The organism is Mangrovibacter yixingensis, from assembly GCF_020523985.1.
In the GTDB taxonomy this organism is placed as follows: Bacteria; Pseudomonadota; Gammaproteobacteria; order Enterobacterales; family Enterobacteriaceae; genus Mangrovibacter; species Mangrovibacter yixingensis.
Window position 1 is genome coordinate 1 of the sequence record NZ_JAIVKM010000013.1, and the last position, 57,671, is coordinate 57,671.

Annotated in this window: 55 protein-coding genes and 1 tRNA gene (1 of these 56 running past the window's edge); 32 read left to right on the forward strand and 24 right to left on the reverse strand. The window is 51.1% G+C overall.

All coding sequences use genetic code 11. From position 1 onward, the window contains the following. Positions 1-449 precede the first annotated feature (449 nt). Positions 450-1,070 carry a superoxide dismutase [Mn] gene (gene sodA / locus LC084_RS22110; RefSeq protein ID WP_226574243.1) on the reverse strand — a complete coding sequence of 207 codons (621 nt, stop codon included), beginning with the start codon at positions 1,068-1,070 and terminating at the stop codon, positions 450-452. A 298-nt stretch (positions 1,071-1,368) separates the two neighbouring features. Here sodA and LC084_RS22115 point away from each other — a divergent pair, with 298 nt between their 5' ends. The 4 genes from LC084_RS22115 to rhaT all read left to right on the forward strand — a co-directional run bounded on the left by LC084_RS22115 (position 1,369) and on the right by rhaT (position 5,476). Next, positions 1,369-2,346, forward strand: a complete 978-nt coding sequence (locus LC084_RS22115; RefSeq protein WP_226574246.1) for a TRAP transporter substrate-binding protein — start codon at positions 1,369-1,371, stop codon at positions 2,344-2,346. A 17-nt stretch (positions 2,347-2,363) separates the two neighbouring features. Then, positions 2,364-2,879 (forward strand): TRAP transporter small permease, encoded by a 516-nt coding sequence (locus LC084_RS22120; protein WP_226574249.1) that lies wholly within the window; start codon positions 2,364-2,366, stop codon positions 2,877-2,879. Continuing rightward, a complete protein-coding gene (locus LC084_RS22125; protein WP_226574252.1) occupies positions 2,872-4,179 on the forward strand; it encodes a TRAP transporter large permease in 1,308 nt (435 codons plus the stop codon). Before LC084_RS22120 ends, LC084_RS22125 begins: the two co-directional genes overlap by 8 nt. 262 nt (positions 4,180-4,441) lie before the next feature. Then, positions 4,442-5,476 carry an L-rhamnose/proton symporter RhaT gene (gene rhaT, locus LC084_RS22130; RefSeq protein WP_226574255.1) on the forward strand — a complete coding sequence of 345 codons (1,035 nt, stop codon included), beginning with the start codon at positions 4,442-4,444 and terminating at the stop codon, positions 5,474-5,476. A gap of 26 nt (positions 5,477-5,502) precedes the next feature. On the opposite strand, the gene rhaR is transcribed toward rhaT, so the two are convergent. Together rhaR and rhaS are read right to left on the reverse strand one after the other, a co-directional pair. Continuing rightward, the gene (gene rhaR / locus LC084_RS22135; RefSeq protein ID WP_226574257.1) at positions 5,503-6,333 is read right to left on the reverse strand and encodes an HTH-type transcriptional activator RhaR; all 831 of its coding nucleotides are present in this window, start codon (positions 6,331-6,333) and stop codon (positions 5,503-5,505) included. Between the two features lie 72 nt (positions 6,334-6,405). After that, positions 6,406-7,242 (reverse strand): HTH-type transcriptional activator RhaS, encoded by an 837-nt coding sequence (rhaS, locus tag LC084_RS22140; protein ID WP_226574379.1) that lies wholly within the window; start codon positions 7,240-7,242, stop codon positions 6,406-6,408. Between the two features lie 302 nt (positions 7,243-7,544). Between rhaS and rhaB the strand changes: the two genes are divergently transcribed. The 5 genes from rhaB to rhaM are packed head-to-tail and all read left to right on the forward strand — an operon-like array spanning position 7,545 to position 12,575. After that, complete coding sequence (gene rhaB / locus LC084_RS22145; RefSeq protein WP_226574260.1) at positions 7,545-9,017, forward strand: rhamnulokinase; 1,473 nt, start codon at positions 7,545-7,547, stop codon at positions 9,015-9,017. Continuing rightward, positions 9,014-10,270 (forward strand): L-rhamnose isomerase, encoded by a 1,257-nt coding sequence (gene rhaA, locus LC084_RS22150; RefSeq protein WP_226574263.1) that lies wholly within the window; start codon positions 9,014-9,016, stop codon positions 10,268-10,270. The genes rhaB and rhaA overlap by 4 nt, the downstream gene beginning before the upstream one ends. A 9-nt stretch (positions 10,271-10,279) precedes the next feature. Further along, positions 10,280-11,104: a rhamnulose-1-phosphate aldolase gene (gene rhaD / locus LC084_RS22155; RefSeq protein ID WP_226574266.1), complete on the forward strand. Its 825-nt coding sequence runs from the start codon at positions 10,280-10,282 to the stop codon at positions 11,102-11,104. An 11-nt stretch (positions 11,105-11,115) separates the two neighbouring features. Further along, positions 11,116-12,264, forward strand: coding sequence for a lactaldehyde reductase (fucO, locus tag LC084_RS22160; RefSeq protein WP_036106980.1), 1,149 nt, complete (start codon positions 11,116-11,118; stop codon positions 12,262-12,264). Further along, positions 12,261-12,575, forward strand: a complete 315-nt coding sequence (gene rhaM, locus LC084_RS22165; RefSeq protein ID WP_226574269.1) for an L-rhamnose mutarotase — start codon at positions 12,261-12,263, stop codon at positions 12,573-12,575. Before fucO ends, rhaM begins: the two co-directional genes overlap by 4 nt. A 60-nt stretch (positions 12,576-12,635) precedes the next feature. Here the strand turns inward: rhaM and grxB are convergent, their stop codons facing one another. From grxB to LC084_RS22185, 4 genes are all read right to left on the reverse strand, one after another. After that, positions 12,636-13,271 carry a glutaredoxin 2 gene (gene grxB, locus LC084_RS22170; protein WP_226574271.1) on the reverse strand — a complete coding sequence of 212 codons (636 nt, stop codon included), beginning with the start codon at positions 13,269-13,271 and terminating at the stop codon, positions 12,636-12,638. A 559-nt stretch (positions 13,272-13,830) separates the two neighbouring features. Next, entirely contained in the window at positions 13,831-14,259 is a 429-nt protein-coding gene (locus LC084_RS22175) for a GNAT family N-acetyltransferase (RefSeq protein WP_226574381.1), read from the reverse strand. A 529-nt stretch (positions 14,260-14,788) separates the two neighbouring features. Further along, complete coding sequence (locus LC084_RS22180) at positions 14,789-15,601, reverse strand: DUF1295 domain-containing protein (RefSeq protein ID WP_226574273.1); 813 nt, start codon at positions 15,599-15,601, stop codon at positions 14,789-14,791. A 110-nt stretch (positions 15,602-15,711) separates the two neighbouring features. Further along, entirely contained in the window at positions 15,712-16,374 is a 663-nt protein-coding gene (locus LC084_RS22185) for a helix-turn-helix domain-containing protein (protein ID WP_226574275.1), read from the reverse strand. A 135-nt stretch (positions 16,375-16,509) separates the two neighbouring features. Between LC084_RS22185 and LC084_RS22190 the strand changes: the two genes are divergently transcribed. From LC084_RS22190 to LC084_RS22220, 7 genes are read left to right on the forward strand one after another with little or no spacing between them, the layout of a single operon-like run. After that, a complete protein-coding gene (locus LC084_RS22190; RefSeq protein WP_226574277.1) occupies positions 16,510-17,427 on the forward strand; it encodes a carbon-nitrogen hydrolase family protein in 918 nt (305 codons plus the stop codon). Next, positions 17,420-18,205, forward strand: a complete 786-nt coding sequence (locus LC084_RS22195) for an ABC transporter ATP-binding protein (RefSeq protein WP_226574280.1) — start codon at positions 17,420-17,422, stop codon at positions 18,203-18,205. Before LC084_RS22190 ends, LC084_RS22195 begins: the two co-directional genes overlap by 8 nt. A 15-nt stretch (positions 18,206-18,220) precedes the next feature. After that, entirely contained in the window at positions 18,221-19,063 is an 843-nt protein-coding gene (locus LC084_RS22200) for an ABC transporter permease (RefSeq protein WP_226574282.1), read from the forward strand. Further along, the gene (locus LC084_RS22205) at positions 19,060-20,082 is read left to right on the forward strand and encodes an ABC transporter substrate-binding protein (RefSeq protein ID WP_226574285.1); all 1,023 of its coding nucleotides are present in this window, start codon (positions 19,060-19,062) and stop codon (positions 20,080-20,082) included. Before LC084_RS22200 ends, LC084_RS22205 begins: the two co-directional genes overlap by 4 nt. A gap of 13 nt (positions 20,083-20,095) precedes the next feature. Further along, on the forward strand, positions 20,096-20,311 hold the full coding sequence (locus LC084_RS22210) for a hypothetical protein (RefSeq protein ID WP_226574287.1): 216 nt from the start codon (positions 20,096-20,098) through the stop codon (positions 20,309-20,311). After that, positions 20,311-21,681, forward strand: a complete 1,371-nt coding sequence (locus tag LC084_RS22215; RefSeq protein WP_226574290.1) for an amidase — start codon at positions 20,311-20,313, stop codon at positions 21,679-21,681. Before LC084_RS22210 ends, LC084_RS22215 begins: the two co-directional genes overlap by 1 nt. A 5-nt stretch (positions 21,682-21,686) precedes the next feature. Then, positions 21,687-22,586, forward strand: coding sequence for a DMT family transporter (locus tag LC084_RS22220; RefSeq protein ID WP_226574383.1), 900 nt, complete (start codon positions 21,687-21,689; stop codon positions 22,584-22,586). 20 nt (positions 22,587-22,606) lie between these two features. Here LC084_RS22220 and fdhD read toward each other — a convergent pair whose 3' ends face one another. Then, on the reverse strand, positions 22,607-23,440 hold the full coding sequence (gene fdhD, locus LC084_RS22225) for a formate dehydrogenase accessory sulfurtransferase FdhD (protein ID WP_226574293.1): 834 nt from the start codon (positions 23,438-23,440) through the stop codon (positions 22,607-22,609). 163 nt (positions 23,441-23,603) lie between these two features. On the opposite strand from fdhD, the gene fdnG reads away from it, so the two are divergent. From fdnG to LC084_RS22285, 12 genes are all read left to right on the forward strand, one after another. After that, positions 23,604-26,651, forward strand: coding sequence for a formate dehydrogenase-N subunit alpha (gene fdnG / locus LC084_RS22230; protein ID WP_226574295.1), 3,048 nt, complete (start codon positions 23,604-23,606; stop codon positions 26,649-26,651). Positions 26,652-26,663: 12 nt separating this feature from the next. Continuing rightward, positions 26,664-27,581: a formate dehydrogenase subunit beta gene (gene fdxH / locus LC084_RS22235; protein ID WP_226574298.1), complete on the forward strand. Its 918-nt coding sequence runs from the start codon at positions 26,664-26,666 to the stop codon at positions 27,579-27,581. Then, positions 27,578-28,213 (forward strand): formate dehydrogenase cytochrome b556 subunit, encoded by a 636-nt coding sequence (fdoI, locus tag LC084_RS22240; protein WP_036110956.1) that lies wholly within the window; start codon positions 27,578-27,580, stop codon positions 28,211-28,213. The genes fdxH and fdoI overlap by 4 nt, the downstream gene beginning before the upstream one ends. Beyond that, positions 28,210-29,139, forward strand: coding sequence for a formate dehydrogenase accessory protein FdhE (gene fdhE / locus LC084_RS22245; protein ID WP_226574301.1), 930 nt, complete (start codon positions 28,210-28,212; stop codon positions 29,137-29,139). The genes fdoI and fdhE overlap by 4 nt, the downstream gene beginning before the upstream one ends. A 381-nt stretch (positions 29,140-29,520) precedes the next feature. Beyond that, positions 29,521-30,954, forward strand: a complete 1,434-nt coding sequence (locus LC084_RS22250) for an amidase (protein ID WP_226574304.1) — start codon at positions 29,521-29,523, stop codon at positions 30,952-30,954. Between the two features lie 45 nt (positions 30,955-30,999). Further along, positions 31,000-31,797, forward strand: a complete 798-nt coding sequence (locus LC084_RS22255; protein WP_226574306.1) for a DeoR/GlpR family DNA-binding transcription regulator — start codon at positions 31,000-31,002, stop codon at positions 31,795-31,797. Beyond that, positions 31,736-33,034, forward strand: coding sequence for a Zn-dependent hydrolase (locus LC084_RS22260; protein WP_226574309.1), 1,299 nt, complete (start codon positions 31,736-31,738; stop codon positions 33,032-33,034). The genes LC084_RS22255 and LC084_RS22260 overlap by 62 nt, the downstream gene beginning before the upstream one ends. Further along, the gene (locus tag LC084_RS22265) at positions 33,031-33,966 is read left to right on the forward strand and encodes a phosphotransferase (protein ID WP_226574311.1); all 936 of its coding nucleotides are present in this window, start codon (positions 33,031-33,033) and stop codon (positions 33,964-33,966) included. Before LC084_RS22260 ends, LC084_RS22265 begins: the two co-directional genes overlap by 4 nt. Then, a complete protein-coding gene (locus LC084_RS22270) occupies positions 33,963-34,901 on the forward strand; it encodes a choline kinase family protein (RefSeq protein WP_226574314.1) in 939 nt (312 codons plus the stop codon). The genes LC084_RS22265 and LC084_RS22270 overlap by 4 nt, the downstream gene beginning before the upstream one ends. Positions 34,902-35,040: 139 nt before the next feature. Further along, positions 35,041-35,310 carry a hypothetical protein gene (locus tag LC084_RS22275; RefSeq protein WP_226574317.1) on the forward strand — a complete coding sequence of 90 codons (270 nt, stop codon included), beginning with the start codon at positions 35,041-35,043 and terminating at the stop codon, positions 35,308-35,310. Continuing rightward, positions 35,307-36,833 carry a sodium:solute symporter family protein gene (locus LC084_RS22280; protein WP_226574320.1) on the forward strand — a complete coding sequence of 509 codons (1,527 nt, stop codon included), beginning with the start codon at positions 35,307-35,309 and terminating at the stop codon, positions 36,831-36,833. The genes LC084_RS22275 and LC084_RS22280 overlap by 4 nt, the downstream gene beginning before the upstream one ends. 172 nt (positions 36,834-37,005) lie before the next feature. Continuing rightward, positions 37,006-37,764, forward strand: a complete 759-nt coding sequence (locus tag LC084_RS22285) for a hypothetical protein (protein WP_226574324.1) — start codon at positions 37,006-37,008, stop codon at positions 37,762-37,764. Between the two features lie 86 nt (positions 37,765-37,850). Here the strand turns inward: LC084_RS22285 and arsC are convergent, their stop codons facing one another. The 12 genes from arsC to LC084_RS22345 form a co-directional block, all read right to left on the reverse strand. Further along, positions 37,851-38,276, reverse strand: coding sequence for a glutaredoxin-dependent arsenate reductase (arsC, locus tag LC084_RS22290; RefSeq protein ID WP_226574326.1), 426 nt, complete (start codon positions 38,274-38,276; stop codon positions 37,851-37,853). 12 nt (positions 38,277-38,288) lie between these two features. Next, the gene (locus LC084_RS22295; RefSeq protein ID WP_226574329.1) at positions 38,289-39,578 is read right to left on the reverse strand and encodes an arsenic transporter; all 1,290 of its coding nucleotides are present in this window, start codon (positions 39,576-39,578) and stop codon (positions 38,289-38,291) included. 112 nt (positions 39,579-39,690) lie between these two features. Next, a complete protein-coding gene (locus tag LC084_RS22300; RefSeq protein WP_226574332.1) occupies positions 39,691-40,041 on the reverse strand; it encodes a metalloregulator ArsR/SmtB family transcription factor in 351 nt (116 codons plus the stop codon). A 245-nt stretch (positions 40,042-40,286) separates the two neighbouring features. Beyond that, positions 40,287-40,577, reverse strand: a complete 291-nt coding sequence (ilvN, locus tag LC084_RS22305; RefSeq protein WP_226574334.1) for an acetolactate synthase small subunit — start codon at positions 40,575-40,577, stop codon at positions 40,287-40,289. Positions 40,578-40,580: 3 nt separating this feature from the next. Further along, positions 40,581-42,269, reverse strand: coding sequence for an acetolactate synthase large subunit (gene ilvB, locus LC084_RS22310; protein WP_226574336.1), 1,689 nt, complete (start codon positions 42,267-42,269; stop codon positions 40,581-40,583). A gap of 390 nt (positions 42,270-42,659) precedes the next feature. Beyond that, positions 42,660-43,574, reverse strand: a complete 915-nt coding sequence (locus LC084_RS22315) for an ROK family protein (RefSeq protein ID WP_226574339.1) — start codon at positions 43,572-43,574, stop codon at positions 42,660-42,662. A 233-nt stretch (positions 43,575-43,807) separates the two neighbouring features. Beyond that, positions 43,808-44,668, reverse strand: coding sequence for a ketose-bisphosphate aldolase (locus LC084_RS22320; RefSeq protein ID WP_226574342.1), 861 nt, complete (start codon positions 44,666-44,668; stop codon positions 43,808-43,810). A gap of 80 nt (positions 44,669-44,748) precedes the next feature. Further along, on the reverse strand, positions 44,749-45,600 hold the full coding sequence (locus LC084_RS22325; protein ID WP_226574344.1) for a class II fructose-bisphosphate aldolase: 852 nt from the start codon (positions 45,598-45,600) through the stop codon (positions 44,749-44,751). Positions 45,601-45,612: 12 nt separating this feature from the next. Further along, the gene (locus tag LC084_RS22330) at positions 45,613-46,704 is read right to left on the reverse strand and encodes a PTS fructose transporter subunit IIC (RefSeq protein WP_226574348.1); all 1,092 of its coding nucleotides are present in this window, start codon (positions 46,702-46,704) and stop codon (positions 45,613-45,615) included. Between the two features lie 23 nt (positions 46,705-46,727). Then, positions 46,728-47,042 (reverse strand): PTS fructose transporter subunit IIB, encoded by a 315-nt coding sequence (locus tag LC084_RS22335; RefSeq protein ID WP_226574350.1) that lies wholly within the window; start codon positions 47,040-47,042, stop codon positions 46,728-46,730. Positions 47,043-47,113: 71 nt separating this feature from the next. Next, on the reverse strand, positions 47,114-47,584 hold the full coding sequence (locus LC084_RS22340; protein WP_226574353.1) for a PTS sugar transporter subunit IIA: 471 nt from the start codon (positions 47,582-47,584) through the stop codon (positions 47,114-47,116). 24 nt (positions 47,585-47,608) lie between these two features. After that, positions 47,609-49,174: a BglG family transcription antiterminator gene (locus LC084_RS22345; RefSeq protein ID WP_226574356.1), complete on the reverse strand. Its 1,566-nt coding sequence runs from the start codon at positions 49,172-49,174 to the stop codon at positions 47,609-47,611. A 627-nt stretch (positions 49,175-49,801) separates the two neighbouring features. Here LC084_RS22345 and LC084_RS22350 point away from each other — a divergent pair. Then, positions 49,802-50,401 carry a nitroreductase family protein gene (locus tag LC084_RS22350; RefSeq protein WP_226574358.1) on the forward strand — a complete coding sequence of 200 codons (600 nt, stop codon included), beginning with the start codon at positions 49,802-49,804 and terminating at the stop codon, positions 50,399-50,401. Positions 50,402-50,467: 66 nt separating this feature from the next. On the opposite strand, the gene yicI is transcribed toward LC084_RS22350, so the two are convergent. Both yicI and LC084_RS22360 read right to left on the reverse strand, forming a co-directional pair. Continuing rightward, entirely contained in the window at positions 50,468-52,789 is a 2,322-nt protein-coding gene (yicI, locus tag LC084_RS22355) for an alpha-xylosidase (protein WP_226574361.1), read from the reverse strand. Next, positions 52,786-54,195, reverse strand: coding sequence for a glycoside-pentoside-hexuronide family transporter (locus LC084_RS22360; protein WP_226574364.1), 1,410 nt, complete (start codon positions 54,193-54,195; stop codon positions 52,786-52,788). The genes yicI and LC084_RS22360 overlap by 4 nt, the downstream gene beginning before the upstream one ends. 298 nt (positions 54,196-54,493) lie before the next feature. On the opposite strand from LC084_RS22360, the gene LC084_RS22365 reads away from it, so the two are divergent. The 3 genes from LC084_RS22365 to LC084_RS23430 all read left to right on the forward strand — a co-directional run bounded on the left by LC084_RS22365 (position 54,494) and on the right by LC084_RS23430 (position 56,434). Beyond that, a tRNA-Sec gene (locus tag LC084_RS22365) sits at positions 54,494-54,588 on the forward strand. Positions 54,589-54,750: 162 nt separating this feature from the next. Beyond that, on the forward strand, positions 54,751-55,917 hold the full coding sequence (locus LC084_RS22370) for a tyrosine-type recombinase/integrase (protein ID WP_226574367.1): 1,167 nt from the start codon (positions 54,751-54,753) through the stop codon (positions 55,915-55,917). 34 nt (positions 55,918-55,951) lie between these two features. Beyond that, positions 55,952-56,434, forward strand: coding sequence for a RipA family octameric membrane protein (locus LC084_RS23430; RefSeq protein WP_449826311.1), 483 nt, complete (start codon positions 55,952-55,954; stop codon positions 56,432-56,434). Here LC084_RS23430 and LC084_RS22375 read toward each other — a convergent pair. Together LC084_RS22375 and LC084_RS22380 are read right to left on the reverse strand one after the other, a co-directional pair. Next, positions 56,431-57,357 (reverse strand): retron St85 family RNA-directed DNA polymerase, encoded by a 927-nt coding sequence (locus LC084_RS22375; RefSeq protein ID WP_226574370.1) that lies wholly within the window; start codon positions 57,355-57,357, stop codon positions 56,431-56,433. The genes LC084_RS23430 and LC084_RS22375 overlap by 4 nt on opposite strands. Then, positions 57,344-57,671: the end of a retron St85 family effector protein gene (locus LC084_RS22380; protein ID WP_226574372.1), read on the reverse strand. Its footprint extends 653 nt past the window's final position; 328 of the gene's 981 nt are visible here — the last part of the coding sequence; its start codon lies off the right edge, out of view; it ends in the stop codon at positions 57,344-57,346. The genes LC084_RS22375 and LC084_RS22380 overlap by 14 nt, the downstream gene beginning before the upstream one ends.

Below are 57,671 nucleotides of genomic sequence, written 5' to 3' on the forward strand. Positions count from 1 at the left end.
GGTGTTAGTGGCCTCGAAATCGTTGAGGCGTGCCTGGCGGGCCGGGGCTGCCTGCAGGGATGCAGGCAGAGCGACGGGAGGCAGGAGGCCGACTCGGAGCGGTACCCGAAAAGCCTGCCAGGGTAAGCCGAATGTCCGCGTAGCGGCGATTTTGCCAGCCACCCACGGGGGTGCAGGGGGGACGGCCCCCCTGCGTGCGCCGGGCGCAGCTGGTGAGTGAAACCTGTGTGGCTGACACGGCGCGCAACAGGCGCTGTACTGGCAGGCCACTTGGTACGTGAGTTTAATGATATTTAATCCCGCGCTATAAAAAGAAGAAGGCCTGCAAATGCGGGCCTTCTTCTTTTACGCTGGACCAATCCCCGGAGCAGGCGCATACCATTGCCTGTTCACCACACTCCCTGTGCCAAACTCCGGTTCCTGTACAGCTCTTGTTTTACTGAACCGTATTATTTCACTGATGCGAAACGGGCAGCGGCTTCGTCCCAGTTCACCACGTTCCAGAATGCTTTAATGTAGTCCGGGCGGCGGTTCTGGAATTTCAGGTAGTAAGCGTGTTCCCACACATCCAGGCCAACAATCGGGAAGCCGGAAGCGCCAGAAATAGCTTCACCCATCAGCGGGCTGTCCTGGTTAGCGGTAGAAACCACGGCCAGTTTGCCATCTTTTACCACCAGCCACGCCCAGCCAGAGCCAAAGCGGGTTGCAGCAGCTTTTTCAAATGTTTCCTGGAAGCTTTCAACGCTACCAAAATCACGTTCGATGGCCGCTTTCAGGTCGCCCTGCAAAGTGGTGCCGGTTTTCAGGCCTTTCCAGAACAGGCTGTGGTTAGCATGGCCACCCGCGTTGTTACGCAGTACGGTTTGTTTGTCTGCCGGTAATTCAGCCAGTTTGGTGATCAGCTCTTCAGCAGACAGAGAAGCGAACTCTGGCAGGCTTTCCAGCGCAGCATTCGCGTTATTCACGTAGGTCTGATGGTGCTTAGTGTGATGGATTTCCATCGTCATTTTGTCGAAGTGCGGTTCCAGCGCGTCATAAGCATAAGGCAGGGATGGCAGTGTATAACTCATCGTTCTCATCTCCATTATTGTCGGGCGGCTGTTAGCGCCGCGTAATCAGTTTGGTCATTATAGTTATTTAAATGATATTGAAAATGATTATCAATGCCGTATAGAGTGTGTGGTTTTTCATCACTCTGATGAAAAAAACGCCATATATAGTGAAAAGTAAAAGTGTGACAACCCCCGCCAGTACCCTGTTTTTCTCGCCAGTTTTTACCTGTTACTGGCAAAACTACAAAGGTTATTCCCCCCTGTTTCAACGTACATTTCAGCTCAATGGCGAAAATAAAATAATGGACTGATTTATATGAAACGAAATATCAGAAACATCTTACCCTGCCTGTTCGCCCTGTTTTTCTCTCTCTCCAGCCACGCAGAAACGGTGTTACGCATTGCTTATGCAGAAAACAGCCAGCCAGTGAAAGACGCGCTGCATTACCTGGGCGAACAGATAGAACAACGCACCCAGGGCGATATTAAAGTGCTCTGGTTTCCGGACGGGCAACTGGGGGGCGAGCGTGAACTGGTGGAGCTGGCACAAGTGGGGGTTGTGGATATTACCAAGGTCTCTTCGGGTTTACTGGAAAGCTTTTCGCCTTACTACGGCGTGTTTTCTCTGCCGTATCTGTTTAATAGCAAAACGCATTTCTATGCGGTAATGGACAACCCGGACATTATGCGGCCGGTGTATGAATCCACCGCGCCACAAGGGTTCACCGGTATTGGCTGGTTCGATTCCGGCGCTCGTAATTTTTATATGAGCAAAGGCCCCATTCATAGCATTAACGACCTGAAAGGGAAAAAAATCCGGGTTATGCAGAGTGAAACCGCCATCACCACGTTGCGGTTACTGGGTGCATCACCGATTGCCATGAGCCAGGCCGAAGTTTACACCTCGCTCCAGCAAGGCATTCTGGATGGTGCCGAAAATAACGAATTCGCGCTGACCATCGCTCGCCACGGTGAAGTGGCACGTTATTACACCTACGACATGCACACCCGTATTCCCGACATCCTGCTAATGAGTAACCTCACCAAAGAAAAACTGACCCCGGAACAACTGGCGATTGTGCAACAGGCCGTGAAAGACGCAATCGAGTTCGAAAAAGCCGCGTGGGATAAAGCCATTGAAGACACCAAACAGCTCGCCGTCAGCCAGTTTGGTGTGGTGTTTAACGATATTGACCTTGCGCCATTCCAGCAAGCCGTCCAGCCCATTTACCAAAGTCTGGAGAGTAAACCGGCGTTGAATGAGCTGTATCAACAAATTCGCGCAATGGAATAACACAAGAGGAAGGGGTTATGAATAATATCCGACGCATGCTGGACCGGGGTCTGGAGATTGTGGGCGGCACACTGCTCGCCATGATGGTGGTGGTAGTTTGTTGGCAGGTCATCAGCCGCTATGTGATGGGCGCACCCAGCATCTGGACTGAAGAGCTGTTGCGCTTTTCTTTGGTATGGCTCTCTATGCTGGGTATGGCCTACGTGTGCGGGAAACAAGAACATATCAGCCTGACTCTGCTACTCAATAAAGCACCTGAACATTTGCGCGCCTGGTGGATGCTGGTGCTGCAACTCACATTTGCGCTTTTCTCACTGTATATCCTGATTATTGGCGGGTTAAAAATCTCGGGGATCTCCATGCTCCAGGTATCACCTGTACTGCAAATTCCCATGGGCCAGGTCTACTACGCCCTGCCGGTTTCTGGCCTGCTTATCATTGTTTACAGCATCCTGAATATTACCGCGACTGTGAAAAGTTTACGTAGTGCGCCACAAACAACCACCCCGTCTCTGGAGGAAAACCATGATTGATCCCGTTCTGGCCTCCGGGCTGTTAATCGCTGTGTTTGTGGCACTACTGGCGTTAGGTGCGCCCATTGGTATCTGCATTGTGGTAGCCTCCTGCAGCACCATGCTGCTGGTACTGCCATTTGATATCGCCATGTTTGCCACGGCACAGAAAATGTTTTCCAGCCTGGACAGCTTCTCTTTGCTGGCTGTCCCTTTCTTTATTCTCTCCGGGGTCATTATGAACAGCGGGGGGATTGCCACCCGGCTGGTGAATTTCGCCAAGCTGTTTACTGGCAGGCTGCCGGGCTCCCTCTCTTATACCAACATCGTTGGCAATATGATGTTTGGCGCAATTTCCGGCTCAGCCATAGCTGCTTCTACTTCTATTGGCGGCGTGATGGTGCCTATGAGCGCCAAAGAAGGCTATAACCGGGGTTTTGCTTCAGCCGTTAACATTGCTTCTGCACCCACGGGAATGCTCATCCCGCCGACAACCGCATTCATTCTCTATGCGCTGGCAAGTGGTGGAACATCTATTGCTGCCTTGTTTGCAGGTGGCATGGTGGCGGGCTGCTTGTGGGGCATGGGCTGTATGCTGGTAACACTGGTGGTGGCAAAACGGAATAACTACCGTGTCTTTTTCGCCCTGCAAAAAGGTGTTGCCTGGAAAGTCACACTGGAAGCTGTACCCAGCCTGTTGCTGATTGTGATTATTGTGGGCGGCATTGTGATGGGGATTTTTACCGCTATTGAGGCCTCAGCCATTGCGGTGGTATATACCCTGTTTCTGACTCTGGTGTTGTACAAAACGTTATCAGTGAAAGATTTACCCGGCGTCTTTGTGCAAACCGTGGTGATGACCGGCATTATTATGTTCCTGCTTGCCACCTCTTCTGCCATGTCGTTTTCCATGTCGATAACCAGCATTCCGGCGGCGCTCAGCGAATTATTACTGGGCATATCCGAGAACAAGATCGTGATTTTGCTGGTGATTACTGCATTTTTGCTGGTAATTGGCGCCTTTATGGATATTGGTCCGGCCATTCTGATTTTCACGCCGATCCTGTTGCCGATTATGGTGAAACTGGGCGTCGATCCGGTGCATTTTGGGATCATTATGATCTACAACCTGGCGATCGGGACGATCACGCCCCCCGTTGGCAGTGGGTTGTATGTCGGTGCCAGTGTTGGCCGGGTAAAAGTGGAAGACGTCATCCGCCCGTTAATGCCCTTCTACGCCGCGATTATCAGCGTGCTGCTGCTAATAACCTTTGTACCTGAAGTCACACTATTCCTGCCCCGCTTACTGGGCGTGATGTAATGGATTCTGCCCGCCAGCTCATATTACTGGCGGGCTCTTTGGCAACGGGAAGCGTGTTTTTCCTGGGAAAAGCATCGAATTTACCGCAAATTATTCACCAAAATACTGAATTGTGATCTTCATCGCGCCCACCCACTGTTTTTTGCCAGCTTTCATCACCCCGCGTCATTTGCCTGAAGGTTCATAATGACGCCACCCCATACACTCGCCAGTATCAGGTGCATTTACGCGCCCGGCATTCAATAACAACGAGGGTTTGAGGATGAATGACGCCATTACCATGGGGATTTTATGGCATCTGGTTGGCGCAGCCAGCGCTGCCTGCTTTTACGCCCCTTTTAAGAAAGTAAAAAACTGGTCATGGGAAACCATGTGGTCGGTCGGCGGGATAGTTTCATGGATTGTGCTGCCCTGGCTGGTCAGCGCTATTTTGTTGCCTCACTTCTGGGCTTATTACAGTTCATTCAGCCTGTCGACACTGCTGCCAGTATTCCTGTTCGGCGCAATGTGGGGGGTAGGTAACATCAACTATGGCCTGACGATGCGTTACCTGGGCATGTCGATGGGGATTGGGATAGCCATCGGTATTACCCTGATTGTGGGTACGCTAATGACCCCGATTATCAATGGCAAATTTGATGTGCTGATTGGAACCGAAGGTGGCCGAATGACTCTGGCAGGCGTTCTGGTAGCGCTAATTGGGGTTGCCATTGTTACCCGTGCAGGCCAGTTAAAAGAACGCAAAATGGGTATCAAGGCCGAGGACTTTAACCTGAAAAAAGGCCTGATCCTCGCCATCATGTGCGGGATATTCTCTGCCGGGATGTCTTTCGCCATGGATGCCGCCAAACCAATGCATGAAGCCGCAGCGGCATTAGGTGTTGACCCGTTATATGTTGCCCTGCCGAGCTATGTCATCATCATGGGCGGTGGTGCAGTCGTGAACCTTGGCTTCTGTTTTGTTCGCCTGGCAAAAGTGAAAGACCTTTCTGTGAAAGCCGATTTCTCACTGGCAAAACCACTGATTATCACCAACGTATTACTTTCCATGTTGGGTGGATTAATGTGGTACCTGCAGTTCTTCTTCTATGCCTGGGGACACGCCAAAATCCCGGCACAGTACGACTACATGAGCTGGATGCTGCATATGAGCTTCTATGTGTTGTGTGGTGGTCTGGTTGGGCTGGTGCTCAAAGAGTGGAACAATGCGGGCCGCCGCCCGGTGGGTGTGTTGAGTGTTGGTTGTGTGGTGATTATCATCGCCGCCAATATTGTTGGCCTGGGTATGGCGCAATAAAGCGAATATCCGGCCCTACCGCAAACTTAACGCTGGCGCCACAACCGTGGCGTCATGCCTGTTTCACGTGTGAAAACCACCGAAAAGTAGTTACTGTCTTCAAAGCCACAGCGCGTGGCAATATCACTGATTAACAACTCGGTATTGCGTAATAAATATTGTGCGTGGCACAGGCGCTGCTGGCGCAAATACTGACTAATACTCATGCCGGTGCGCTGGCGAAATAACTGGCGCAGCGCCCGCTCAGATAACTGGTGGCGGCCACAAAACTCAGCTAAATCAAACGGTGAATCCAGGCTCTGGCCCAGTGCTGCCATCAGAAAATCCAGGTTTTCCCCCGAGTTTGGGGTCTGGGCTGGCTGGTAACGGTGGCGTTTCAGCGTTACCAATAATTGCAAAAACAAACTCTCTATGGCATAGCCGGAAAGATTGTCTTCCTGGCGTAAAGTTTCAGTTTCCAGGTGGTCAATCAGTGGCTTTGCCAGCGCCATACCCTGGCTGTCCAGCCGCCAGCGTGGGTCTGTAAAAGTGGTGCGTTCACCTGGAAGTAATTCTCCCCAGTTTACATTCAGCGTAAGCCGCTCCGGGCAATAAATCACATTGTGTAACACCAGGTCGTTCACTACTTCATAGCTGTGCCGGTCTTGCGCCCGCACATAAAACAGGTCGCCACAGGTAATGCGATAAGGCCTGTCGTTAAGCACATGCAGGCCATTGCCGCGCCACACCAGAACCAGTTCGCAAAATTCATGAGTATGTTCGGCAAAGATATTTTGCGGATAGCGGTCCGCCACCACCACAGGCTGGGTAGCGGAAGTGAAAAAATCATTTTTTTTCAGGATTAGCTGGCAGGACACAGGACCGCTCCGGTTATCACGTAACGGGCATTATTGATTCTTCCCACTAAAAAATCGGTGATAACCTTCGCGTTACTGAAGTTGCGTGTCACGCCCCAGGCGAATATCCCGTGGCGACCAGGTGAACTCACGTTTAAACAACGTCGAAAAATGGTTACTGTCACCAAACCCGCACTGGTAAGCGATGTTTGTGATGCTTTCTTCGGAATGGCGCAACAAGTGACGGGCTTTAATCAGCCGCAAGCGGTTGAGGTAGCGCTGGGGAGTTAACCCGGTGCGCTGTTTAAGCTGGCGGTGCAGCGTGCGTAATGAAAGCGCATGTTGCTCTGCAAGCTCATCCCAACAAACATCTTCTGCAAAATGCATTTCCAACCAGCTCAGTAACTGGTCCACTCTGCCTTCCGGGCTGGGGTGGTTCTGGGCAAGGCTACCCTGGCGTAACAACACCAACAGTTGCATAAAGGCCATTTCTCTACAGGCCACTGCATTGATTTCGGTATTATCGCCAGCAAGTTCCAGTTGGTTCAGTAAAGGCTTAATTTGCTGCAGTACATTCTGGCTAACACGCCAGTGCGAAGGGTAAAAACCATCTAACTCTTGCGGTAAGAGCTTTTCCAGGCCGGAAATAAAGCTGAATCCGCCGGGAGAGCGGTACAACACATTGGTCAGAAACAAGTTTTCAGTATGTTCATATAAATGCCGATCATGCTCACGCACAAAACACACCGAACCGCCACTCAGGGTATAGGGCTGCCCATTAAAAATGTGGGTGCCAGTTCCGTGCTCAACAATCACGATTTCACAAAAATCATGGTGATGTTCTGGAAATGCCACCTGTGGCAAACGAGGCTCTATTGCCACACAAGCGCCCTTCGATGGGAAAAAATCAACGCTATGTAATACCGTCATCATTACCTCCCACACTCAGTTAAGGTGAACTGATAGTAGATAAGCGCCGGTATTGTCACCTTAAGTTTTTGACGTAAAAAACGCAGTTCTGCGCCGTTTTTTCAAGAAACAGCCGGTATTCTTCGAAACTGTGGAAAACATCACACCACATACTTTTCACGGATAAACAGCAAACTGTGAAGTGCCTCACGTTCAACTTTATCTGCTTGCCAGCACTAATTTTCCGTTGTCATTGGTAAAAAGGTGACAAGGGTAGCCACTCCTTAGACTGACGGGTATCAACTTCAGAAAGGATACCCATCATGACGATTCGCCATTGCGTCGCGGTTGACCTGGGCGCCTCAAGTGGCCGGGTAATGCTGGCAACTTACGACAACATTCAGCGCCAGGTGGCGTTAACAGAAATTCACCGCTTCACTAATTGCCTGAAAGCGGTTGATGGTTTTGACACCTGGGATGTAGACAAACTGGAGCAGGAAATCCGCACAGGACTGCAGCAAGTTTGCGACCGCGGTATTACTGTAGACAGCATTGGCATTGACACCTGGGGCGTGGATTTTGTCCTGATTGATGCCAATGGCCAGCGGGTTGGCCTGCCGGTTTCCTACCGTGACAGCCGCACAGATGGCGTGATGTCTGGTGCATTTCGCACACTGGGTAAAGAAGCTATTTACCGCAAAACCGGCATCCAGTTCCTGCCATTCAATACCCTGTACCAACTAAGAGCACTGGCTGAACAACAACCAGAACTGCAGGGCCAGGTCGCCCATGCCTTACTGATCCCCGATTACCTGGCGTTTCGCCTTACCGGCAACCTCAACTGGGAATACACCAACGCCACAACCACCCAACTGGTGAATATCAACACCGACAACTGGGACCAGGAACTGCTGGACTGGGCAGGTGTGCCAGCCCACTGGTTTGGCGCACCCACACACCCCGGCAACCTGATTGGCCACTGGGTATGCCGTGAAGGGAAACGTATTCCACTGGTTTCTGTCGCCACCCACGATACTGCCAGCGCAGTGCTTTCAGTGCCGCTGCAAAGCAAAAACGCTGCATGGATTTCTTCTGGCACCTGGTCTCTGATGGGCTTTGAGAGCCGCCGCCCCTGGACCAGCCCGGCAGCACTGGCCGCTAACATCACCAATGAAGGCGGTGCCGAAGGGCGCTACCGGGTGCTGAAAAACATTATGGGCCTGTGGTTACTACAACGAGTCTGCCGTGAGTACCAGGTCACTGATTTGCCAGATTTGATTGAGCGGGCAAAAGCGCTCCCTGCCTGCCGTTCGCTGATTAACCCTAACGATGACCGGTTTATCAACCCAGAAAATATGGCACGGGAAATTCAGGCTGCCTGCCGGGAAACCCATCAGGCGATTCCGGAAGATGATGCCCAGCTGGCGCGCTGCATTTTCGACAGCCTGGCGCTGCTCTACGCCGACACATTGCGTGAACTGGCTCAGCTGCGCAACCGCCCGTTCGATACTCTGCACATTGTTGGCGGTGGCAGCCAAAACCATTTCCTTAACCAGCTTTGTGCTGACGCCTGCGGCATACCTGTTATCGCGGGCCCAACAGAAGCCTCAACTCTGGGCAATATCGGCTGCCAGCTCATGGCGCTGGATGACATCCACGATGTCGATGACTTCCGCTATGTGGTGTTCAGCAGCCAACCACTTATCCATTTTCAACCCGATTCAGACAGTGAAATTGCCCGCTATGTCGCGCAGTTTCCACAACAACTTCAACCGAATAAGGAGCTTTGCGCATGAGCACTCAACTTGATCAAGCCTGGGAACTGGCAAAACAACGCTTTGCTGCCGCTGGTGTGGATGCTGAAAAAGCCCTGCAACAACTGGACCGCCTGCCTGTATCTATGCACTGCTGGCAGGGCGATGATGTCGTGGGCTTCGAAAACCCTGAAGGCGCGCTAACTGGCGGCATTCAGGCCACCGGTAATTACCCAGGGAAAGCACGCACCGCCGAAGAATTACGGGCGGATTTAGAGCAAGCGATGAGCCTGATCCCCGGGCCAAAACGCCTGAACCTGCACGCTATTTATCTGGAATCGGCAACACCTGTTGAACGCAATGAAATAAAACCAGAACATTTCACCAACTGGGTGAACTGGGCGAAAGCGCAAAAACTGGGTCTGGATTTTAACCCCACTTGCTTCTCGCACCCGCTGAGTGCAGATGGCTTCACGCTGTCACACCCGGACGAAAAAATTCGCCAGTTCTGGATTGATCACTGCAAAGCCAGCCGCCGTATTTCCGCCTATTTTGGCGAACAGTTGGGCACGCCATCAGTCATGAATATCTGGATCCCGGATGGCATGAAAGACATCACGGTAGACCGCCTTGCCCCGCGCCAGCGTTTACTGGCCGCACTGGATGAAATCATCAGTGAAAAACTCAACCCGGCTCACCATATCGATGCCGTAGAAAGCAAACTGTTCGGTATTGGCGCAGAAAGCTACACCGTGGGCTCCAGCGAGTTCTATATGGGTTACGCCAGCAGTCGTCAAACTGCGTTGTGTTTAGATGCTGGTCACTTCCACCCAACCGAAGTTATCTCCGACAAAATCTCCGCCGCCATGTTGTATGTGCCGCGCCTGTTGCTGCACGTCAGCCGCCCGGTACGCTGGGACAGCGACCATGTGGTCCTGCTCGATGATGAAACCCAGGCCATCGCCAGTGAAATTGTGCGCAACGACTTGTTCGACCGCGTACACATCGGCCTCGATTTCTTTGATGCCTCTATTAACCGTATCGCCGCCTGGGTCATTGGCACCCGCAATATGAAAAAAGCCCTGCTGCGCGCCTTACTGGAACCTACAGCCAAACTGCGCCAGTTAGAACTGGAAGGCGACTATACGGCACGCCTGGCGCTGCTCGAAGAGCAAAAATCGCTGCCATGGCAGGCAGTCTGGGAACGTTATTGCCAACAACACGATACCCCGGCTGATGCCTCCTGGCTCACCACCGTTCGCCATTATGAAAACGACGTTTTACGTCAACGCTAAGGAGTTCACATGCAATCAATTCTTTCTTCCTGGTTTGTTACCGGAATGGTTAAAGCCACCAGTGATATGTGGCTCAAAGGCTGGGATGAGCGTAATGGCGGCAATATCAGCCTGCGTGTGGACGCTACAGATGTGGAACCTTACCGCAGTGATTTCTATGCAGAACCACGCTGCGAAGAACTGACTCAGCCCGCAAAAGAACTGGCAGGATGCTGGTTCCTGGTCACTGGCTCCGGCAAATTCTTCCGTAATGTACAGGTTGACCCGGCGGCAAACCTGGTGCTGCTGCGCATTACCGATGACGGCATGGCTTACCATATTCACTGGGGCCTGAGTGAAGGCGGGCTGCCCACCTCTGAATTGGCCGCACATCTGCAATCCCATGCTGTACGTAAACAGCTTTCAGGCGGCCGGGACCGGGTAATCATGCATTGCCACGCCACTAATCTGATTGCCCTGACCTATGTTCTGCCGCTCGATTCCGCCAGCTTCACTCGTAAATTGTGGGAAGGCAGCACGGAATGTCTGGTGGTGTTCCCGGATGGTGTTGGCATTGTGCCGTGGATGGTACCTGGCACCGATGGCATTGGCAGCGCCACCGCAGAACAAATGAAATCTCACAGCCTGGTGTTGTGGCCGCACCACGGTGTTTTCGGTACCGGACCTAATTTAGACGAAGCGTTCGGTTTGATAGATACCGCAGAGAAATCTTCGCAAATTCTGGTGAAAGTATTGTCGATGGGCGGAATGCAACAAACCATCACCACAGAACAACTGATAGCCCTTGGCAAACGCTTTGGCGTCACGCCAATGGCCGAAGCCCTTAATGCATAAGGAGCACAATCATGAGTTTTATGCTGGCATTACCCAAAATCAGTCTGCATGGCGCAGGCGCGATTGGGGACATGGTAAATATGGTGTCAGGCAAACAGTGGGGGAAAGCGCTGATTGTCACTGATGGGCAACTGGTGAAACTGGGCCTGCTGGATTCCCTGTTCGCTGCCATGAAGCACCACAATATGGAATACCATTTGTTCGATGCTGTTTTTCCTAACCCAACAGAAGCATTAGTACAACAAGGCTTCAAAGCGTTCCGGGACGCAAAATGTAATTTTATTATCGCATTTGGCGGCGGCAGCCCAATTGATACCGCCAAAGCCATTAAAATTTTGACTGCCAACCCGGCGCCTTCGACCAATTATTCTGGCGTAGGCAAAGTAAAAAATCCGGGCGTTCACCTGGTGGCGATAAACACCACCGCAGGCACCGCTGCTGAAATGACCAGCAACGCGGTGATTATCAACAGTGAACGCAAAGTTAAAGAAGTGATTATCGACCCGAATATCATTCCAGATATCGCCGTGGATGATGCCAGTGTCATGCTCAACATTCCGGCATCGGTTACCGCCGCAACAGGCATGGATGCACTGACCCACGCCATTGAAGCCTATGTATCAATTGGCGCACATCCACTAACAGACGCCAATGCGCTGGAAGCGATTCGCCTCATCAGCACCTGGTTACCCAAAGCGGTTGATAACGGCAAAGACCTGGAAGCCCGGGAAATGATGGCCTACGGCCAGTACCTGGCGGGCATGGCATTCAACAGCGCCGGGCTCGGGCTGGTACATGCACTGGCTCACCAGCCTGGGGCAACCCACGACCTGCCACATGGCGTGTGCAATGCGATTCTGTTGCCTGTTATTGAAAACTTTAACCGCCCGGCTGCCGCAGCCCGTTTTGTGCGTGTTGCTGAAGCCATGGGTGTGAATACCCAGGGGATGAGCGAAGAGTTAGCCAGTGAGAAGGCGATAGAAGCGATTCGCGAATTGTCTGCCCGCGTTGGCATTCCCACCGGGTTCAGCAAACTGGGCGTTACCCAGGAAGATATTGAAGGCTGGCTGGATAAAGCTCTGGCAGACCCTTGTGCGCCGTGCAACCCACGCACCGCGACACGAGAAGAAGTGCGGGCGCTTTATCTGGAGGCATTATGATTCGTAAAGCATTTGTCATGCAGGTGAACCCAGATGCACATGAAGAGTATCAACACCGTCATTCGCCGATTTGGCCTGAGCTGGAAACGGTTCTTAAACAGCACGGTGCTCATCACTATGCTATTTATCTCGATGCTGAGCGCCATCTCCTGTTTGCCACGGTAGAGATTGAATCAGAAGAGCGTTGGGACGCCGTTGCACAAACTGAGGTTTGCCAGCGGTGGTGGAAGCATATGCGGGATGTCATGCCAACACATTCCGATAACAGCCCGTTAAGCGATACGCTCAAACCGGTGTTTTATTTGCCCTGAGTGTTGTTCCAGTGATAGCCAACAGGCCGCACACTATTGCGGCCTGTTGGCTTTGTGCTATTACATGGCCTGTTCAGTCAGCAGGCTCACACCTGTTGCGCCTGCAACACGCGCCAGGTAAGCCTGAACCTGGTCGCCAAAGTGGATATTTTTCACAATAGTCAGGCTGCGCAATACAGGGAACAGAATAAAGTCTGTAATATCAATAGAGTGGCGCTCAGCAACCAACGGTTCCAGGGCTACCAGTTGAGACTCTACATCTGCCAGTAACGCGGGCGTATCAGCAATCAGTTGCTCCAGGTCGCCAAATGCTTTCTCTTCACGCAAACGGTAAGCCTCACGAGCGGCCGGGGTTGCCAGCTCGGCAAAATCACCCTTAGTGAAACGCGGCACAGCAAGGTTAAACGCGCTTTTTGATACCTGCTTGCACCAGGCTTCTATCGCCGCATCTACCGTTCCCGTTGCCACCTGAGGTGCCTGCTTGCTGTCAAGATAGTGCACAATATCCATACTTTCTGGCATATAACTGCCATCTTCTTTTTGCAAAATAGGCACCACTTTGCGCCCCACCATGCGGGTTGGGGTTTCAGTATCGCCTTCCATAATGATATCGATATCGACGGGCAAACTTTTCAGCCCGACAATCATCTGCGCACGCAAACAAAACGGACAATGTTGGTAAATAAAAAGCTTCATAACTCGCCTCATGAGAACAGCAATGGGTGTGTGGTCTGTCTGGCCAATGAGAATAATGCCAAACAAGAATCAATTAGCAATCTAACCATTGTGAGACAGGAAGCAGGGATATGTAAAGGGCCCGCCAGACACGCCTCAACGATTTCGAGGCCACTAAACCCACCGCCTGTAAGCCTTAAGCAAAACACAAAGAAAATATACCGAATGCCTTACTCACAGCCACACCAGACAACACAAGCAATCCCGCACTCGCAGCGTGGACAGAGCCGCGTAAAACCGGTGAACCGCAGAAAGGAAGACAAGGTTATTCCGCCCGGACGGCGGAATAAGGCGAAACGAGGCATGGATGCCGAGTCGAGCCGGCCGCAGGCTGACTGCCCGGAGGTGAACGCAGTGCGTAGCACCGGTTGCCCGCGAAAACGGGGATTGCAAAGGGGGCGAGCCCCCTTAGCCCGTTCACCGGCTGTGAAGCCACATTAACCCCATCACTGCAAGTGAACGGAAACAACCACACGGCAAGTGAACGGGACAGTCACACCAGCCCGAGTGAACGGAGCACTCACCCAACCAGCGACCTGGTTAAATAATGCCGCTGCTGCCCGGTATGCGGGTAATTATCCAGCGACATTTGCAATACAAAACCTTGCTTCTGATAAAAACCGAGCGCCTGAAAACTGAACGTATCCACCAACAAATACCGACACCCACGCTCAGCAGCAATCTCTGCTACGGCAGCCATAAGACACTCGCCCACTCCTTTTCCACGCAGCGCCTCACTCACCCACAAAAACTCAATCGACAACCATTCACCTTGTTGTTTACCACTAATCCCGGCCTGAATAACGCCCTGTTCATCGGTATCAAATACGGCAAAAGGGCGAAACATCTCCGGTTCAACAAACTGAATATTGTAAGAACGTAATCCCCCAGTCAGTTGCGCGATTTGTTGATCTGTAGGTGTATCGGTTTTTACTAAAGCCATGGGTATTCCTCCTGAATATTATCCCGAAAAAATCAAACTCGAGGCCAGTAAATCAAACAAATAAAGCACTACGCAACACCAGGAGAAAGAAATAGATACATCGCCCCATGAATATATAAAAAACAACAGCAGGCACCAGCTCGCAGTCCATTTCTCCCACCTGTAAGCCCCAGAAAAACACAAAGGAAACAAACCAAACCCAGAACCCACCGCCACACCAGACAACACAAGCATTCCCACACCCGCAGCGCCGGCTGAGCCGCGTAAGACCGGTGAACCGCAGAAAGGAAGACAAGGTTATTCCGCCCGGACGGCGGAATAAGGCGAAACGAGGCATGGACGCCGAGTCGAGCTGGCCGCAGGCTGACTGCCCGGAGGTGAACGCAGTGCGCAGCACCGGTTGCCCGCGAAAAACCGGATTGTTAAGGGGCGGGCCCCTTAACACGTTCACCGACTGTGAAGCCACACTGAGCACACCACGTAAAGTGAACGGAACTTTCACCACACCGGCATCATCACACCAGCCCGCCTCCCCTCACCCCAAATAAACCCTCAACTTCCGCAACGAATACACCGGAACACCAGGAAACAACACCGGCACCTGGCTCACCCACACCTGGTACTCAGGGTCATCCCCATAACGCGCCCCTTGCTTTAACTCCAGCCTGCGAGCCGACCCAAGCATAATCAGGAAAATACAGATAAAACCAACCAGAACAGCACACCAACTCAGCACTGTGTGGTACGCCCCCACACCAGCAACCAAATTTCCCAACCAGAACAGAATCTCCCCTAAATAATTCGGGTAACGGCACCAGCGGTAAACACCCCGGCGCACAAATTTGTTCGGTTCACGCTTTTTACTGGCCGATTTCTGCCAGTCTGCTGTCATTTCCAGCACCAGCCCTGCCGCCATCACGGTGACTCCGGGCCACAGTAACGGCGTATCGCCCGCCAGTAGAACAAACAGCAACGGTGCCGCCATTGCGACATATAACGCACTCACACTAAACCAAATCCCCAGCCTGGCCGGGCGGGTAATATGCGCACTCCGCGCTTTGGAGGCTTCAAGTTCCCGTGCAAAACTGGCTGAACGCTCCCGATAAATAAGGTAACCCGCAAGCCGCAGGCCATACAGGCACAATAACCCCGCCTGCAGCCAGGAACCGGCCACTGAAGGCGGTGCCGCCCACGCAAACCACACCGCCAGCGCGCTGACAGACGCACCGTAACCAATGCTGATAAACCAGTCTGTTCGTAAAAAACCCAACGCCGAAATCAGTAAACACAACCCATAACCCACTGCCAGTTCTTGCCAGAAAACATTGCCTGTACTGAATACTGCCATCAACGGCCACCTTGCTTCGTTCTTAAAAACCCCGGTACAAATATGATGACATTATGGCAAGTGATACCGGCATACAACTCAGATAAGTCGGCAAAATTTGCCGAGGCTCGCTAACTGGTCACACCCTTGCTGTCTGAAAAATCCAGACGTTCTGTAAGACAAATGGATAGCAACCTGGCCGGTCCCTCACTTAACGAAACAAATGTATGGAGCATAGTGCTGTCAATGTAAGCACTATCTCCTTGTTTCAGTACCAACGGTGCATACCACTGAGTGTGAAACGCGACCTCTCCTTCCAGCACATAAATAAACTCCTCTCCTTCATGATGAGACCAGACATCCTGAGGCGGTGGCTCATGTACCTGAATATCCATAACCACAGGGATCATTCCCTTCATCAACAGTTCTGTGGCATGAACTTCATAATGGAACCAGGGATTATCAAAACAGAGCCCTTCCCCCGCACGGGTATAAGTACGCCGGGCCTGCACCGCGGCTGGTGCAACAGGCGAAGCGGCGACATCGCCAGAAAACAGCTCTGCGAGGGAGTAATCAAACGCACCTGCAATTTTGGCAATCGTGTCGAAAGAAGCGGAAACCTGGCCTTTTTCTATTTTCGATAACGTAGAAATAGATACTGAACATGCATCAGAAACTTGTTCCAGTGTCATTTCACGGGAAGTGCGTATTGCCTTGATACGCAAGCCAAAATCTTTCTCGCTGGTTAAAGCCGCACCGAGCCCGGTGGTTTCATGTTGCCTGGGCGTCTTCATTTCGCCGCTCCCTTATCGTGATATGTGTGCATGCCAATATTCTCACATAAGAAAAAAATTATCATATAAGAAAAATATATTGGCGATTATGTGACACAACATGCAGTTTAAAAAAAAAGCACTATGGAGACAGCAATGGCTACGATCACTATCGCCAGCGTTACGCTACCTGCCAAATACGACAAAACACATAATCTGGGTAACCTGCTGAACTGGATTGAAAAAGCTGCAACCAAAGGGGCACAACTGGTTGTCTTCCCCGAGCAAATTTTGCAAGGCTACTTGCGTGACACGCTATCCTGGCATGGGGAAACAGTGAAGTGGCAACATGCTCAGGCGGAAGTCATTGCCCGCAGCCCAAGCATCAATACACTCCATCGTTGCGTGAAGCAGCATGGTATCTATGCCGTATTCGGCATGACCGAACGCCACCCGAGCTACCCGGACATTCTGTTTAACAGTGCAGTCTTACTTGGCCCGGAAGGCGTTATCGGAACCTATAGGAAAGTCCACCAGCCTGGTGATGAAAAACATGTTTACTATCCAGGGAACGATTTTCCTGTTTTTGATACCCCGCTGGGGCGTATCGGCATGTTGATCTGTTACGACAAAGTCTTCCCCGAAAGCACACGTGAACTGGCACTGAAAGGTGCCGACATCATGATTATGCCTACCGCATGGGGTTATGCCGGAGATGGTTCAGCTGGCGATGCCGACCCAATGGTAGACAGCTATACGCTATTTGGCCGCACCCGGGCGCTGGAAAACCAGTGCTGGATGATTGAATCCAATTTGTGTGGGCATCACGGCAACCTTTTTTACCACGGCCACAGCCGCATTATTAACCCAATGGGCACTGTTTTAGCGGATACCGGCAGTGATGAAGGGATGGCGATAGCTACGGTAGATATACACACGGCCATACGTGAAGCACGCAGCACTGAATACATCGGTTATCACTTCCTCAAAGATTATGTGCCTGTGAATGCCCCCCCTTCGCCGCTGACTGTCATCAATCGCCAGGCCAACGTAGCAGGAGGGCACCATGAGTAAGGTTCTGGAAGCGATTAATATCAATAAAAGCTATGCCACATCGGGTGGCGGGCACATCACGGTATTAAATGATCTCAACTTTCATGCTAACCGCCATGAATTTGTTTCCTTTGTGGGGCCCAGTGGTTGTGGCAAATCAACGCTATTCAACATTATTACCGGCCTGCTAACACCCGACAGCGGCAGTATTCTGCTGAAAAACCGGGAAACAACCGGTTCGCCATCTCCAGAATTAGGCTATGTGCTGCAAAAGGATTTGTTATTCCCATGGCGTACCGTTATGGACAACGTCATTCTCGGCCTCGAGGTACAAGGAATTGCGAAGAAAGAAGCGCGGGCACGCGCTGCAGAACTTTTTGCTTTGTATCACATGGAAGGTTACGAGAAAAAATACCCGTCCCAGCTATCCGGCGGGATGCGCCAGCGCGTTGCATTAATGCGCACTATGGTTACCCGCCCGGAAATCATCCTTATGGATGAAGCCTATAAAGCCCTTGACTACCCCCTGAAAATCGCACTGGAAACAGAACTGCTCAGTGTGGTGAAAGAGCAGCATAAAACGGTGATTTTTATTACTCACGATATCGAAGAAGCCGTCACTCTTTCTGACCGCGTGTATGTCATGAAAGCCCGCCCAGGTGAAATCGTTCAGGAAATACATATCGATCTGGGAACCGACAGCCGGTTAATTCCCGAGCGCCGCCTCTCACCGAGATTTAACGAATATTACGAACGTATTTGGCGCAGCATCGGCACACAACCCGAAACGCTCAGTTAAAAAGATGAGGACTTTATGGCTATGAACAGTGTCGCTCCACGAACCACCCATTCGGGATCCGTTCGCCGACGCCCACAGGAAGCATTTTTCCGTTCGGATAACGCCCGGCGTTACACCTTAATTGTCCTGCAAGTTGCCATCGTCGCGACGCTATTGGGTGGCTGGGAGTTAGGTGTTCGGTCCGGGCATATTAATGCATTCCTGTTTTCCAGCCCGTCACAAGTCTGGGATGTACTGACCAGCCGCTTTGCCTCAGGTGAAATGTTTACCGATATCAAAACCACAGCACTGGAAACCATTATCGGGTTTATCGTTGGTGCGATCGGCGGTTCTGTACTTGGGTTACTGCTGTGGTATTCGCGTTTTATATCAGACCTCGCGGCTCCGTTTATTGCGGCGATTGGCGCGATTCCCGTTCTTGCTATTGCGCCTATCACCATCATTTGGTTTGGAACCGAAATGCTGTCCAAAGTGGTCATCGTGGCATTTTCATGTGTGGTGGTCTCGTTAACCACATCCTATAAAGGGGCGATGCGCACTGACCCTGACTTAATCAATCTGCTGCGTTCATTCAATGCCAAACGCGGCACCATTTTTATCAAACTGGTGGTGCCCTCCGCCATGCTATGGGTGTTATCCGGGTTAAGACTGAATGTAGGTTTCGCGCTGGTTGGCGCCATTGTTGGGGAGTACATCTCATCCGATAACGGCGTTGGCCACATGATCCTGCTTGGAAGTTCCAACTTTGGTATGAACATTGTGCTGGCCGGGATTGTACTGGTCATGCTGATGATGCTGTGCTTCAACGCGCTGGTTGCGTTCATTGAACGCCTTCTTCTCTCCTGGGATAAAAAATGACTATGAAACACACCTTTTTTCGCCGTACTGCTCTTGCAGCAACCCTGTTAGCACCCTTTGTGTATCAAGGTGCATTCGCGGCAGAAACGCCGGTACGCATTAATCAGGCATTTCAGTCTTTACTCTATCTACCGCTGTATATTGCGCAGGATAAAGGCTTCTTCAAGCAACAAGGGGTTGATGTCAAAATCAGCACCGGTGGCGGTGGGGCACAATCCTGGGCGGCCGTTATTGGCGGGTCGGCAGACTTTTCAATCCAGGACCCTGTTTTTGTGCCCAAAACTCGTGAAAATGGCGGTGATGGTGTTGTTGTCGCAGGGGTACAAAATGCGCCTACCATCTTTGTTTTCGGTAAGGATGGAACGTCATTACAACAAAACCTGGCGTACCTTTCAGGTAAACGCGTGGTCACCAGCCCAGAGCCCGATACCACCTGGGCATTTATGAGTTACTTAATTAAGCAGCAAAAACTCAAAGACGTAAAACTGGTGCACGTTGCCATTGGTAACGAAATCCCGGCGGTGGCGGCTGGACGCGCCGATTATGCACTGGCGGCAGAGCCCCAGGTCACAATGGCAGAGCAACAAAATGGCCTGCATGTCGTCTACTCCTTCTCTGCCGACAAATCATGGTATCCCTTTGCGTTCTCCAGCCTGACCACCACCCGGCAATATATTCAAAAGCACCCCAAAGCCGCACAAGCTGTTGTCACGGCGTTTGAACAAGCCTCTCGTTATATTTACAGCCACCCGGATGATGCCGTTACCATCGCCCATCACTATTTCCCGGCGCTACCCGTTGATTTAGTCAAGAAAGCGGTACAGCGAGAAATCGATGCAAAAGGCTACCCTGAGAATGTGCTGGTGACTCAAAAAGCCTGGGATAACAACATGAATATCGCGCTGTATGCGAAAAACATAAAGGCATACCCATCCGAGGCAACATCGTACAAAAACAACGTCGATACCACACTGGCAACCAAGGCCAAACAGGCTGTTGATGCCATGAATGCACAATAAGAGGCAACACGGAATGAAACTGGAATCCACTGTTCGTTTACAGATGGTTCAGCAGTTAACTCCCCTTGAACCGGCGTTAATCGCGCCGGTCATGGCAGACTGCGTAAACCGCGCCAGCAGCCTGCTGGCGTTTGCCACACAACAGTTCTCCCCGACGTTACTGCCCGCTACATCCTGGATTTCCCCGATTCACCCTCCACTACAGACTGCACTGAAAGAGGAATCCTGATGGCGAACGAACTTTTAGATTTATCTATTACGGAAATCGGCGTGTTGTTACGTACACGGCAGTGCCAGGTGCCAGACCTGGTTGAGGCCTGCCTGGCCCGGGAGAAACAAACGCGAGAGCTTAATGCCTGGAATGAGTGCTTTGCAGAACAGGCACGGGAAGTGGCGCGAGCAAGCCAAATGCTCCTGGAACAAGGTTATGATGCAGGCCCACTCCACGGCATCCCAATGGGAATCAAAGCCAATATCGCAATGGCAGGGCAAGAAATGCATGCAGGCAGCCAAATACTGTCAGGCAATATTGCGGAAAAAGATGCCACCGTCGTTAAACGCCTCAAGCAGGCTGGTGCGATTATTTTGGGCTCAACCAACATGCATGAGTTCGCCTGGGGAGGAACCACTAATAACCCCCATTATGGGGCCAGCGCTAACCCATGGAATAAAGACCATATTCCTGCAGGTTCCAGTGGCGGTTCTGGCGTGGCGGCAGCGGTGCGTAGTGCGCTGGCAACACTGGGGACTGACACCGGTGGGTCGATTCGATTGCCCGCATCCATGAATGGCGTGACGGGTTTACGCCCAGGCATTGGGCGCCTCGATACCGAAGGTGTTTTCCCGTTGGCCACAAGCCTGGATACTGTCGGCCCTATTGCCGCCAGTGCGACAGATTGCGCCCTTGTGTTCAGCGCCCTCGCCCGTGAACCGGTACCTCTCGTTCCTGTATCACTGGAACACCTTCGTATTGGCCTGCTTGGGCAATACAGCGAAGCGGTCCAGCCCGATATCGCCAGCGCTTATACAGACTTTCAAACCTGGCTCACCACACAGAATGCACACCAGAAAACACTCTCGTTGCATGGGTTAGAAGAGGCAGTGAATGCACTCGTACTGATTAATCTGGCAGAGCCATCTGCCGTGCATCTCCCCTGGTTAACCACTTCGCCGGCGTCCTACGGCAGTGACGTTCGGGCATTGCTACAAACCGGGTTGGGTGTTACCGCTGTCGAATATTTGCAGGCTCAGCGCTACCGTACCGGCCTGCGTGAACAGTTGCTGGCGGCCTTGCAGGATGTTGACTTTATTTTGGTGCCTACACTTCCCTTTACTGCACCACGCAAAGGTCAGGAGCGGATAGATATTGCTGGCAACGAAGAAAGTGTTCTTACCGGTAACATGAGGTTTAATGCACTCGCCAGCCTGAGCGGGTTACCCGCTATCAGCCTTCCCGCGGGTTTTGATCATTCAGGATTGCCCATTGGAATGCAATTAATTGGCCCCGACGGCAGCGAAGGCAAACTGCTGGCACTGGCGGCACGTTTTCAACAAGACACCGATTATCACCGGCAAATACCGGTTTTGGCCCGCTCTTGAACAAGCTGATGTTAAGGGATGTTTTTATCCTGTTTCTGGTCGTTAATGGGTGGGCATTTAACGTTATTGCAATGAAGTTTGGGTTAATGGAGCTTCCACCACTGTTCATGCTGACGTTACGATTTATTATCGTCGCCGCCGTCTTGGTGCCATTTAACCCCATAAAATGGCACCAGGTTCCACTGCTCATATTACTGGCGTTCACCTTTGGGTTTGTTCACTTTGCGTTACTGCTACTGGGTATGCGTTATACCGATGCAGGAAGTGCCGCAGTGCTGGTCCAAATGGGCACACCAATGGCAATGGTTTTGGCTGCTGTTTTACTCAAAGAGCCACTCAGCCTGCGCCAGTTAACTGGCGTCAGCCTGGCCGTAGTTGGTGTAATTGTTCTGTCCGGCAGCCCAACACTTAGCGCATGGTATGGCCCGGCATTGTTGCTCATCAGTGCAAGTGGTTGGGCTGTTACAAACATTATCGTAAAACGTGCCTCGCCCATTCCCCCACTGGCGATGACCGGCTGGTTATCGCTGTTCGCCATTCCTTTTGCCGGGGTCAGTTCACTTCTGGCTGAACATCACCAGGCTACTTTACTCTTTGCGGCTGGCTGGCGTGGTTGGCTGGGGGTTTTGTACAGCGCGTTTGGTTCTTCGTTGTGCGCCTACTCATTATGGTATTGGCTGCTCAAGCGTTACCCGGTCAACCTGATAATGCCCTGGTCTTTACTAAGCCCGGCTCTGGCCGTGGTGATGGGAGTGCTGGTGCTGAACGAAAGCCTGGATCCAACAAAACTGCTGGGTGCTGTCTGTGTGGTTTGTGGGATTTTAATCGCCATTTTGTGTAAACAAACAGCCAGCAGGCCGCAAGACCACAGCGCTGGCAGGCCGGAAATATCCCCCAGAGAATAAACCGGCCTGCATACACGAAATCAGTTAACGGCAATTAACCGTTGCGGATGGGTATACACCGTGGCGCGCCCAGGCTTACTGAACCCGACCAGCGTCAGATTACAACGTTCGGCCACTTCAACCGCAAGCGTCGTTGCTGCAGAAACAGCAAACAGAATCTCCACACCGCACATGGCGGACTTTTGCACCATCTCATAACTGGCCCGGCTGGACACCAGCACCGCACCCTGCGGCCAGTGCTCACGGCTGCGGCGTCCCAGCAGTTTATCCAGCGCCACATGGCGGCCCACATCTTCATGCCCACCAGCCAGCGCGCCATCTGGCATCATCCATGCAGCCACATGAGTACAGCCGGTGAGCTGCCCTACTGGCTGGAACGCTTTCAGGCCACCAAGCCCGGAATCAAGGCTGCTTAAGTCAAAGGTTTGAGTAAAAGGCAATGGCGTAATCGGTTTACCAATATCATTCAGTTGCTCGACACCGCACACACCACAGCCGGTGCGCCCGGCCAGCGCCCGGCGGCGCTCTTTCAGCCCCATAAAGCGGCGGCTGGAGAGTTCAATTTGCACTTCAAGGCCGTTACAGGATGGCACAACGTCCATGCCATAAATTTCCTGTGAAGTTTCAATAATTCCTTCCGATAAAGAGAAACCAAGGGCAAATAATTCCAGATCTTTTGGCGAAGCCATCATCACCACGTGAGAAATGCCGTTGTAAACCAGTGCAACCGGCACTTCTTCTGCCAGCCAGTCAGGTTGCGCATGTGTTAAATCACTGCGTTTCCATAGTGGGATCTGTCTGGCAGATGAGATCTCTGCCACATTTTCTGTGTATTCAGCCTTTTCTTTTTTCACTTTGTATTAACCGTAATAAAACAGCCTTAGCAACATTATGATATTCTTTTCAGACTATCCTTGATGGAAACAGGGATATTCATTTCTCCGCATAGTGTGAACCTTTGCGGCACACACCGCAAAAAAGAAAATAACCGTGACAATGTCGAACAAGGAGTAAACCATGCAGGTCAGCAGAAGGCAGTTCTTTAAGATCTGCGCTGGCGGTATGGCAGGTACAACAGCAGCGGCACTGGGGTTTGCCCCAGGTGAAGCGTTAGCGGAAACCCGGCAATATAAATTGCTGCGCAGCCGCGAAACCCGCAATACCTGCACATATTGTTCAGTCGGTTGTGGGCTGTTGATGTACAGCCTCGGCGACGGCGCAAAAAATGCCAAATCTTCAATTTTCCATATCGAAGGGGATCCGGATCACCCGGTAAACCGTGGCGCACTGTGCCCGAAAGGTGCCGGTCTGGTAGATTTTATCCACAGTGAAAGCCGCCTGAAATACCCGGAATACCGCGCACCAGGTTCTGATAAATGGCAGCGTATTTCCTGGTCAGAGGCGTTTGAACGTATTGCCAAACTGATGAAGGAAGACCGCGACGCTAACTTTGTCGCGCAGAATGATCAGGGCACCACAGTAAACCGCTGGCTCACCACTGGTATGCTGTGCGCATCTGCCTCAAGCAATGAATCGGGCTATCTCACCCAAAAATTTTCCCGGTCGCTGGGTATGCTGGCGGTCGATAACCAGGCGCGTGTCTGACACGGACCAACGGTAGCAAGTCTTGCTCCGACGTTTGGTCGTGGTGCCATGACCAACCACTGGGTGGATATCAAGAACGCCGATCTTGTCGTTGTAATGGGTGGCAATGCCGCTGAAGCGCATCCGGTTGGATTCCGCTGGGCGATGGAAGCCAAAATCCGCAACGGCGCGAAGCTGATTGTTATCGATCCGCGTTTTACCCGTACAGCGTCTGTCGCTGATTTTTACACGCCAATCCGTTCTGGTACTGACATTGCATTCTTGTCAGGCGTACTGCTGTACCTGATTACCAACAACAAAATTAACCGTGAGTATGTCGAAGCCTATACGAACGCCAGCCTTATCGTGCGTGAGGATTTCAGCTTCGAAGATGGCCTGTTCTCAGGCTATGACGAGCAAACCCGCAAATACGACAAAACCACCTGGCATTACGAACTGGATGACCAGGGCTTTGCGAAACGCGATACCACGTTAAGCCACCCGCGTTGCGTCTGGAACCTGCTGAAAACCCACGTCTCACGTTATACGCCTGAGATGGTGGAAAATATCTGCGGGACACCCAAAGCAGATTTCCTGCAGGTGTGCGAATACCTTGCCGAAACCAGTGCGAAAGACAAAACCACCTCGTTCCTGTATGCCCTGGGCTGGACACAGCACTCCGTGGGCGCACAGAACATCCGCACCATGGCGATGATCCAGTTGCTACTGGGGAATATGGGCATGGCAGGTGGTGGGGTTAACGCCCTGCGCGGGCACTCCAACATTCAGGGGCTGACAGATCTGGGGCTGCTGTCGCAGAGCCTGCCGGGCTACCTTTCGTTGCCGAGTGAAAAACAGACCAGCCTGGAAACTTACCTGCAAGCCAGCACGCCCAAACCCACGCTGCCCGGCCAGGTAAACTACTGGGGCAACTACCCGAAATTCTTCGTCTCCATGATGAAAGCCTTCTTCGGGGAACACGCCACCAAAGAAAACAGCTGGGGATTCGACTGGCTGCCCAAATGGGACAAGATGTACGACGTGTTGCAGTATTTCGAGATGATGCATCAGGGGAAAGTGAATGGCTATATTTGCCAGGGCTTTAACCCAGTGGCGTCGTTCCCGAATAAAAACAAAATCGTGGCATCTTTGTCGAAGCTGAAATACCTGATAACTATCGACCCACTGAACACCGAAACCTCGACGTTCTGGCAAAACCACGGCGAGTCGAATGATGTGGACCCGTCCACCATTCAAACCGAAGTGTTCCGCCTGCCCTCTACCTGCTTTGCAGAAGAGAATGGCTCTATCGTCAACTCTGGCCGCTGGCTGCAGTGGCACTGGAAAGGTGCTGATGCCCCAGGGGAAGCGCTGAATGATGGCGAAATCCTTGCCGGGATTTACCTGCGTATGCGCGAAATGTACGCCAGTGAAGGCGGCGCGGTGCCTGAGCCGGTGCTGAACATGAGTTGGAATTACCTCACGCCACAAGCGCCCGATACCGAAGAAGTGGCACGGGAAAGCAACGGGAAAGCCCTGGCGGATATCCTGGACGATAAAGGCAATGTTCTGGTGAAAAAAGGCCAGCAATTGTCCACTTTCGCCCACCTGCGTGATGACGGCACCACCTCAAGTGGTTGCTGGATTTTCGCCGGTAGCTGGACGCCAGAAGGCAACCAGATGGCCCGCCGTGATAACGCCGACCCATCTGGGCTTGGGAATACCCTGGGCTGGGCCTGGGCATGGCCGCTTAACCGCCGCATTCTCTACAACCGTGCGTCTGCAGACCCACAGGGCAACCCGTGGGATCCAAAACGCCAGTTGCTGAAATGGGACGGCGCAAAATGGGGTGGCGTGGATGTCGCGGATTACAGCACTGCAGCACCTGGCAGTGGTGTCGGGCCGTTCATCATGCAGCCGGAAGGCATGGGCCGCCTGTTCGCTATCGATAAAATGGCGGAAGGGCCGTTCCCGGAACACTATGAACCGTTTGAAACGCCAATTGGCACCAACCCGTTACACCCGAATGTGGTCTCCAACCCGGCAGCGCGATTGTTTAACGACGACCGTGACGCCATGGGGAAAGCCGACAAATTCCCGTATGTCGGCACCACATACCGCCTGACGGAGCACTTCCACTACTGGACCAAGCACGCCTTGCTTAACGCTATCGCGCAGCCAGAACAGTTTGTGGAAATTGGTGAAAAACTGGCGAACAAGCTGGGGATTGCGCATGGCGATACGGTGAAAGTCTCCTCTAACCGTGGCTATATCAAAGCCAAAGCAGTAGTGACCAAGCGTATTCGCACCCTGAAAGTGGATGGTAAAGACATCGACACCATCGGTGTACCGATTCACTGGGGTTACGAAGGTGTGGCACGTAAAGGCTTTATCGCCAATACGCTGACGCCGTTCGTGGGCGATGCCAATACTCAGACGCCAGAATTCAAAACCTTCCTGGTCAACGTGGAAAAAGTGTAACGGAGACGATTTATGGCTTATCAATCGCAAGACATCATTCGTCGTTCCGCAACCAACGGTGTAACCCCCGCGCCACAAGCGCGGGACCATCAGCAGGAAGTGGCGAAGCTGATTGATGTCACCACCTGCATTGGCTGTAAAGCCTGCCAGGTGGCCTGTTCTGAATGGAATGACATCCGGGATGAAATCGGTCACAACGTGGGGGTGTACGACAACCCCGCTGATTTGACTGCCAAATCCTGGACGGTGATGCGTTTTTCCGAAGTGGAGCAAAACGACAAACTGGAGTGGTTAATCCGCAAAGATGGTTGTATGCACTGTGCCGACCCAGGCTGCCTGAAAGCCTGCCCATCGGAAGGTGCTATCATTCAGTATGCCAACGGCATTGTGGATTTTCAGTCTGAGCAGTGTATTGGCTGTGGTTACTGCATTGCCGGTTGCCCGTTCGATGTCCCGCGCATGAACCCGGACGACAACCGGGTTTACAAATGCACCCTGTGTGTGGACCGGGTTACTGTTGGCCAGGAACCCGCTTGCGTAAAAACCTGCCCGACCGGGGCCATCCATTTTGGCTCCAAAGAGGACATGAAAAACGTCGCCAGTGAGCGTGTCAGCGAGCTGAAAACCCGTGGGTTCGATAATGCCGGGTTATATGACCCACAAGGCGTTGGCGGTACTCACGTCATGTATGTGTTACACCATGCCGACAAACCTGGCCTGTATCACGGCTTGCCGGAAAACCCGTCCATCAGCCCGACGGTGAAATTCTGGAAAGGCGTATGGAAACCGCTGGCCGCTATCGGCTTTGCGGCAACCTTCGCCGCCAGTATTTTCCACTATGTGGGTGTTGGCCCGAACCGGGCCGATGACCAGGATGATGGCGAGGACGATGACCGAGACCAGGGTAACCATAACGGGGGCCGCCAATGAAAAAGTCCGACAAAATAGTGCGCTACACCGCACCAGAGCGCATTAACCACTGGATAACCGCGTTCTGTTTTTTGCTGGCGGCAGTCAGTGGGTTGGGGTTCTTCTTCCCTTCCTTTAACTGGCTGATGAACATTTTTGGTACACCGCAACTGGCTCGTATTCTCCACCCCTTCGCCGGGGTGGTGATGTTCGCGTCGTTTATCATCATGTTCTTCCGTTACTGGCACCATAACCTGATTAATCGCGACGATATTTTGTGGGCAAAAAACATCCATAAAATTGCGAGAAATGAGGAAGTTGGCGATACCGGGCGGTATAACTTCGGCCAGAAATGTGTGTTCTGGGCGGCGATTATTTGCCTGCTCCTGTTGCTGGCAAGTGGCGTGGTTATCTGGCGGCCTTATTTTGCCAGTGCCTTCCCGATTCCGCTCATTCGTGCCGCATTACTGGTACATTCATTTGCGGCAGTGGCCCTGATTGTGGTTATCATGGTGCATATCTACGCGGCACTGTGGGTGAAAGGGACAATTACCGCCATGGTGGAAGGCTGGGTTTCCAGCGCCTGGGCGAAAAAGCACCATCCACGCTGGTTCCGCGAATTACGCCAGAAACAGGAAAAATCAACTGAATGAGTATTCGCATTATTCCGCAAGATCAGTTGGAGAAGAGCGAAAAACGCACGGCGGATATGATTCCGCCGTTATTATTCCCCAGACTTAAGAACCTCTATAACCGCCGCGCTGAACGCCTGCGTGATCTGGCTGAGAGCAACCCACTGGGTGATTACCTGCGTTTTGCAGCGCTGATTGCCCATGCTCAGGAAGTGGTGCTGTACGACCATCCACTGGAAATAGACCTCACCAACCTGATTGCCAGTGCGGCCGAAAGTGGTAAACCGCCGCTGGATATTCACACCCTGCCGCGGGACAAACACTGGCATAAACTCCTGCATTCACTCATTGCTGAGCTGAAGCCAGAAATGAGCGGCCCGGCACTGGCTGTGATTGAAAACCTGGAGAAAGCGTCAGAACAGGAACTGGAAAGCATGGCAACCAGCCTGTTCGCCAGCGATTTTGTGGCAGTCAGCAGCGATAAAGCACCGTTTATCTGGGCAGCATTATCACTCTACTGGGCGCAAATGGCCGCCTTAATTCCGGGTAAAGCCCGCGCTGAATATGGCGAACACCGCCAGTTTTGCCCAGTCTGCGGCAGCATGCCGGTCTCCAGCATGGTGCATATTGGTAGCAATAATGGCTTGCGTTACCTGCACTGCAACCTGTGTGAAACCGAATGGCACATGGTGCGGGTAAAATGCAGCAACTGCGAGCAAACCCGCGATTTACATTATTGGTCGCTGGACAGCGAACAGGCTGCCATTAAAGCGGAAAGCTGTGGCGACTGTGGCACCTACCTGAAAGTGCTCTACCAGGAAAAAGACCCGAACGTCGAAGCCGTTGCCGATGACCTGGCTTCCCTGGTGCTCGATGCCCGCATGGAGCAAGAAGGCTTCGCCCGTAGCAGCATCAACCCGTTCCTGTTTCCGGGGGAAGGGGAATAAAAAAGGCCTGGCTTTCCCTGTACTCACAGGGGAAGCCGGTATTTATTTCATGCCTGTCTGCCCACCTGTTTTTTACATAAACGTTTTTATTATTATCCGGCACTGCGGTTTTCGCTTCGTACTGGTTCTGTACAAAACGGGCATTACCCCACAATCCGGGCATTTTTCTGGCATTGGCGCTGCACAGCGCTATGCTCACCAGTTAAAAATACAGTAACCCCCCTGGTTACTGGTATTTTCCCCTATTCCCCATCATTCCTCTTTCTTATTACCCCAGGCATAAAATACAACATTTCCCACATTAACAACAAAAACCGGGCTTGAATCAAAACGTGACTGTTGTCACTATCAACTCAGACAGCAAACAAGAAAAAGAGGCAAATGATGCAAAACAGCCAGCAAAACACTCCCGAAATGCCTGATTTATTAACCGCATCGGCGGAAATACGCCAGGGTGAGCGCAGCAGTGTGTCATTGGTTGAATCATGCCTTACGCAAATTAAAAACCACAATCCCACATTAAATGCTTTTGGTGATGTCTATAACCAGCAAGCACTGGAAGACGCCGAAGCCTGCGATAATGAACGTAAACAAGGGAAACTGCGTGGCCCGCTTCACGGTGTGCCATTTGGTATTAAGGATCTTTTTTCCACGGCGGGTTTGCGCACCACCAAAGGTTCATTAACAGGAACCAATAATGTTCCGGACACAGACGCGCCCATCATTGAACGCCTGAAAGCTGCCGGAGCCATTATTATTGGTAAAACCGCCACCACAGAATTTGGCTGGTCTGGCGCCAGTTACTCACGGGTCTTTGGCCATGGTCGCAACCCCTGGAACCCTGAGTTAACCAGCGGTGGCTCCAGTTCAGGTTCAGCGATTAGCGTTGCGGCCCGTATGGTACCCGCAGCATTAGGTTCAGACGGCGGCGGCTCGGTGCGGATCCCTGGGGCGTTTTGCGGCATATTTGCCCTGAAAGCCTCCCTTGGGCGTATTCCCACCTGGCCCTGGTCTGCCACCGAAATGCTCAGCCATGCAGGCCCGTTAACCCGCACAGTCCGCGATAGCGCACTACTGTTTGATTTACTCTCTGGCCCGGATTCCCGTGACCACCAGGCACTGCCCGCTAAAAATGAATCCTGGCTGGCACGTTGTGATGCCCCGTTGCCAGAAATGCGGGTCCATTACAGCCCAACCCTGTTTGGTACACCGGTAGATAGCGCTATTGCCAACTGTGTTGACCAGGCCGTCGAGCGCATCGCCCATAACTTGCCTATTCGGCTGACTGCCCGGCCACTGGACTGGGAAAGCCCATTAAGCACATTTGAAACACTGTGGACTGGTGGCCGCGGCGTGGCATACGGCGCAGCGTTACAACAACAAATGAGCCAGCTCGACCCAGGTTTTGCCGCGCTCATAGAACATGCCAAAAAGATTAATCTTGCCGACTACCTGGCAGCACAAAAACAACGAGCCGCTTTTGCCGGGCAGGTGCATAAACTCTTCGACCAGGTCGATTTATTAATTACACCCACCATTCCGGTACAACCCTTTGCCGCCGACCGCCACGCACCAGCAAACCAGGCCGATTCCGGCAGCAGTGTGGAATGGGCTCGCTGGACACCCTTTACCTGGCCTTTCAACCTGAGCGGCAACCCGGCAGCCACCATACCTTGTGGCTTCACCCCTGAAGGGTTGCCCGTTGGTTTACAAGTTATTGGGCGGCGTTATGCAGAAGCCGATGTGCTGCAATTTTGTGCGGCAATGGAAGCCCTGATGCCCTGGGATCAGCATCAGCCAGCGTTATTAGCATAAGAATCGGTATACTGCGGCTTTCTCCATTGAGACAAAAGGATAAGCATGATCAATCAACCCAGGCTTGATGAGATCAAACGTGTACTCAATACCGATAAACGCGTACGCGTAGTTGAGTTAGCACAAAAGTTTGTCGTTTCCGAAGAGACGATTCGCCGTGATTTAACGTTTCTTGAAGAACAAGGTGTGCTGAGGCGAGTTCATGGTGGGGCGATTTTACCCGTTCCCAGCGAAGAACAACCATTGCAAATCAGAAGCCGCATTAAACCGCGTGCCAAAGCACGCATCGGGCAACTGGCAAGCACCCTTGTAGAAGAAGGGATGGCGCTGTTTCTTGATACCGGCACATCCACGGTGGCGTTGGCCCAACATTTGGTGCGGTTTTCCCGGTTGAAAATCGTGACGAACTCACTGGATATCGCGCTGATACTGACTCAGCAAAGCGAAAACAGCGTCACTCTCACGCCCGGGCGTGTCAGAAAAAATGACAACGCATTGATAGGCAGCCACACACTGGAATTTGCCCGGCAATTCCACTACGACATCGCCTTTATGGGGATTGGTGCCGTAGATCGTGAACACGGCTTTATGGACTATGAAGAGCCGGAGGCGTTACTACGCCGAGTGCTGATACAGCACTGCCGCCAGAGCGTTATCCTGGCAGATGAAGGCAAATTTGGACTGCGTACGTTTGTAAATACGCTGCCGTTCAGCGCGGTTAACACTCTGGTGACTAACGCGCCACCGTCAGCAGCTTTTGTAGCAAGTCTGGAGAATGCACATGTCAATATCCTCCATCCCGGCAATGCCGCGGATGACAACCCTGGATTATCAGGCGTTTGATACGCTTTTCGCCACCAGTGACAATATTGGTGCCACGGCTGACGGTGGATTAAATCGCCTGACTGCAAGCCAGGAAGACAAAGCAATGCGTGATGCCTTTTGCGCCTGGCTCACCGAACATGACTTTGACGTCCGAATTGATGCCATTGGCAATATTTTTGGCCTGATGACCCTGCAAGAAGGGGCGCCCTGGGTGTTATGTGGCTCACACCTGGATACGCAACCTTTGGGTGGCCGTTTTGATGGCGTTTATGGTGTGACAGCCGCCGCCAGCACTATTGCTGCACTGGTTCGCCAGTTACAAGACTTACCACAGCAATCAAAATACAACCTCGCCGTGGTGAACTGGACCAATGAAGAAGGTGCCCGCTTCCAGCCCAGCCTGATTGGCAGCTCGGTATTTACCGGGGCTGTTGAGCTGGACACCGCACTGAATTGCCTGGATGCAAACGGTATAACCCTGGGTGAAGCATTAGAAGAGATTGGTTATCGCGGCGACGCATTATTCCCCTTGCCGGTCGCCAATTACCTTGAACTCCATGTCGAGCAGGGCCCTCACCTGGAAACCCAACAAAAACAGATAGGTGTGGTTACTGGTACCTGGGCTGCGCTGAAATGGCAAGTCACCTTCCACGGGGAACAAAACCATACTGGCCCGTCATTAATGCAGGTTCGTCGGGATGCGCTTCTGGCCGCCGCACAAACTATCGTTGCCGTACGCGAAGCGGCCGGGCAACACCCGGATGTGCTGCACACTTCGGTTGGGCGCCTGGAAACCACCCCAAACTCCCCCAATGTAGTGACTCGTGAAGCAACAGTATTTATCGAATTCCGTTCAGCGGATGAAGCGTTATTGCACCAATTACATGAAAGCTTCAGCCAAAAAATGCAATCGATTGCTCAGTCAACAGCAACCGAAGTTGACCTAAGCCGCTACCAGTTCCGGCCTTGCCGCCAGCTAGATACCGCACTGACACAAAAGGCATTGAATCAGGCTGAGAAAATTGGGCTCAGCGCGATGCCTCTGCGCAGCGTAGCGGGGCATGATGCCATCAGCCTGAGCTATCACTGCCCAAGCTCGCTGATTTTCGTTCCCAGCACAGGGGGCGTTTCCCATAACGAACGGGAATTTACCGCAACCGCAGACCTGCACCGTGGGCTCGATTTTCTGATAGCCATGCTGTGCGAGCTTTGCTTCCCGGCCGGTTTTCGTTCTGAGTCAGGAGAAGCAGCATGATGACGCGTCTTGAACAGGCACTGCAGCAGTGGCGCCCGGGAGAAAAAGCGTCTGTACTGCCAGGCCCAGCCGGTGTTGCGTCACCTCACCGCCTTGCCACCGAGTGGGCAGGGTTTCATGTGGAGCTGAATAACGAGCGCTATTACGCAAAAGTCTTATTTGATGACCAGCGTTCTCTGGTTGATTTTCAGCGCTCGGCACAAATCAGCCGCCAGGTGGGTGAATTGGGCATTACACCACAACTTTGCCATGCAGACAGTGCCACCAGCACGCTGATTTTTAGAGCGCTGGATGACAGTTTTCACTGGGCTCACCTGGATACATTCAGCACGCCAGCACACTTCGCTGCGCTGACCAAAGTGCTCGACACCTTACATACTGCAGCCTTGCCAGCACCAACCAGCACTCGCCAGCAAGATATGTTGAACCTGCGTAAGCAGTGCGAGCAGGCAAATATTACGTTACCCGATGACATGTTATGCCTTGGTGAATGTGCCGACCTTGCCTGGCAGGCACTCAACACCCTGACTTTTAACCCGGTACTGATCCACGGCGACAACATTGCCAGCAATTGGGTGGTCAACCACCAGGGAGAGTGGCGCTTACTGGACTTTGACTACGCATCTTATGGCGACCCCTGGTATGACATTGCCACACTGATTCATGAACAACTCCCTACGGATGACTACTGGCGTGATGCCATCAAAGCCTGGAGAGGCCAGGTGAGTGAAGCTGACGTCGCACGTTGCCGGTTATATGCCATGGTGGATGACTATTTTTGGGCTCTGTGGGGGTTCCTGAATGGCCACACCAGCACGCGGGGGCTGGAATTTGCCAAGCTTGGGCAATGGATGCAGTTACGTTGCCGGGAAAGCGCGCGAGATGCCCGATTTGAACGTTGGTTAACTTTAACAGCGGAGCATGCCAAATGAGTAAACAACCCGGAGAAGCACAGAGCCGCCAGGAACATCGACTGGAACAGGCCATTGCCTGCATGCCTGAGTGGCAGAATAAATCTATTCGCTACCGCCCCGTCAGTGGTGGGATCTCCAATGCAAACTGGCATGTCGCTATTGACGGTTCTCCCTGCGCTTTTTTTGTGAAAATTCCAGGCGAAGGTACCGAGCGTTTTATCAACCGTGATACCGCCCATGAAGCCAGTATTAAGGCGGCGGATACCGGCTACGGTGTGCCGGTTGTGGCTTATCTGCGCGAGTCTGGCGTAGAAATTTTCGAATTTATTGAAGGCTGGCGCACATCTTCAAATTTGGATTTTCAACAGCGCGACATTCGAATTAACGCCTTACTCGCGTTGAAAAGTTTTAATAACCAGCCGTTACTGAAACAGACCAAAACGGTCTTCGATATGCTGGATGAACATGTCGACCAGGTACGCAGTTTACAGATTCAGGTCGACCCGGATTTCGCCTGGTTATACCAACATGCCCGCCGCGCCAGGAAGACTCTGGAAGCGGCCGGTTTGGATATGGCCCCCTGCATGAACGATACCCTTGCAGGCAACTTTATGTTGAATACACAAAACCATATTCGGTTGGTTGATTTTGAATATGCTTCTAATAATGACCGTGCCTATGAACTGGCTTTATGGTTTGGGGAAATGTTTTATTCCAATCGCCAGGAGCATGAGTTATTAGAAGAATACTATGGCAAATCAGACAATAAAATATTCGCACGGGTACAACTCTATAAATACCTTGCAGATATGAAGTGGTCAACATGGGCATTAATTCAAAACCATGTAGCGGATATTGATTTTGATTTCGCTAAATACGGTGCATGGAAAAAATTACGTGCCAAAAGTGTTTTAAACCACCCAGACTGGGAGAACTGGCTAAACGCCGTGTAACTCCCCAGGTAACAAATATCCCCTTATCTGGGGATAGTTTAAATACAGTTCTGTCGTTATGTGTGTACACATAGCAAGGATACTCGCTGGCAGCCTGTAAAGGATGACGCATTTCTTTATTGTGAATACCGGAGGGGTTATGAGTTCAATTACGATGGCGGAAAATATTCGCGCCAAAATAAGCATGAAAAACAAGATATTTGCACTGTATCTTTTTGCATTATTACTAATGGCTCTGTGCCCGCCACTCTATTTGAGCGTGAGCGGTAGTGAGTTGTTATTTCTGGGCATCCCATTACCTATTATTTACTGGCTTTCTATTGCCGTATTTTTGGGTATCGGATTATGGGTAATGTATATCGCAGAATGTGCATTTGGCGAAATCCCTGAGGATGAGGAAGTATCATGAATATCAGCACAGCAGAACCAAATTACTTGATTACCTTCGGTCTGATTGGCGTTTTCTTAGCTGTCATGATTGCCGTGCTTTATGCCACAAACCGAAAAAGCACCTCGTTCTCTGACTATGCCGTCGGCGGGCGCTCATATGGCCCCTGGTATATCGCCATGAGTTACACCAACTCCTGGTGGCCGGGCGCGACATTTACCGCTTTTTTTGCCCTTTCCGTGAGTGGCGTGATTGGTTTTTACGGTGCGGTTTACTCCACCCTTGGGGTAACAGCCATGTACTTAATGGCGCGCCGCGCCTGGAAATGGGGGCAACACTTTAACCTGCGCACCCAGCCAGACCTGCTCGGCATGCGTTACAACAGCCCGGTAGTAAAACGCGTAGCTTCAATTATTGGCATTATCTGTGTATTCCCTTGGGTGGTGATGGGCATCCAGGCCCTGGCACTGCTGGTTGAGTTTGCAAGCTTCGGCCGTTGGGCAGTGACTACCTGCCTGTTTGCTGGTGTGGCGCTGATCCTGGTACGCCAGTACTGGACTGTCAGCATGGGCATGCGCGGGCTGATTATGACCGATATGTATCAGGGTATTCTGGCCTATGGGCTGGGTGCGCTGGTTTGCGTGGTGCTGTTGTTCACTGGCGACCATGGTTACAGCCAACTGTCTGCACTGCCCACTAACATGCTGCAGATACCTGGAAGCAACGGTTCACACTACGGGCCATGGTACATGTTCAGCCTGATTTTCACTGGTGTGATTGGCTCAATGTGTTGGCCAATGAGCTTCCAGCGTATTTATACCGCCAGCGGTGTTCGCTCGGTGAAAAAAGGCACCCTGCTGACCATTCTTCTGGTAGGTGGTTTTTACGCCATCCTGATGTTGTTCGCAACGGCGGTAAGCCAGGATCCGAATGTCCAGGCCAACCCACAAAATGGATTCTTTACTGCGTTATTTGACCAGGGCGGCCCGTGGTTACTGGGTGTAGCGCTGGTGATCGTGCTGGCGGCCAGTATTGGGCACGTTGATGGCTGTGTTCAGGTGTGTGGCACTCAGTTTGCCAATGACCTTGCCACCTGGAATAAACCACGCACAGACAAGCAATTAACCGTTCTGGCGAAATCCGGTATGGCGGTATTTATTATTGCTGCCGCACTGCTGGCCTACTTCACCTTTAATTACTCGCGCCTGCAGTTACTGGCACAGATTTCCTACCAGGGGATTATTCAGTTAGCCGTGCCGTTATTCTTCGGGATTTTCACCCGCTTCGGGAATAAGCAAGGCGCAATAACCGGTATGCTCACCGGGATTATTATCGCGATTGTGCTGACCGTGTTTTATCCGGACGACATTCCGGCACTGGGTTCACTGACCAGCGGTATTGTCGGGCTTGGCGGTAATGTCCTGGTATTCCTGGTGTGTGGCGTGGCCATTCAGGCTGATGCCAAAGAAAAAGCCAGAGTGAATGATTTGTTTGAAATGGCAGAGCCCGCCAAACTGCCACTGACTAAACCCGTATTGAATTAATCTGGTTAATGGCTTCTCTAACCCACAGAGAAGCCATTTTTTTACCCTGCCACCTCTAACTTCCTGTTTATTTAGCTACCATTTACCCACACTGCATCACCATCGGTGGGTCTGCCCGGTTTACCCCAACCGGTTCACATGGAATGTGTTGAAGAATAAAAGGAAAAACCTGATGAAAAAAATAATGAGCCTGTTGCTGCTCACCGCCTCTATACCTGCATTTGCCACATCACTCGCCACCGAGGTTGAACCACTCGCACTAGAAAAGTTGCCCGCCAGCAGTGAACACTTCGCAGCGATTTGCCCTGGCTTATTGGAAGACTGCGGCCCGGAAAGCCCGTTAATTGTGTGGCGCCAGGCGCAAGCACAAGACTTGTTCTATGCCGTTACGCCGCAGTTAGAGGTTAAAAAAATCAGAAGTGTTCCGGGTGGTTATCAGCAAGAAGCGAGCTGGGCGCTGGCTCAATACCGCCACAGCAATGCCGATGACGCCTACCAGCATGACGGTCTGACCAAAGGCGGCCTGACACTGTTTCCGGCCATTTACCAGGTGAGTAAGACACAGCGGGCGATAGCGCTTATTCATAGTTGGTCATCAGCTTATGACAGTGGCGAGCGGGAAGAAAACTATGCGGATTTTATTGTTCTGGAGGCCGATGGCACCTGGCGCACTGCGTTTCGCAATATCCCGTTTTCTTCTACGGAGACAATAAAGGCCTGCTTTACTGAACGCGATTTCGCTCGCAACACCCATTGCAACGATGAAAAATGGCGAACATTGAAAGTGACAATACAAGACACAGGCGCGGAATATTACACCTGGTCGTTCACTATGAAGACATTTCACTGGCCTTCATTCACCGCGAAATCAGATATAAAGATAGATACCTGGTCCTACAACAAAGTGCCTTTTGCAGACCAGGCGGGCTAACAACATGGGGCAATGGCGCTGGCAGTAACCAGAACGCTATTGCCCCTTATTTTTTACTTAAACTTAGCTTTTACTGAAACTTATTATTACTTCAACCGTTTACCGGTATTGTCCACCACCTGCTCACCATCTTCTTTGGCAAAGGCACCTTTTTGCTCACCCGGCAGAATATCCAGCACCACCTCAGATGGGCGGCACAACCGGGTGCCCAGCGGCGTAACAACAATTGGGCGGTTAATCAGAATGGGGTACTGCAACATAAAATCAATCAACTGGTCGTCGGAAAACTTGCCCTCTTCCAGGCCGAGATCAGTAAACGGCTCAACGTTTTTACGCAGCAGCGCCCACACAGAAATGCCCATATCGGCAATCAATGTAACCAGCTTATCCCTTGAAGGCGGGGTTTCCAGGTAGAGGATAACTTCAGGCTCTGCACCGCTGTTACGAATCATCTCCAGCGTGTTGCGTGAAGTACCGCAATTAGGGTTGTGATAAATGGTGATGTTGCTCATAGCAGTATCTCATTACAAAGTGAAAGAAAGGCGCAGCACCAGTGCCGTCAGCGTCACAAACAGAACAGGCAGAGTCATGATTATACCGGTGCGGAAGTAGCCCCCCCATGTTATCCGCATGTTCTTTTGAGAAAGCACATGCAACCAAAGCAGTGTCGCCAGGCTACCAATCGGGGTGATCTTCGGCCCCAAATCGCAGCCAATAACATTGGCATACACCATCGCTTCTTTGATAACGCCAGTCGCTGTGCTGCCATCAATAGACAACGCACCAACCAGCACGGTGGGCATATTATTCATAATGGAAGACAAGAAAGCAGTCAGGAACCCGGTGCCTAATGTCGCAGCCCACAGGCCCTGCCCAGTGAGCCAGTCCAGAATGCCGGATAAATAATTGGTCAGCCCGGCATTACGCAGGCCATACACCACCAGGTACATCCCCAACGAAAAAATCACTATCTGCCAGGGCGCGCCACGCAGCACTTTACCGGTGTTAATGGTATGGCCCCGTTTCGCAACCGCAAACAGCACCAGTGCGCCCACAGCAGAAATGGCGCTCACCGGAATACCCATTGGCTCCAGAACAAAAAAGCCCACCAGCAACAGCACCAGCACAACCCAACCAGTGTTAAATGTGGCTCTATCTTTAATAGCCTGCGCCGGGTCTTTCAGGCGAGCCAGGTCATATTCGGGCGGGATCTCTTTGCGGAAAAACCAGTGCAGCATCACCAGGGTGGCAAGAATAGCGGCAATATCTACTGGCACCATCACTGAGGCATATTCATTGAACCCCAGGCGGAAGAAGTCAGCGGAAACAATATTCACCAGGTTGGAAACCACCAGCGGCAGGCTGGCGGTATCGGCAATAAAACCTGCCGCCATCACAAAAGCCAGCGTAGCCCCTTTACTGAACCCCAGCGCCAGCAACATGGCAATAACGATAGGGGTTAAAATCAGTGCGGCACCGTCGTTGGCAAACAGCGCAGATACGGCTGCACCCAGCAAAATAATACAGGTAAATAACAACCGCCCACGGCCATTCCCCCAACGCGCCACATGCAGTGCGGCCCATTCGAAAAAGCCGGATTCATCTAACAACAGGCTGATAATGATAATGGCGATAAACGTCGCCGTCGCGTTCCAGACAATGTGCCACACCACAGGAATATCACTGAGTTGCACCACGCCGGTTACCAGCGCGAGTATTGCGCCCAACATAGCACTCCAGCCAATACCCAGGCCTTTCGGCTGCCAGATAACCAATACAATAGTCAGGATAAAAATAGCCCCGGCCAGCAACATAACCCCTCCAGGCAGAACAGCAAAGCTGCTCTGAGTAACCAAAAAATATGAGCCAGCACCAGGTACTGCTCAACTTATATATCTGTTTTTACGAATATGAAAACTACAACACTTAACAAAGCGACGCGCTACAGCCTGTACCCTTTTCCGCCCGCTGAGCACAGGCCAGAGCCTGAACAGCCTCCTGTTCACTTAACCAGGCCTGCTCAATGACCTGAGCCGCCCAGGCGGGTATCTGTGGCGACAAACGGTAATGCACCCATTTCCCCTGTTTACGCCCCAGCAGTAGGCCACTTTCCCTTAACATACCAAGGTGGCGGGAAATCTTTGGCTGCGACTGGTTCAGCAGGCTGCAAAGGTTGCAGACACAAACTTCGCCCAACTCTCTGAGCAGCAAGACAATGTTCAGACGGGTTTCATCAGACAGATATTTGAATAATTCCAGCGGGGTAAGTTGTGCCATTTGGGTTCTCCTGCAATTGGCACGCAGTGTCGCGCTTCACAGTCTTAAAGTCAAAAACATATGTGATTTACCATATGTGAAAGTTTCTAAAAACGCGAATGAATGAAGTGTATTGCACAACCGCGGAGGAAAGGCGAATAAAGCTGGCGGCGTAACCGCCAACGGGCAGAATCAGCGGGTATCACGAAAAAAATGAACGGCCGGAAGAGAACCTCCCGGCCGGTACCTGAACCAACAGAAAAGCGTTACTGGAAAAACAGCCCCAGCTTATTAAACACACCAGGGTCCGCTTCATGGCGGGTAACCTGTACCACATCTTCCAGTTTGTCTATCTGGCTTATCATCTGCTCCAGGCGCTGGTCATCAAGCACCTGTAACCAAATACGGCTCTGCTCACCATTTTCCAGTGGCAGACATAAAATCCCTTCAACGTTAAACGCCCGGCGGGCAAACAAGCCACACACATGGGACATAACGCCCGGATGGTTACGCACGGTGAGTTCCAGGATAACAGCTTCACAATGTTGTAGTTGCATGGTTTATTCCCCCACCATTTCAGTATTGGCCGCACCTGGCGGTACCATCGGATACACTTTTTCATTCGGGTCGATGCTGGCATGAATCAGGCACGGCCCAGGGCGGGATATAGCCTCGCGCAGTGCAGCCTGCGGGTCTTGTGCTGCATTTAAATCGCATGTCGCCAGGCCAAACCCGGCAGCAATCGGCATAAATTGTGTCATGCCAGGATAGGTACAGGCATAAACATTCTGGTTATAGAACAGGGTTTGCTGCTGGTGTACCAGGCCCAACGCATGGTTGTTCATCAGCACAATTTTCACATTCAGGCCGTTTTCCGCAAGCGTTGCCATTTCCTGAATATTCATCATCAGGCTGCCATCGCCAGTAAAACAAATCACGGTTTTCTCCGGCTCCGCCAGTGCGGCACCAATCGCCGCGGGCAAGCCAAACCCCATGGTGCCCAGGCCGCCAGAAGTCAGCCACTGGCGCGGGCGGTTCAGTGGGTAAGCCTGCGCCACCCACATTTGGTGTTGCCCAACATCAGTCGTAATAATCGCGTTATCATCCACGCACTGTGCCACCGCATTGATCAGGCCATAATGGGATAACGGGTCTTCACTGCTGAAATGCGTAGGGAACTCGCGCTGTAAATCATTCACCAGTGTGCGCCACTCGGTGCGCGGTTGCGGTATTACCTGGGGCAGTAACTGCGCCAGTACATCACTGACATCCCCCTGAATGGCAACATGGGCCTGTTTGATTTTCCCCAGTTCCGCCCGGTCGATATCCACATGAATGATTTTGGCATTGGGGCAAAACTCGGCTGTTTTACCAATGGCACGGTCGTCAAAACGTGCGCCCATTACCACCAGTAAATCGGCTTCCTGCAGAATGTAGTTAGTGCTTCTTGCGCCATGCATCCCCAGCATACCCAGAGATAATGGGTGATGAGAAGGCAGCGTACCCAGCGCCATTAATGTCATGGTGGTTGGCAGGTTAGCGGTTTCTGCCAGTTGGCGTACCTGCTCTGCGGCACCAATAGCGCCCCCGCCCAGGTACAGCACCGGGCGCTTCGCTTGGTTAATCATCGCCGCTGCGTCACTCACTGCCTGAGACGAAAATTCCGGAGCACCCTGGCGCATGCCGGGTTCAGGCAGGCAATCAAGGTCGATTTCCGCCGTTTGAATATCTTTCGGGATATCCACCCACACCGGGCCTGGACGGCCAGACTGAGCGATACGGAACGCGTCACTGATAACCTGCGGCAAATCGCTGATATGGCGCACCAGGTAGTTATGTTTGGTAATGGGAATGGAGATGCCGTAAGTGTCTACTTCCTGGAACGCATCAGTGCCAATCATGGCGGAAGGGACCTGGCCGGTGATGCACACCAGTGGAATTGAATCCAACCGCGCATCAGCAATGGCGGTTACCAGGTTGGTTGCGCCTGGCCCACTGCAGGCCATGCACACAGCCGGTTTTCCCTGGGTTCGCGCCATCCCTTGAGCAATAAAACCTGCACCCTGCTCGTGGCGTGCCAGAATGTGACGAATTTGTTTGCTTTCACTTAATGCATCATACAGCGGTAACACAGTACCACCGGGAATACCGGTAACCTGAGTTATCCCCTGCCGTTCCAGTAAGTGAACGATTAACTGCGCGCCTGTCATGCGCTGAGGTTGCGGTGTGCTGCTGCCCGTTGTTGCCATGCTCCAGTATCCTTTTTCTTCTGGGCCAGCGTTGTTGGGCGAGTAGGAAGTAAAAACCCCGCCCGGTTTGCGCCGGCGGGGTTTGGAATCGTGCGTTGATTCAGACCCTACGGCGCTTTGCCGACGACGACCACCACCACACGCACGACGACCACTACCGCGGCGGTTAGCGCGGTAAGTAGTAGAGCCTGTGCATTGCGGATTGCCGTCATTTGGGGCCTGTGTTGTGTTATTTTTACGTTAAAAAATATACAAACACAGCTGACGCGTTTAGACAACGATTTTTTTGGTCATCACAGCAAATTGTTGCCATGATCACGTTTCATTTTGTTGCCTGTAATAACCGTTGCAGCCATGCCGTTACGGTAACCGGTGTTGTTACCGGTATGGTTACCAGCCATTGTGCTCAGCACCCAACCATGCGGCACCGCGCATTCCACTACTTGCCCCGTGCAGTGCGGTAACGATTGGGGTTTGGAAGTGGTCGGTAAATACCCGGGGAGCAACCTGTTGCGCCACACCTTCCAGCAACAATGGGGATTGCGATAACCCACCACCCAGCACAATCACAGCCGGATCCACCACATTAATTACCGTCGCCAGCAAGCGGGCGAGCTGGCTGCGAAAACGGTCAACCTGCTGCAGCGCCGCTGCGTCACCCGCCTGGGCACGGCTTATCACCTGTTCACCACAAACCTCTTCCCCTGCCAGCAAGTGATACCCGCGCGCCAGGCCAGTACCAGAAACAAAACTTTCGGCACAATTCTCTTGCCCACAATAGCAACGCACAGCCGGGCCATCATTTTCTGCCTGGTAACCCGGCAAAGGAATATGGCCACATTCAGCCGCCGAGCCATATCCACCAATAATCAATTGGTTATTGATAATCAGGCCACCACCACAACCGGTGCCTAATGTCATACCGAAAACACTGCTGTACCCCGCACCGGCACCATCTCTGGCTTCCGAGAGCGCAAAGCAGTTAGCGTCATTCGCCAGGGTAACCGGCTGGCCAAGGCGCGTAGCCAAATCCTGCGCCAACGGCTGGCCATTCAGCACTAAAATATTGGCATTGCGAATGCGCCCGGAAACCGGCGACACACTGCCTGGCAACGCAATACCCAATGAAAAAGGCTGTGCAAGTTGCTGGCGCAGGGTATTCACCAGTTGGCTAACGCTTTCCAGAAACTGCTCATAACTGCCTTTTTGCGTGGGTTGCCGCCACCGCCCACACTCCCGGCCTGTGCTATCCAGCACCACTGCCGCGATTTTCGTGCCACCAATATCCAGCCCTACCTGCAACATGGTTCACCTCCCTTCAGGCAAAAGCGGCGTGCATCAGCACGCCACAGATTGATGAAAAAGAAGGAAAAAGCGTGGTTTTTCCTTCTTTTTAGTGAGCAGCCGAAAATCAATAAATTGATTTCCCTGGTTTTTTATTGGGTGACATCCTCTCGTTCTGTGCGGACATGAGGTTTGTCATCAGACTCAGGCCGGTTGTCACACAATAGATAACCGGCGCTGTGCCAGCCCCCTGCTCAGTACAGGCTGGCTTTGTCTACGGAATTGAACAGTTTCATTTTGTAGCGGATCACCTCCCGTGCCGCCTTGATTGGCTCAGGGTAGATAACGTTGGGATCCCACCAGGTTTCTTTGCCGAGTATTTCGCGCACTTTCTGGAAATAGGCGTATTTCATATCACTGGAGATGTTCACTTTCCCCACACCCAACGTGACTGATTCAGCGATTTCCGCATCGGGGTTAGCTGAGCCGCCATGCAGCACCAGAGGAATGGAAGTACGCCCGGCAATATCTTTCAGAATGTGCATCTGCAGTTGTGGTTGCATGCCTTTCGGGTAGATACCGTGTGCAGTCCCAATGGCGACAGCCAGGGTATCCACACCGGTGCGGTTCACGAAGTCTTCTGCCTGTGCCGGGTCGGTATAGGTGACTTTGGACACCCCACCTTCCACCGAAGTGCCGGTCTGCCCAATCGTGCCCAGCTCCCCTTCAACAGATACGCCAACCGCGTGGGCCAGACGCACCGCTTCACGAGTGAGCGCCACGTTTTCTTCATAAGGCAGCAGAGAGCCATCAATCATCACAGAAGTGAACCCGCACTGAATCGCCCGTTGCACATGTTCAATAGACGCCCCGTGGTCAAGGTGAATCACGAAGGGCACCGGGCTGCGCAGGGTAATTTCACGGACATAAGCAAAGAATGCATCGCCAACAAAGTCATGCTCGCTGGGGTGAATCGAAATAATCGCTGGCGCGTTTGCGGCCTCTGCTTCTTCCACTACAGCGCGCACAAAACAGCTATCCGCTACATTAAATGCCCCCACCGCAAAGTGGTGTTGGCGGGTATATTTCAGGAGTTCTTGCATGGACACTAACATCGTCATTCTCCATTTTTGGGTAACAGCCAGCCCTGCCAGGCAGGTTTTACGCTGGCATAACAGGTAACACAGTGAATAAATCAGGCTTTGCCGATAGCGCCGCTGGCTTCCAGATATGGCTCAATAGCAGCCATACAGGCCTCTTCCATGGCGGCCATTACCGCATCCATATCGCGGTTTTTATCGTGGCAAAGGGTATGAAGTAAGGCGTTTTTCCCGGCATCGAACACCGCCGCGCCCACATTGATTTTTGCCACCCCAAATTGCGGGCAGCGGGCAAGCTCACCAAATGGCGTGCCGCTCCCGCCATGCAGTGCCAGAGGCACCGATGATTCACGGTAAACAGCAGCCAGCCGGTCAAAGTCAATTTCTGGCGTAACCCCTTCCGGGTACATGCCATGTGCGGTTCCCACAGACACCGCCAGCAGGTCAATACCGGTTCTGGCAATAAACGGGGCGACATCCGCCGGGTTGGTCATCAGGTCGCGGTTCGTGGCGTGGTTATAGACAGGCGCGTCCCCCAAATGCCCCAGCTCGCCTTCAACACACACCCCTGCGCTGGCTGCCAGCTCCACCACCGCACGGGTTTGTTGCACATTCTCTTCCAGAGGAAAGGCCGAGGCATCAATCATCAGCCCACTAAACCCGGCCCGGAAACAACGGTGAATGTGGCCGGGGTCTTTACCATGGTCCAGGCTAAGCGTTACTGGCACCTGGGCTTTTTCAGCCAGCGATTTCACCAGAGGAAAGGCGATATCTGCCGGGAAATGCGCTAAATGCGCCTGGTACAGATTCAGGATGATGGGTGCACGGTGTTGTTCAGCAACACGAATGGCAGCCCTTGCTGTTTCCATATTGACGCAATTGATGGCGAGCAAGGCGTAATGCCCTTGTTGTGCCTGTGCGACCAGGGTTTTCATTTCAGCAAACATGGCGCGCTCCGTTTATTCCAGGGTGAAGGTAATTTCGTCGTCATCCACTTTTTTGTCTGAGAGTTCGTCAAACTCTTCATCCTGCTCAGTGACTGGCTTTTTGATAATCGACAACATGACACCGCAGATAACCGTGCCGATGCCCAGCGCCAGGCAGAACAACCAGGGATGCGTGAATAACGGCACCACAAACATGCCACCATGGGGAACCGGGCTTTCTACTCCCCAAACCATAATCAACCCGCCCGCGACTGCCGAGGCGACAACACAAGAGGCCACCACGCGTAACAAATCCCTTGCGGCGATGGGGATAACCCCCTCGGTTATCATGCAAATCCCCATGGGGAACGCAGCTTTCAGCGCTTCTTTTTCTGCGCGGGTATATTTATGGCGAGTCAGCAGGAACGATAAGGTGATACCGAACGGGGGAATAATCGACCCGACAAATTTCACGGCTTCCGGGCCATAAACCCCACTGACCAACATGCCATCGGCAAACAGCGACATGGTTTTATTCACCGGGCCGCCAAAATCAAATGTCGCCATCGCGCCGAGAATCGCGCCCATCACAAAGCGAGAACCGCCCTGCATGGATTGCAGCATCTGAATCAATACATCCTGCAGCCAGGCTATTGGCTTGCCGATTAAGGTCATCATCAACAACCCACTGATAATGGTGCTTAACACCGGCAATATCATGATGGGCATCAGTCCCTGCATGGACTGTGGCAGCTTGATGTAACGCTTGAGCAGCAATACGGTGTAGCCCACTAAAAAGCCGCCCAGCATCCCGCCAATAAACCCGGTGTGAATTTGCCCGCAAACAAACCCGACAATTAACCCCGGCGCAAAACCTGGCCGGTCGGCAATCGAATAGGCAATGGCCGCACAAATTAGCGGAACGATAAGCCCCATTCCCCAACCACCAATTTGGTTGAGCATCCAGGGGATGGTATCCACTTTTTTGCCGACATCCGTCCCGCCCAGAATCTGCCCCAGGGCAATACAAATCCCGGCAGCAACAATCAGGGGGATCATCCAGGAAATCCCTGTTAATAAGTGGCGCTTTATTTCCTGAGAAACAGGTGTTTTATTTTCTTTCATGATAAAACCCTCCAGTGTGAGGATCAGGCGTGGCTTAATGACTTCTCAACTTTTTCAATAAACTGGACCGGTGATTTAATCACCACTTCGGTTTTAACACGCACCACACGTTTATTTTTAAAACGTTCCTCACCTTTTATTTTCACATCAATTGCCAGAATCACGACATCCGCCTGAGCAATATCATCAGGCTGCAATTCATTTTCCGTCCCAATAGTACCTTGCGTTTCTACTTTAATTTGGTGGCCTAATTGTTTTGCACCTTTGATCAGTTTCTCACGTGCGATATAAGTATGGGCAATGCCTGCTGTACAGGCAGCAACACAAACAATATTCATAATCACTCTCGATAGTTATTCTCATTATTTTCACTACCGCTATTAAGTAAAAATATAATGAGTTTGTAGGGTTAGCAGATATCTGTTTCAGCATACTGACTAAAGAGCTGAATAATATTTTGTGGATTATTTTCTGCCAGCAGCCGGGCGATTACGTCATCATCCGCCAGCGCACTGGCAACTTGTGATAATAAACGAATATGCGTGGTATTTTGGTCCTCCAGGCGAACAGCAAATAAAATGATACAGCGGACATGGCTGCCATCCAGCGTTTCCCAGGGGATATCCTGTTGAGTACGCCCAATAGCCAGTGTGGTATGGCTGACCGCCGAAGATTTACCATGGGGAATGGCTATATGGTTTTCAAACCCCGTAGACCCTTCAGCTTCCCGCTGCCAGACATCGCGAATAAATTCTTCACGGTTGGTGATTGCGCCATCAGCTAGTAATAAATCGGTTAATTCTTCAATCACTTCTTCTTTCGTTTTCGCCACCATATTTAACTTCACATGGCTGACACTCAATATTTTCGTGATATCCATAAACCACCTCCCACAGAAATAGAATCAAGATTGCATCACTGCACAAGCCTCGCTGGCCTGGTGCAGTTTCTCTGTTATCAGTTTGTCGGTAACCCGCCTGATATCCGCATCGTTGAAAAATGCGGTGACATACACCACAGGGGTTTCACCTTCGGGCAAATGAACCGTGGAGATAACCAGGTCCGGTGCCATTTGCTGGCTAACGCTTTGTACCGTGGCTGAAGACACAACCCCCACAATCTCCCAATCTGGAAATGCCCGTAAAATACGGCTTTTCAGTAAATGAGATGTCCCCACTCCTGTAGAACACACCAGTAGTACCCGTTTACGGGCAATTTGGCGTTCAATGGCGGCCTGGAAATGCACGGCTAAATACCCCACTTCATCGTCAGACACCGCCCGGGGCGTATAGCGAATAAACACTTGTTCTACTGCTATACGTGTCAGGTAATAAATATCCGCCAGTTCAGTTTTAATATCATCCAGCAATGGATTACGAATAATAATTTGGTAGTTAAGCCGGTTAATTAGAGGCCGAATATGCACTACCAGCCCTTCATATAATTGTTGATCAAGGCTGAGTTCAGCTTTAATTAACCGTGAAAACTGCGTAACCAAATGCAATGTAATATCGCGGGCTTCATCACTGAACAACTCGGCATGTAACAGGCTACCACTCTGGTTTTCCATCACCAGCACACCGGACGAAATAATATACTGGTAGATAAACCACACTTCATCTTCGGGTAAGGGTAAACCAATACGTAGTTCGATCTTTGCCACCATGTTACCAGCGACAATAAATACCGGGTCTTCCACATGCGGCCGGGCAACATGGCCTGGGTTATCGAGTAAATTCCCCCTGGTGCGGCGGTGCATCATTATCAAAATATGGGTAAAAATGTTGATGTAGTAAGGTTCGCCCAGTGGGTAGGCCAGTGCTTGTTCCATCTCTTGCAACAGTGCCTGAACAAAAGCGACATCTTCCTCGCCAAAATACTGGACCAGCGCTTTATAGCTACCAGGGTCCAGCCGTGAGTGGTTCACAGTACCTGGCTCCTGGTGGTTCATTAACCCGTTAATCAGCGCGGCCATCGCCTGGCGGACATTATTTTCATTGCCTTTAATACGGGTGCCACTTTGGCTGCGAATCAACTGTAACCCCAGAGGGGTTATCCAGTCTTCAATGATTCTTAAGTCATTGACAATTGAAGCATTACTAATAAAATAGCGCTCTGAAAGCTTGTTGATTGAGGTTTCTTTCGGGGTCTCGCTCAGTAACTGAGAGGCGATTTTTACCCGGCGGGCATGGCCCATGATACCGCCAGCATCATCATTTTCACCATTGAGCTGCTGTTCCAGTTGCAGGAGGTCGGCCGTATTTTCAGCGACCAGCAAAACACCGGCACCGGCTTTTTTATCTGCCCGAACATTCCACTCAGCCAGGTAATCATTAATGATATTCAGATCACGCTGAATAGTTTTTTCTGACACAGCAAACTGTTCTGCCAAACTGAGTAACGTGGCATATTCCTGTTGCTGCAACAGGAAGCGCAATAATCTGTGTTGTCGTGAGGTAATCATTTTCATTTTTTACCTTTAGTTACAGACCAGATTAATAAATATGATTAACCGCTTAATATTTCTGGCACCGTTTCTATGAACGCCCTGTGATAATAAATATAGAGAGCCACTTGTACAGCTACAATACTAAAAACTGTCCATATATCCGGACAATTAACAAACACTGGAGTAAACAGCCCATTTATTGAGAACAGATCACACTTTTGCAATTATTTTGCGTGACAGGCATCTCAATTATTAATTTTATTAACTGCCAACACAGGTAATATTATTTGTCAGTTTCATTTATCACAGTGCTTTTGTTTACAACCCTGCCAGGTACCACCACAGACGCCGTTATAATTCAGATTTTTTGAAAGACACCAACAAATAGTTCAGTTTTCTCTCAAGCTCCTCCAGGCGTACTATCATTATTCATCAGGGCGCGTCAGGCTGCCGCTAACGCCATGTTAACCAGCAAAAAGTAAGAAGTAACTTACTGATTAAATTGGCATTGAGATAGGCATCACAGATCCCATGCCTTTTCTGGTTCAGCCATGTTAATGGCACACTTTGAGATTGACCTTAAAGAAAATGTGGATTAAAAGCCTGATTAACTTATTCAAAGGTACTGAGACTAGTTCGGGAGATATTATGCAACAAGAATTCCATGCGCTGGCTACCCAACGCCGTACCATTTATGCACTGGGCAAGACACTGCCTGTTTCTGATGATGCTGTTGTCGCACTGATTAAAGAGGCGATTCGTCAGGCCCCTTCTGCATTTAACTCACAGAGTTCTCGTGCGCTTATCCTGCTGGGTGCAGAACACACTAAATTTTGGGAACTGACCCGCGAACAACTGCGTAAAATTGTTCCGGCAGAACATTTCGCCCCGACTTCACAAAAAATTGATGGTTTTGCGGCAGCAGCCGGCTCAGTGCTGTTCTTTGAAGACCAGAATGTCGTGAAAGGCCTGCAAGAAAAGTTCGCCGCTTATGCGGACAACTTCCCGGTATGGTCTGAGCACAGCACCGGTATTGCACAATACGCCGTGTGGCTGGCGCTGGCCGAGAAAGGCATTGGTGCGAACCTGCAGCACTACAACCCGCTGGTAGACGAAGATGTACAGCGCACCTGGAACATTCCGGCAAGCTGGAAACTGCGTGCACAAATGAACTTCGGTTCTATTGAAGCACCGGCTGGCGATAAAGCGTTTATGGACGATGCCGACCGTTTCGTGGTTGCGAAATAAGCCATACAGATTAAAAAAAATGCCCGGTCAAAAACCGGGCATTTTTGTATCGGCGCAAGCCGCAAATCAGTAATGCACCACCAGCGATGACGCGCCAGAAGCCGGGCGAACCACCAGCCCCCATTCACTGTTCTGGCTTTCCCCCTGCTGCACCGCTTTTACCTGGTGAACATTGCGCAGGCAAAGGTGCCAGTTACGGGCATCCCCTTCGCCATGCACCTGTAACGTGCCGCCTTCACGTTTTACCCGCAAGGTAAACAGAGTACGGCCATCCTGAGCGGGCACTTCACACACAGCTTCACGCCCATCATCCAGGTTAAACAACTGGAATGCCGTGCCTTCATGCCAGGCGTAATCCGGTTTCTGGTCGTTATTACCCAGTGCCAGTAATGTGTTATCGCGCACATACACCGGCAGGCTCATGACATCATGGCGCTGTTTATGCCAGCCTCCAGCCAGTTCATCGTTATGCCATAAATGGGTCCAGCGCCCTGCTGGCAGGTAAAACGCCACATCGCCCTGCTCACTGAATACCGGTGCCACCAGCAAACTGTCTCCCAGCATGTACTGGCGGTCGAGATAGTCACAGCCTGGGTCATCCGGGAAGTCCAGCATCATGGCGCGCATAACCGGTGTGCCGCATTCGTGGGCCAGCACCGCCTGGCGGTATAAATACGGCATTAAACGGCATTTAAGCTGGGTAAAATGGCGCACGACATCGCAGGCTTCGTCGTCGTAGGCCCATGGTACACGGTAAGATTTGCTGCCATGCAGGCGGCTGTGGCTGGAAAGCAGGCCGAACGCACACCAGCGTTTGTACACATCAGCCGGAGCTGTGTTTTCAAAGCCGCCAATATCATGGCTCCAGAACCCAAAACCCGACAGGCCAATCGATAAGCCGCCCCGTAAACTTTCGGCCATAGATTCATAATTGGCGTAGCAATCGCCGCCCCAGTGCACTGGGAACTGTTGCGCACCAACCGAAGCGGAACGGGCAAATAACACCGCCTCTTCTTCACCCACGGTATCTTTGAGTGCCTGCCACACCAGGGCGTTATACAAGAAAGCGTAGTGGTTGTGCATTTTCTGTGGGTCGGAGCCATCATGCCAGGCGACATCCACCGGAATACGCTCGCCGAAATCGGTTTTGAAGCAGTCCACACCCATCGCCACCAGGCGCTTCAGGTGCCCGGCATACCAGGTGCAGGCATCCGGGTTGGTGAAATCCACAATGCCCTGGCCTGGCTGCCATTTATCCCACTGCCATACGCTGCCATCGGGGCGTTTGAGTAAGTACCCTTTCTCTTTGCCTTCGGCAAACAGCGGCGATTTCTGGCCGATATAGGGGTTGATCCACACGCAGATTTTCAGCCCGCGCGCTTTCAGGCGGGCCAGCATGCCTTCCGGGTCCGGGAATGTCGCCGGGTCCCATTCGAAATCACACCACTGGAATGCTTTCATCCAGAAGCAGTCGAAGTGGAACACATGCAGCGGCAACTGGCGTTCTGCCATGCCATCAATAAAGCGGTTAACAGTGGCTTCATCGTAATTGGTGGTGAACGACGTGGTGAGCCACAGGCCAAAGGACCAGGCCGGGGGCAGCGCCGGGCGGCCAGTAAAGCGAGTGTAACGGTCCAGCACCGCTTTGGGTGTGGGGCCGTCAATCACAAAGTATTCCAGGTATTCCCCTTCCACACTGAACTGTACTTTGGAGACTTTTTCAGAGCCCACTTCGAACGAGACATTTTCCGGGTGATTCACCAGAACGCCGTAGCCTTTGTTGGTGAGCCAGAATGGGATATTTTTATAGGCCTGTTCTGTGCTGGTGCCACCATCGCGGTTCCAGGTTTCTACAGACTGCCCATTGCGCACCAGAGCCGTAAAACGTTCACCCAGGCCGTACACCGTTTCGCCCACGCCCAGGTCGAGGCGCTCAAACATGTAGTTTTTGCCGCTGTTAGCATCCTGCACATAGCCATTATTTTTCACCTGGCTGCCAGTGATCCGTTCACCATCACGCAGGAAATCCAGCGCCCAAAACTCACCTTTACTTACCCGCACGCTGAGGTTGCCGCTGGTCAGCATGGCGCAGGTTTCACTGTTTTCGATGGTGACGGGCGTTGAGCTGTCTGCCTGTAACGGGTAATCGGGGCCACGCACCACGCCCCCCTGAAAGTGTTCAATACGAACGCCAATAATGCCGGTTTGTGGCGAGAAGAAACGCAGAGTGAACAACGGGGTATCCAGCTGCCAGGCACGCTCACGCACATCCCGAGGTGCGGCGTACACCACCAGTTCATTGCCCTGCTGCTGTGCCTCAAATACTTGTAGCGGGTGAATAAGGGCAAGGCCCGGCTGAATCAGCCAGTTACCGTCACTGATTTTCATGACTCAATCCTCTTAACTTGGTGTGGTTCAGACACCGGCACATCCAGAAACGCTTGTTGGTTATCGCGCTCACTTTGTGCCAGTTCAGCGAGTATTTTTTTCAGGAAAGGGGTTGTCAGGGTGTAATAGCGTTTTGCCACTACCGCGCTAATCAGGTAGCAGACTGCGGGCACCAGGGTAAACAGGCCAATAATGATAGAAAGCGTGGCACTGTTTTGCGCGGTGGCTCCAGCACTGTAGCCGCCAAAGGCCAGCAACCAGCCAATTATCGCGCCGCCAATCGCCAGGCCCAGTTTCAGCACAAACAAGGTGCCGGCAAAGCTGATGCCAGTCAGGCGTTTACCATTCTGCCATTCACCGTAATCAACGGTATCAGACATCATCACCCACTGGATTGGGGTAACGAGCTGGTGCAGCACACCAATAACAGCAATCAGAATGAACATCGTCGCGGTTTCATGCATCGGTACAAAAAACATCCCCGCACTTACCACACACAGCGCTGCGTTGGTTAACCAGAACACCTGCACTTTGCACATCAAACTGGTCAGGGGTTTTGCCAGAGCACTGCCGAGTAAATTGCCCACGCAATAAGTGGTGAGGAACAGGGCAAACACACCGGGCTTGCCCATTATCCAGGTGACGTAATACATCATCGCCCCGCCACGTACCGCCACGGCAAGGATATTGAGAATGGTCAGCGCACCTACAATACGCCACTGGTCATTTTTCAGGATGTCGCGCAGGTCTACACGCATTGGCGTGGTATTCGGTGGGGTTTCAACACGTTCTTTTGTGCTCCAGAAGCAAAACAGGAACATCAAAATAGCCACTACAGACAGCACGGCAATACCGCCCTGGAAACCCAGCGCTTTATTATCGCCACCAATCAGTGTGACCAGCGGCATCATTAACACCGTAGACAACATGCCGCCCGCGGTTGCCAGCACAAACCGCCAGGATTGCAGGGAGATACGTTGGTCCGGGTCATTGGTGATAACCCCACCCAGTGCGCAATAAGGAATATTCACAACGGTATACATCAGTGTGAGCAGGGTGTAAGTCACGGCGGCATAGATCATTTTGCCGTTCATCGACAAATCTGGCGCGCTATAGGCAAACACACAGACAATGCCAAACGGCAGTGCACCCCATAAAATCCATGGGCGGAACTTACCGGAACGGCTACGGGTGCGGTCTGCTATCAGCCCCATGCACGGGTCAGACACCGCATCCAGCGCACGCGCCAAAAGGAACATGGTGCCAACAAAAGCGGCAGGTAACCCAAAAATATCGGTATAAAAAAACATCATGTACAACATGACGTTATCAAAGACGATATGGCTGGCAGCATCGCCCAGCCCATAACCGAATTTCTCTTTAAGAGATAAAACCTGACTGTTCATTATGTGTTTTCCTCAGGCCAGCAGAGACAGAAGTAAAGTGTTCTGTTGCCGTTTTAGAAGATTCCGAACAGTGGTTGTATTGTTTTTTCTGGTAATGGAATTACGTTTCTTGTTTTCTGTGATCTGCGCAACCTGTTGACCAGGAAGCAAGATTTCAATTTATTTCAGGCCAGGCGGGGCCTGCGTTGTGGTGGGTTTGCGCTAAGTGGTTCGCAGGGAAGAAAATATTTTCGTCAGGGGATTTTCAGAGTCTTTAAAAGGGTTATAATGCGCGCGCATCCATGTAGCAATCGATGCAGGAAGATCGTCGTTTCCGGTGAAACGGCTGGACTTCAAATCCAGATGGGGCCGCCAGCGGTCCTGGGCAGGTTCGACTCCTGTGATCTTCCGCCATCAGTCTTCCGGGCAAGTCCTCAGAACTCCATAAAATCCTTTATTTTCAAGTGAATCAGCACATATCACGTCCGGGATAGTCCGAGACGATTTCCCTAAATCCGGGAAATTTATGTATAGTAATGTGTATAAAATTTTTATACACATTTTTCACGTATACACATGGCTCTTTCAGACATACAAATCAAACGCGCAAAACCACAAGACAAACCCTACACACTGAACGACGGGCAAGGGCTATCAATACTCATCAAACCAGATGGTTCGAAAGGATGGCGTTTTCGCTTCCGTTTCGCCGGGAAAGCCAGACTCATGTCCTTCGGTAGCTATGCGTTAGTCAGCCTTGCAGAAGCCCGTGAGAAACGCGAGATTGCCCGTAAACAAGTCGCAAATGGTATTGATCCCGTTGAGGAGAAAAAAGAGCAGAAAATTGCACAGAAACTCTCAACAGAAAACTCATTTGAATCAGTAAGCCGTGAATGGCATGCAACTAAAGCAGACCGCTGGACAGTGGCCTACCGTGAAGAAATCATAAAAACGTTTGAGCAAGACGTTTTCCCCTTCATAGGTAAACAGCCAATTGGTGAGATTAAACCTCTGGAGTTACTGGAGGTGCTGCGCCGCATAGAAAAACGTGGTGCGCTGGAGAAAACACGTAAAGTACGCCAACGATGTGGAGAAGTGTTTCGCTATGCCATCATTACTGGCCGGGCTGAATATAACCCAGCGCCTGATTTAGCTATCGCACTGGCCGTTCCCAAGCAAAAAAACCATCCTTTCCTTTCTGCCGAAGAATTACCTCATTTTGTTCGGGATCTCGAAGCCTATACCGGCAGCATTATCACAAAGAATGCGACAAAGATTGTGATGCTTACCGGTGTCAGAACGCAGGAAATGCGTTTTGCTACCTGGGACGAAGTGGATTTAGAGAAAGGTGTCTGGGAAATACCAGCAGAACGGATGAAGATGCGCAGGCCTCATCTTGTACCGCTCTCTACTCAGGTGATTGAGTTATTCAGACAACTGAAACCTATCACAGGGCACTACCCTTACATTTTTATTGGCAGAAACAACCGCAGTAAGCCAATATCTAAAGAAAGCGTGTCACAGGTGATTGAGTTACTGGGCTATAAAGGACGTGCAACAGGTCACGGATTTAGGCATACCATGTCGACCATACTGCACGAGCAAGGTTTTGAGAGTGCCTGGATTGAGATGCAATTAGCGCATGCGGATAAGAATGCTATAAGGGGAGTATATAACCATGCTTTATATCTTGAACAAAGAAGAGAAATGATGCAGTGGTATGCTTCTTTACTATATAAATAGTCTTTGGATTGAAAATTTTAGAGGTAATGATTTCATGGAATTAAAAGAGAAGATAGATATTTATAAACTCTGTGTTGATATGGCAGATAAAACTAGTGAGCGTAGACTAAAGACTAATGCATTCATTATAGCAATTAACACGGGTCTTATATCACTCAATAGCTACCTATCAACTTTGGGGTTATCACAAACCGCATGGAACTCCATTATATGTCTTGTATGCATCATAGTAAATCTGTACTGGATTTTTCTAGTTTCAACATACAGAAAAATAAACGAAGCGAAATATCAAATAATAAACAAAATAGAAAGTGACAATAATTTTCCTTTCAAGCCATTTAATGAAGAGTATGACCACACTAAATCAAAGCGTTATTTTAATTTAACTTCAATTGAACGTCTAATTCCCATAACCCTTATTATTCTGAACATGGCTATAATATTATTTACATTTAATTCGGAAACCAAACCCACTCCACAGACGACAATAATAAATATTATTTCTGAAAGGACTTAATTAGATTTAAGTATGGCATTTATCGTATCAACGCCATACTTTATTGTCATCGAATTTATAAATGTAGTCTCAATATGCTTTGCATAAGAAAGGTACCCTTTCAATTTATAAACATCCTCAGCATTCAACTTATTAAGTGTATAATGATGTATTAAACTACTAATCATTCTTTTATTTTTCCGACCCAGTGACAATTGACCGTCATTGTTTATAACTATTCCTGTGACTCGGCGACTCACAGATTTTGATGTATAGATTGTTTTTTTATCATTCAGCCTTAAATGCGGCGACGGTATTTTCCGTAAAATTTTGATTATGCTTTTTTGAAAGCCTATAAGTTTCCCTTTCTCATTGCATGAAAACGTTAGATCATCCGCATATCTTGTATAGGTAATACCCTCTTTGTTACATAGTTCTGTAACTTTCACGTCAAATTCGTAAAGAACAGCATTTGAAATGAGCGGCGAACTTGGGGCACCAACACTTAAAGTAAGGCCACTTTTTTTCGTTTTTTTATAAAAAAATATTTTATCAATTAATAAAAGGTTAAATGTATTATTTTCAAAGCCGTTTTTTATTAAGACGCGTCGTAAATCACTGGGTTTTATGCTATTGAAAAAATTTGAGAAATCTAACTTAAGAAAATATTCATTTCTTTTGTGTTTTTGCGCATTTTCTTTGATGCTTTTCCCTTTGACATATGCAAATGCACTTTCATGAATTGGTAAAAAATCAGCTATTTTTTCAATGATAATTCGTTGCATAACCTTCAACTCACGTGAAGGTTGAGCAATTTCACGAACGCCACCACTATTTTTTGGTAAATAATACTTTTTATAGCGATATGGTGCTGTATTAATAAAAACCATAACGTTAGGTGATGGAAGCAGGGTCTTTTTAGAAATAATATCAATTATGTTCATTGATCCTCTCCTTTATAGAATTCAATGCCAATCGCCTTTTTTTATCATCACATCTTGCGGCATCATTAATAAAAAGTAGCAAATCGGCTTTTATGCCAACCTCATCAACCGTAAAGCCAGATTTGTTTTTACCCAATCTAATACTCCCTTTTGAGCTCTTAGTATAATAATATTTTGTACCACCATATTCATATACTTCAATATGGAAAAAAGTTTCAAGCAGGAACAGCATTCGTTCTATGTCTTTTTGCATAGTCGCATTAATACCTAATTCATTTACACACATCATGATTTCTTTTAGTCTAATCGGCATG

Excerpts from the sequence above, each read along its gene's own strand:
- sodA (WP_226574243.1), bottom strand. The coding sequence starts at position 1,070 with ATGAGTTATACACTGCCATCCCTGCCTTATGCTTATGACGCGCTGGAA.
- LC084_RS22115 (WP_226574246.1), top strand. The coding sequence starts at position 1,369 with ATGAAACGAAATATCAGAAACATCTTACCCTGCCTGTTCGCCCTGTTT.
- LC084_RS22120 (WP_226574249.1), top strand. The coding sequence starts at position 2,364 with ATGAATAATATCCGACGCATGCTGGACCGGGGTCTGGAGATTGTGGGC.
- LC084_RS22125 (WP_226574252.1), top strand. The coding sequence starts at position 2,872 with ATGATTGATCCCGTTCTGGCCTCCGGGCTGTTAATCGCTGTGTTTGTG.
- rhaT (WP_226574255.1), top strand. The coding sequence starts at position 4,442 with ATGAATGACGCCATTACCATGGGGATTTTATGGCATCTGGTTGGCGCA.
- rhaS (WP_226574379.1), bottom strand. The coding sequence starts at position 7,242 with ATGACGGTATTACATAGCGTTGATTTTTTCCCATCGAAGGGCGCTTGT.
- rhaB (WP_226574260.1), top strand. The coding sequence starts at position 7,545 with ATGACGATTCGCCATTGCGTCGCGGTTGACCTGGGCGCCTCAAGTGGC.
- rhaA (WP_226574263.1), top strand. The coding sequence starts at position 9,014 with ATGAGCACTCAACTTGATCAAGCCTGGGAACTGGCAAAACAACGCTTT.
- rhaD (WP_226574266.1), top strand. The coding sequence starts at position 10,280 with ATGCAATCAATTCTTTCTTCCTGGTTTGTTACCGGAATGGTTAAAGCC.
- fucO (WP_036106980.1), top strand. The coding sequence starts at position 11,116 with ATGAGTTTTATGCTGGCATTACCCAAAATCAGTCTGCATGGCGCAGGC.
- rhaM (WP_226574269.1), top strand. The coding sequence starts at position 12,261 with ATGATTCGTAAAGCATTTGTCATGCAGGTGAACCCAGATGCACATGAA.
- grxB (WP_226574271.1), bottom strand. The coding sequence starts at position 13,271 with ATGAAGCTTTTTATTTACCAACATTGTCCGTTTTGTTTGCGTGCGCAG.
- LC084_RS22180 (WP_226574273.1), bottom strand. The coding sequence starts at position 15,601 with ATGGCAGTATTCAGTACAGGCAATGTTTTCTGGCAAGAACTGGCAGTG.
- LC084_RS22185 (WP_226574275.1), bottom strand. The coding sequence starts at position 16,374 with ATGAAGACGCCCAGGCAACATGAAACCACCGGGCTCGGTGCGGCTTTA.
- LC084_RS22190 (WP_226574277.1), top strand. The coding sequence starts at position 16,510 with ATGGCTACGATCACTATCGCCAGCGTTACGCTACCTGCCAAATACGAC.
- LC084_RS22195 (WP_226574280.1), top strand. The coding sequence starts at position 17,420 with ATGAGTAAGGTTCTGGAAGCGATTAATATCAATAAAAGCTATGCCACA.
- LC084_RS22200 (WP_226574282.1), top strand. The coding sequence starts at position 18,221 with ATGGCTATGAACAGTGTCGCTCCACGAACCACCCATTCGGGATCCGTT.
- LC084_RS22205 (WP_226574285.1), top strand. The coding sequence starts at position 19,060 with ATGACTATGAAACACACCTTTTTTCGCCGTACTGCTCTTGCAGCAACC.
- LC084_RS22210 (WP_226574287.1), top strand. The coding sequence starts at position 20,096 with ATGAAACTGGAATCCACTGTTCGTTTACAGATGGTTCAGCAGTTAACT.
- LC084_RS22215 (WP_226574290.1), top strand. The coding sequence starts at position 20,311 with ATGGCGAACGAACTTTTAGATTTATCTATTACGGAAATCGGCGTGTTG.
- fdxH (WP_226574298.1), top strand. The coding sequence starts at position 26,664 with ATGGCTTATCAATCGCAAGACATCATTCGTCGTTCCGCAACCAACGGT.
- fdoI (WP_036110956.1), top strand. The coding sequence starts at position 27,578 with ATGAAAAAGTCCGACAAAATAGTGCGCTACACCGCACCAGAGCGCATT.
- fdhE (WP_226574301.1), top strand. The coding sequence starts at position 28,210 with ATGAGTATTCGCATTATTCCGCAAGATCAGTTGGAGAAGAGCGAAAAA.
- LC084_RS22250 (WP_226574304.1), top strand. The coding sequence starts at position 29,521 with ATGATGCAAAACAGCCAGCAAAACACTCCCGAAATGCCTGATTTATTA.
- LC084_RS22255 (WP_226574306.1), top strand. The coding sequence starts at position 31,000 with ATGATCAATCAACCCAGGCTTGATGAGATCAAACGTGTACTCAATACC.
- LC084_RS22260 (WP_226574309.1), top strand. The coding sequence starts at position 31,736 with ATGTCAATATCCTCCATCCCGGCAATGCCGCGGATGACAACCCTGGAT.
- LC084_RS22265 (WP_226574311.1), top strand. The coding sequence starts at position 33,031 with ATGATGACGCGTCTTGAACAGGCACTGCAGCAGTGGCGCCCGGGAGAA.
- LC084_RS22270 (WP_226574314.1), top strand. The coding sequence starts at position 33,963 with ATGAGTAAACAACCCGGAGAAGCACAGAGCCGCCAGGAACATCGACTG.
- LC084_RS22275 (WP_226574317.1), top strand. The coding sequence starts at position 35,041 with ATGAGTTCAATTACGATGGCGGAAAATATTCGCGCCAAAATAAGCATG.
- LC084_RS22280 (WP_226574320.1), top strand. The coding sequence starts at position 35,307 with ATGAATATCAGCACAGCAGAACCAAATTACTTGATTACCTTCGGTCTG.
- LC084_RS22285 (WP_226574324.1), top strand. The coding sequence starts at position 37,006 with ATGAAAAAAATAATGAGCCTGTTGCTGCTCACCGCCTCTATACCTGCA.
- arsC (WP_226574326.1), bottom strand. The coding sequence starts at position 38,276 with ATGAGCAACATCACCATTTATCACAACCCTAATTGCGGTACTTCACGC.
- LC084_RS22295 (WP_226574329.1), bottom strand. The coding sequence starts at position 39,578 with ATGTTGCTGGCCGGGGCTATTTTTATCCTGACTATTGTATTGGTTATC.
- LC084_RS22300 (WP_226574332.1), bottom strand. The coding sequence starts at position 40,041 with ATGGCACAACTTACCCCGCTGGAATTATTCAAATATCTGTCTGATGAA.
- ilvN (WP_226574334.1), bottom strand. The coding sequence starts at position 40,577 with ATGCAACTACAACATTGTGAAGCTGTTATCCTGGAACTCACCGTGCGT.
- ilvB (WP_226574336.1), bottom strand. The coding sequence starts at position 42,269 with ATGGCAACAACGGGCAGCAGCACACCGCAACCTCAGCGCATGACAGGC.
- LC084_RS22315 (WP_226574339.1), bottom strand. The coding sequence starts at position 43,574 with ATGTTGCAGGTAGGGCTGGATATTGGTGGCACGAAAATCGCGGCAGTG.
- LC084_RS22320 (WP_226574342.1), bottom strand. The coding sequence starts at position 44,668 with ATGTTAGTGTCCATGCAAGAACTCCTGAAATATACCCGCCAACACCAC.
- LC084_RS22325 (WP_226574344.1), bottom strand. The coding sequence starts at position 45,600 with ATGTTTGCTGAAATGAAAACCCTGGTCGCACAGGCACAACAAGGGCAT.
- LC084_RS22330 (WP_226574348.1), bottom strand. The coding sequence starts at position 46,704 with ATGAAAGAAAATAAAACACCTGTTTCTCAGGAAATAAAGCGCCACTTA.
- LC084_RS22335 (WP_226574350.1), bottom strand. The coding sequence starts at position 47,042 with ATGAATATTGTTTGTGTTGCTGCCTGTACAGCAGGCATTGCCCATACT.
- LC084_RS22340 (WP_226574353.1), bottom strand. The coding sequence starts at position 47,584 with ATGGATATCACGAAAATATTGAGTGTCAGCCATGTGAAGTTAAATATG.
- LC084_RS22345 (WP_226574356.1), bottom strand. The coding sequence starts at position 49,174 with ATGAAAATGATTACCTCACGACAACACAGATTATTGCGCTTCCTGTTG.
- LC084_RS22350 (WP_226574358.1), top strand. The coding sequence starts at position 49,802 with ATGCAACAAGAATTCCATGCGCTGGCTACCCAACGCCGTACCATTTAT.
- yicI (WP_226574361.1), bottom strand. The coding sequence starts at position 52,789 with ATGAAAATCAGTGACGGTAACTGGCTGATTCAGCCGGGCCTTGCCCTT.
- LC084_RS22360 (WP_226574364.1), bottom strand. The coding sequence starts at position 54,195 with ATGAACAGTCAGGTTTTATCTCTTAAAGAGAAATTCGGTTATGGGCTG.
- LC084_RS22370 (WP_226574367.1), top strand. The coding sequence starts at position 54,751 with ATGGCTCTTTCAGACATACAAATCAAACGCGCAAAACCACAAGACAAA.
- LC084_RS23430 (WP_449826311.1), top strand. The coding sequence starts at position 55,952 with ATGGAATTAAAAGAGAAGATAGATATTTATAAACTCTGTGTTGATATG.
- LC084_RS22375 (WP_226574370.1), bottom strand. The coding sequence starts at position 57,357 with ATGAACATAATTGATATTATTTCTAAAAAGACCCTGCTTCCATCACCT.